The organism is Allocatenococcus thiocycli (assembly GCF_921292965.1).
In the GTDB taxonomy this organism is placed as follows: domain Bacteria; phylum Pseudomonadota; class Gammaproteobacteria; order Enterobacterales; family Vibrionaceae; genus Vibrio; species Vibrio natriegens.
Map to the genome: position 1 here is coordinate 115,343 of NZ_CAKLCK010000005.1, position 42,790 is coordinate 158,132.

Consider the following 42,790-nt stretch of genomic DNA (forward strand, 5'->3'; position numbering starts at 1 on the left):
AAGCACTATCGAAGAGCACGCTGCAGAAAATGCCGCGACTTACGATGTCGTCACGTGTATGGAAATGCTTGAACACGTACCGGACCCTCTTTCTGTTATCCGTTCTTGCGCGGCACTGGTGAAACCTGGTGGTCACGTGTTCTTTTCAACCTTGAACCGCAACGTAAAATCTTACTTGTTTGCCATCGTTGGCGCAGAGAAGTTACTCAAGATTGTTCCGGAAGGCACTCACAACCATGAGAAGTTCATCAAACCAGCAGAAATGCTGAAGATGATTGACCAAACCGATCTGACTGATTTAGGTATCACAGGTTTGCATTACAACCCACTTAACGACAGTTATAAACTTGGTCGTAATGTGGATGTAAACTACATCGTTCATACTAAAAAATACTGAACGCCGTAACGTTAAAAAAACCTTGTTCTAGTTGACCATTCAGTTAAGAAAATCGTCAGAAGCGGTAGCACAAAGTTACCGCTTTTGTGTATAAGATTTGTGCTGTAGATAGCATTTTAACCAACCTATTTTTCGCAAATAAAAATGTCCAAAGATCAAGGAAAATATTTTTCCGAGCGGTTATTTCTAAACCGATCTCAAAACTGTGATTTTACCTATTCAAGTCTGCCCTTTTCTCATCGGTTAGTGTTCACTTACTGTTTTTTTTCATTTGGGTAGTTATCCACAAGTCATCCCAAACATGTACCTTGATCAATCTGAGCAATAGCACTATCTTGTAACCCGCAAACAAATTAACCCCTATATATTGTGTTTAAGCTACAATATATAGATAGACTTTGATCACAAAGCCACCGCAAGACTCAAAAGCTTTGCATATAAATAGACAAAAACACGGCTTTTATCAGTTTTCTTAGGGAAATAAAGCAGAATGAACCAACAACTTACCGTCACCAAGCGTGATGGCCGTAAAGAAATTATCGATCTGGATAAAATCCACCGCGTTATTACTTGGGCTGCAGAAGGTCTGCACAACGTTTCTGTCTCTCAAGTAGAGTTACGAGCTCACATCCAGTTTTATGATGGTATTACAACGTCAGACATACACGAGACTATCATTAAATCTGCGGCCGACCTTATCTCAGAAGAGACACCGGATTACCAGTACTTGGCAGCTCGTCTAGCTGTATTCCATCTACGTAAAAAAGCGTATGGCCAATATGAGCCACCTAAGCTTTACGATCACGTAGCTAGACTCGTTGATATGGGTAAGTACGACGGACATCTGCTAGAAGATTACACAAAAGCAGAGCTAGACGTACTGGATTCGTACATTGACCACAAGCGCGACCTGAACTTCTCTTACGCTGCAGTAAAACAGCTGGAAGGTAAGTACTTTGTACAGAACCGTGTATCGGGCCAAATCTACGAAAGTGCCCAGTTCTTGTACATTCTTGTGGCTGCATGTCTGTTTGCTAAGTATCCGAAAGAAACACGTCTTGATTACATCAAACGTTTCTACGACGCGACGTCAACATTCAAGATTTCTCTGCCTACACCGATTATGTCAGGTGTGCGCACGCCTACCCGCCAGTTCAGCTCTTGTGTCCTGATTGAGTGTGGTGACAGCCTGGATTCTATCAACGCAACAGCAAGCTCTATTGTTCGTTACGTTTCTCAACGTGCTGGTATCGGTATCAACGCAGGTCGTATCCGTGCTCTAGGTTCAGAGATCCGTGGTGGTGAAGCATTCCACACTGGTTGTATTCCTTTCTACAAGTATTTCCAAACCGCTGTGAAATGTTGTTCACAGGGCGGTGTACGTGGCGGTGCTGCAACTGTTTTCTACCCAATGTGGCATGGTGAAGCGCGCTCACTATTGGTGCTTAAGAACAACCGTGGTGTTGAAGAAAACCGTGTTCGTCACATGGACTACGGCGTACAGCTAAACAAGCTGATGTACCAGCGTCTGGTTGAAGGTGGCAACATCACGCTATTCTCACCATCAGACGTACCAGGTCTATACGACGCATTCTTCGAAAACCAAGAAGAGTTCGAGCGTCTGTACGTTAAGTACGAGAACGATCCTTCAGTTAAGAAGGAAACCGTAAAAGCGATTGAGATGTTCACTTTGCTAATGCAAGAGCGTGCGTCTACAGGTCGTATCTACATCCAGAACGTGGACCACTGTAACACTCACAGTCCATTTGATTCTGAAGTAGCGCCTGTTCGTCAGTCTAACCTGTGTTTGGAAATCGCACTTCCAACCAAACCACTGACTAACGTAGAAGATGATTCAGGTGAGATCGCACTATGTACGCTGTCTGCGTTCAACTTAGGTGCTATCAAGTCTCTGGATGATTTTGAAGAGCTATCTGATCTGGTTGTTCGTGCTCTTGATGCACTGTTGGACTACCAAGATTACCCACTACCAGCAGCATACAAGTCGACTATGAACCGTCGTACTCTGGGCGTAGGTGTGATCAACTTTGCTTACTACCTAGCGAAGAACGGTGTGAAATACTCTGACGGCAGTGCAAACGGCCTTACTCACCGTACATTTGAAGCGATGCAGTACTACTTATTGAAAGCTTCAGTAGCGCTGGCAAAAGAGCAAGGTAAGTGTCCTTCGTTCAACGAAACAAACTACGCGAAAGGCTTGCTGCCAATCGATACTTACAAGAAAGATATCGACCTGATTTGTAACGAAGAGCTTCACTACGATTGGGATAGCCTACGTGCAGAAATCATGGAACACGGTCTACGTAACTCAACGCTGACTGCGCTGATGCCTTCTGAGACCTCTTCTCAGATTTCGAACGCAACAAACGGCATTGAGCCACCTCGTGGTTTTGTGTCAGTAAAAGCATCGAAAGACGGTATCCTGAAGCAAGTTGTGCCAGAATTTACTGAGCTAAAAGACAATTACGAGCTGCTTTGGAACATCGGTTCTAACGATGGTTACTTGCACCTTGTCGGTATCATGCAGAAATTCGTTGACCAGGCGATCTCTGCGAATACCAACTACGACCCATCACGCTACGAGACGGGTAAGGTTCCAATGAAGAAACTTCTTCAAGACCTACTGACTGCGTACAAGTTTGGTGTGAAGACGCTTTACTACCATAACACTCGTGATGGCGCTAAGGATGAACAAAAAGACGCAGTTCAACCTGAAGAAGAAGATTGTGCAGGTGGCGGTTGTAAGATTTAATCTACACGACCCTAGCAATCCGCAGTAACTGAATAGTAACAGAATATCGAAAACCTCCCCTACGCGGGAGGTTTAAAAGGAATTGAGGCATTATGGCTTACAGTACTTTTAACCAGAAAAAAAATGACCAACTAAAAGAACCAATGTTCTTGGGTCAATCAGTAAACGTTGCTCGCTATGACCAACAAAAATTCGAAATTTTCGAAAAGCTGATCGAAAAGCAACTTTCTTTCTTCTGGCGTCCAGAAGAAGTTGACGTATCTAGCGACCGTATCGACTACAACAAGTTGCCAGATCACGAGAAGCACATCTTCATTTCTAACCTGAAGTACCAAACGCTTCTCGATTCAATCCAAGGCCGTAGCCCGAACGTTGCGCTACTTCCTCTTGTTTCTCTGCCTGAACTAGAAACATGGATTGAGACTTGGTCTTTCTCTGAAACGATTCACTCTCGTTCGTACACGCACATCATTCGTAACATCGTGAACGACCCTGCTGTGGTATTTGATGACATCGTTGAGAATGAACACATTCTAAAGCGTGCGAAAGACATCGCGCACTACTACGACGATTTGATTCAAGCGACGAATGACTACCATCGCTACGGTGAAGGTGAGCATGTCCTTAACGGTGAAACAGTTAAGGTAAGTCTGTACGACCTTAAGAAGAAACTGTACATCTGTCTGATGTCTGTGAACGCTCTAGAAGCGATTCGTTTCTACGTAAGTTTCGCATGTTCTTTCGCTTTCGCAGAGCGTGAACTGATGGAAGGTAACGCGAAAATCATCAAGCTAATCGCACGTGATGAAGCGCTTCACCTAAACGGTACTCAGCACATGATCAACCTGCTACGTAACGGTCAGGATGATTTCACGTTCATGCAAATCGCAGAAGAAGCAAAACAAGAATGTTTTGATCTCTTCAAAGAAGCGGCAGAGCAAGAGAAAGAGTGGGCAGAATACCTGTTTAAAGATGGTTCAATGATCGGCCTGAACAAAGACATTCTGAGCCAGTACGTTGAGTACATCACCAATATTCGTATGCAAGCGGTAGGTCTACCAGCAGCGTACCCTGAAGCGACAAGCAACCCTATTCCATGGATTAATGCTTGGTTGTCTTCTGATAACGTTCAAGTTGCGCCTCAAGAAGCAGAGATTTCATCTTACCTTGTTGGTCAGATTGACAACGAAGTAAGCGCGGACGACTTTGAAGGATTTGAGCTGTAATGCCGACAATCAAAATCAACAAACTTATCAGCATTGAATCTAACCCTTCCAATACTATTTTGGAGACAATGGAACAGTCTGGCTTATTACCAGAATATAACTGCCGTGACGGCCACTGTGGTGCATGTCGCTGTACGTTAGAGTCTGGTGAAGTTGAGTATGTTGGTTTTGCTATGGCTTACACTCAAGGCGAAGAAATTTTGCCTTGTATCTGTAAAGCGAAATCCAATGTTTCACTCAGTGGCGTTAACTACACGATGAAAGAAAAGCAGCGTGCCTGACGTCAACTGAGTAGCATCGAACGTAACAAGACAAAGTAAACACCTTTGTTTGTATTCAGAACCCCACCTCATACAGGTGGGGTTCGTTTTTTGTGAGACTACAAATTGATCAGCGGAGATACAATGATTGCATGGTCTCTCTAACAACCGTCTCTGCCGCTTTAGGTGAATAGCCGAGATGCATCAATGAGTTGTGCAAATCAAACACAAACTTATGTTTGAGGGTACGTGCCACATTGCTGCGAATGATCTTAGGCCGAGTATTCGTTTTAAGCGCTTCCGCTTCAGCTTGATCAACAAGTGCGTAAATCTCATTTTCATCCAGTATCTTCGGAGCAACGAGAGACGGGTTGATCTCGCGGGCAATATCAATGATTTGTTTAGTGGAAATGGTGGAAGTGTTGGCTAAAACATAGCGATGCCCACGAACGCCTGTTTTTGCTGCGCTAATCATTCCTTTAACGACATCATCAACATCAATAGGGCTTAAGTATAACTCGTATAAGAATGGCATTTTACCATTCACGATTGCAGAGAAAGCGTCGAGCGATTCAGTATTCGGTTTGTATTCCCCGCCTAGAATAGTGGAAGGTAGTACCGTCACCATATCCAAATCTAACTCTTCCGAAACTTTCCATGCCTCTTGTTCTGCAAGGGTTTTCGCGCGGCAGTATGGGTTGACCTGGTCAGAAACATTGTATCCTTCAACAATAATCTCGCCGTTTTCGTTGCGATGTGTTTGTTCTAAAGAAGCGATGGAGCTTACATAAACGACTCGTTTTACCCCTGCTTCTTTTGCGGCTTCCAGTATGTTTCTCGTTCCTATCAAGTTTGGGTTTACGATTTCAGCCTCCTCATCTTCTGCCCAATGTTTAAAGACTGCTGCAACCTGATAGAGGGTATCAATGCCATTAAGCGCTTCTCGCAGTGACGCTTTATCTAATAAATCGCAGTAAACAACATCACAATCGATTCCCTGCAATGAATCAGACTTCTTCAAGTTACGGATTCCTGCACGCACGTAGTCTCCTTGTCGAGAGAGAGCCCTAACAAGGTTATTACCAACGTGACCACTTGCGCCTGTGACTAAACATCTATTCATAATCTTCTCCTTAAAGTTTTCATCGACTATTGGTTCAAAACTGAGCGATTTCGAGGTTGCTGTTTGCTGATTGCTCTAGCCACCAACGATTCTTAAGTGATGGCGCATCAAGTACGACTTGTTCACCGAAAGCAGGAGTGACGAGTTGAACGCCACGATTCGCAGTTATTGCGGATATACGTTCAAGAGGCTCGTACCATGGGTGCATGGATAAATCGAATGTACCGTTATGGATTGGGATCATAAATTTCCCTTGCAGGTCGATATGTGCTTGCACGCTTTCTTCCGGCATCATGTGAATATCGCTCCAAAGCGAGTTGTAAGCCCCCGCTTCCATTAGAGTGAAATCAAATGGGCCATAACGCTCGCCGATAGATTTGAAACCAGAGAAGTACCCGCTGTCTCCGCTAAAGAAAATACGATGTTTGCTGCCTAGAATAACCCAGCTCGACCAGAGGGTTTGATTACGATCCAACAAGCCACGACCTGAAAAGTGCTGAGAAGGCGTTGAAACGAGTTCAATGTTGTTCAGCGACACCGATTGCCACCAATCTAGCTGGATGATCTTTTCTCTCGAGATGCCCCAATTTTGCAATCGGTCACCCACTTTAAGTGGCGTAACAAACACACCAACTTTTTCATCGATCGCTTTTATCGTCGCTTTATCTAGGTGGTCATAGTGATCGTGACTGATAATCACAATGTCGATGTACGGCAACGAATTTGCTGTGATTGGAGCCGGATGAAAGCGCTTCGGTCCAGCCCACTGTATTGGAGAAGCACGTTCACTGAATACAGGATCCGTAAGAATCCAATTGCTATCGATGTGCATTAACACGCTTGAATGGCCGAGACGATATAAGAAGTCGCTCTTCGGCTGACGAAGATCGTTAGGATTGATTTCATAATTGAGAAGCGGTGTTTTTGGGACGGCATCAACACGTTTTGCTGTTAAGAATGCATGAACGATCTTCACCGTGTCGCCCAGAGTCGATGAATATCGCATTTCGCTGTTGTAAAACTTTTGTTTATTAGAAGCTAAGCTCGCTAGCATACCGACCACCAATATTCCTAAGAAGATAAAAGTAACTGACTTCATTATTTACCACCAAAAGTAAACTATACGGTGTAGTTTACTTAACTAGATTGAAAAGTAAACTATGCAGTGTAAAATTGGATCAAATAATTACGAGCAATGATCTTTATGATGGAAAAAAAGCTGACTCGAAGTGAGTTAAAACGGGAAGCGATAGTTGAGGCAGCCATTGAAGCTTTTCGTGAAGAAGGCGTGAAAGCGACGAGCATGGATAAATTAGCCGCGTTAGCCAATGTGTCAAAGCGCACGATCTACAATCACTTTGAAAGTAAGGAAGCGCTGGTTCTGCATTTGCTTTCTGAACTATGGCAAAGAGCGATAATACAAAGCAACGTCACATACAGTGGCAAGCAGCCATTGAGTACTCAACTTGCGTCACTACTGACCGAAGAGTTGGAATTTCTATCTTCGCCACAATATCAAGACTTGGCTCGAGTAGCATTTGACTATCTGTTCAGTAACCCGGATATGTTGCAGGAAGAATTGAAGAAGCTGGCAGAAAAAGAAACCGCAGTTTATCGCTGGATCCTTGCTGCGAGTGATGACGGCAAACTGATCGATCTTGATGCCGAGTTTGCTAAAGAACAGCTGCATAGTTTGATCAAAGGAAGCGCGCTGTGGCCTCAGCTGATGCGTATCAAAGCACCACTAACGGAAAAAGAGAAGCAACGTCTGGTCGAAGAAACGACACGACTTTTCCTTGCTCGTTATGAAAAATCCCAACGTGAAGAATAGGCATATTTAAAAAGCCAACAGAGTTGGCTTTTTTATCCAAAAATCGTGTAAAAACTGGCACTAAATTACACTGGATGGAATGTGCATCTCTTTCACTTTTTCTAAAAATGCATAGTGGGCAAACATCGGCTTACCTTCCAGATAACGGCGCAGTAGATCGAGAGCGGCCGTACTGATGACTTTTACTTGATCATCGCGCTGATATTTTCTGGACAGCTTGTAGACAGCTCCCCATTCCCCTTTAGGCGTCGATAGCGCGACAGAAAACAGACCATCATCGAGTTCGCCTGTAACTAACGACAAATCAGTTCGGCATTTTTCACGAGTCGCTCCCGATAGTGCAAACGTTGCAGCTAATGGGTCACCTTCGTCTTTGATAGCTTGATTACTGCCTGATAAAACCCAGCTGTGGCCAAGTTGCTTTTCGGCATTTTCATCACCGTTGAGCCAATAGGTCAAATACCCTGCACTGCTCTTTTCAGAAACTGATAGCGTTAACGCTTTCTCTACTAACAACTGGCCTACATGCTCGATCATAGGCTGGTCGATGCTGACTGTATTGGCCTCCAGATGTTGATTAATTATCTGCAATAACTTTAAACGCTGATCAAACTGATCGTTAGGGCCAAACAGTTTCACTTCAATGAAAGGTAAGTAAGAGCGATAACCAAGCTCATACCCCTCAGGTAACTTTATCGGATCCAACTTATCTGAGATGCCCGACTCTGAGAGTCCAAATGTATAAATGCGGCTACATGAAGAGCCTTGAACATCAGGGAAAGTGCGCTTCAAATCAGGCAAAATCTGCGTTTCTGCCATCAGTTTAAATTCGCTGGGTACGCCTGGCGTAAAATAGAAAACCGCATCGTTAATCAACATTTTAAAACCACAGGCAGTACCGATTGGGTTATCGAGTATTTGAGCGGTTTCAGGGAGCATGGCTTGTTTTAAATTACTATCTGGCATAGGTTTGCCACGTCGAGCATACATGCTCTCTAGCTGCTCAAGCCATTCCTTAAACAGCACCAACTTACAATCAGCCGCTTTTGCTGCTGCCGCGGCACTCAAGTCGTCAGTCGTTGGCCCTAAACCACCATTAACGATAACAACGTCATTATTAAAACTCAGCATTAAAAACTCTTCAATCAAGCTCGATTGCTTATCACCGACTGTTGAGCGTTTAGTTAAGCCAAATCCTTGCTGATAAAACAGACTAGACATCCAGGCCGCATTTGTATCAACAATATCCCCGTGAAGAACTTCTTCACCGGTACTAAGCATTGCAATTTTCACAACTGACTCCTCACCATGAGCACATTTCTAATTTTGTATGCTGTACTCATATCATGTTCTATTTATTGAATTAGTTTTACCTGCACTGGTGTTAACTATACACAAATCCGCTCGAATTGCATGGTTCAAACTGGGTAACCGGAACAAAAGAAGCCACCACGACAGCGCTTGAGGGTGATGAAAAAGGACACGTGCCGACGCTCTAATCACGTTGATAATGTGAGCCGATCACCTCAAGGTGCAAGCTAGTGTAATGAAATCATTTTGATATAAATTAACATCAAGTATTTAAATGGTTTTTTATTTAAGGGATAATTTGAGTTAGATCATCAAATCAATTACTCGGAGACCTTTGTGTCAAAATCATCCATATTCAAGAAGACTCTAGCAGGACTCGGCTTTGTAACAACAACCGTTGCAAATGCAAGCCAATACGATATGGCCAGACATTCGGAGTTTTCGTACGCCCCTGATTGCCTGTCCGGCTACTGTGCAACGACCAATCTATACACCTTTGAAGCTCAAAACCGCAGCCTGGCTTTTGAACAGGATAATGATGATTCTTTAAATCTTGACGCTGGTCTTCAACCCAAACATCTTATCGTTCCTCAAGATAAAGACTGGGATTACCTCATGGGCCAAACGTACACCATTCTTGGATTGAGTGTTGCGACTGTCGGTTTGATGACCTTCCTTCCAGAAAGTATCACTAAGTGGGATGAAGAAGACCGTGATATGAGTAAGCTGGGTCAGAAATGGAAAGATAATGTCTCTGATGGTCCGGTTTGGGACCGAGATGAGCATGTTCTCAACTATATTATGCACCCTTATTTTGGTGGTGTTTACTATACCGCGGCCCGCCACTCTGGTTATAACGAATTTGAATCGTTCTTGTATTCCGCTACGATGTCAGCGTTCTTCTGGGAGTATGGTGTGGAAGCTTTTGCTGAAGTGCCTTCTTGGCAAGACCTTTTCATTACGCCGTTTTTTGGTGCTGTCGTTGGTGAGATGATGGTAACCGCTGAGCAAGATATCCTGGCAAATGGTGGTGAAGTATTGGGTTCGGAAACGGTGGGTGATATATCACTTTTCTTCCTAAACCCAGTTGGTCATGTCCACTACTGGGTCACCGACGCATGGGGTGGCAGTGCCGAACTTCAATTTAGTTCATCCCCTTGGTTTGGTAATCAGGATGTAGCCAAGTTTGCGATGAACGCAGGTGCCAGTTACGACAGCCAGTTCTATGGCATGGAATTAAAAGTCACGTTCTAATCTGACGTAAACCGATAAAGCAGCCGACTGGCTGCTTTTTTGTGGTTCAAACACAGTTTTAAATATTCGCTTCAAGAATTAGCCCAAAAAATTGACCTTCATCAAACATATCCCCCACCTAACACCTACACTGAATAAAAGGATTTATTCCAATAACTTAAGCGCTACGTAATCCCGTGCCGCGTCCAAACCTTTTTCCAGGAGGGGACCATATGAACACTGTGTTTATCGTTAATTTTGCTGGTCAGGCTTCACCTGCGACCATCAAGGAACTTGCTGCCATCACCCATGAAAATGGAGGTAAATGGTTAATCAGTAAAGTTAACTTTATTGAAGACCAAGTGGCGGGGGTGATTAAAATTGAATTACCAAAAGAAAAAGCCGATATCGTTAAAGACGCATTTTCCGCATGTCAGACATTAGTGGTTAAATTCGTCGATTCCGAACCTTACTCGCATAGTGCTGACACGATCTTCCAGCTCAGACTCGACGCCAACGACAGAGCTGGCATCGTAAATGAGATAACCCATATTCTTGATGATCAAGGCATCTCGATTTTAGATATGGACTGTCAACGTGTCTTTATTGCTGGAGGTGGCGGCGTCAGCTCAAGCCTGTTCAGTGCAAAAATCGCGATTAAACTGCCAAGCGAAATGGAAATTGAGGATGTAGCGAATGAACTAGAAGCGCTGAGTGAGGATACTCGGGTTATCATAGAAGACTAGGGTCTATTGACCTGCCCCGCCTCCTATAAAAAAGAGCAGCCTCAGCTGCTCTTTTGCATTGATATAGTACAGAAAGCCAGAACGCTTATTTCACTGACCATTGAGATAGTGAACGTTTAAAATCTGAATAATCAAACTCGTTCAGCTTTTGAATCTCGCCGTTTGAACGCTCACAGTAAACAGAAGGCATACGCAAACCGTTAAACCAGTTTAGTTTCACCATGGTGTAGCCTGCACTATCTAAAATGTGTAGACGTTGGCCAATTTCTAGCGGCTGTTCAAAATTCGCCACACAGAATTGGTCACCCGCTAGGCATGAGCATGAACCGATCACGTATTCGTGCTCGCCATTCTCAGACGCTTCTAGAATTGATGCTGGCTCGTTGTAAATCAGCGTATCTAAACGGTGTGCTTCAGTTGCAGAGTCAACAATCGCAGTTTTCTTAACGTTCTCTACGATATCAACCACAGTCACAACCAGATCCGTGGTCTTAGTAATGATCGCTTCACCAGGCTCTAAGTACATTTGTACGCCGTGTTTCTCAGAGAAGGCTTTCAGAGCAAGACCAAGCTTTTCAATATCGTAACCAGGCCACGTGAAGAATACACCACCGCCCATGCTTACCCAATCAAGCTTGTTTAGGTACTCACCAAACTGTTCTGAAATCGCATCCAGTAATCCAATAAACGCATCTACGTCTTTGTTTTCACAGTTCATGTGGAACATCACACCTTCAATACCGTCAAATACTTCTGAATTGATGTGATCCGCTTGTACACCAAGGCGAGAGAATTGACGTGCAGGGTTCGCTAAGTCTTGACCTGCATAGCTCACGCCTGGATTCAAGCGCAGACCAATTGACGCTTTGCCTTCAACGATATGACGGTAAGCAGCAAGCTGAGATTGCGAGTTAAAGATCATCTTGTCACAGATGTCAGCAACCTCACGTACGTCGTCTTCACTGTAACCCACACTGTAAGCGTGCGTTTCACCGCCAAACGTTTCATGACCAAGCTTTACTTCAAACGGGCCAGAACTTGTTGTTCCGTCTAAGTAAGGCTTGATGATGTCGAAAACACCCCAAGTTGAGAAACACTTCAGTGCAAGAACCAGCTTCACACCTGAGATTTCTTTCAGCTGTTTCGCTTTCTCTAGGTTTTCTACCAGCTTGTCTTCATTGATCATGAAGTACGGGGTTTTTAGTTCGTTGTGTTGCATTGTAATACCTTGAGTCCCCTCGCCTAAACGAAGGCACTATAAAATCGAACAAAGCCGACGCATTCGCATCGGCTTAGATTTAAGTTAATTCCAGGTTTGCTACGAGCTTAAATAGTTACTTTTTAAGTTCGTGGATAACTGGAAGTCCCTGACCTGCTTCAAGCTCTTGAACATGCCAATCCAGACCGATAGAAGGCATGGTTTCCAGGAACGGATCTGGGTTTAGCTGTTCCATATTGAACACACCTTTATCCGCCCACTCGCCACGGAAGAATTGCAGTGCCGCAGTGATCGCTGGTACACCTGTTGTGTAAGAGATCGCTTGGTGCTCTACGTCTTCGTATGCCACTTCGTGGTCAGCATTGTTGTAGATGAAGACACTGCGCTCTTTACCGTCTTTCTTACCTTGAACCCAAGTACCGATACACGTTAGGCCGGTGTAGCCTGGTGCAAGAGAAGTTGGATCTGGTAGTAGCGCTTTCAATACGTGCAGAGGTTGTACTACTGTACCATCGTGCAGCGTTAGTGGGTCTGGGCTCAATAGGCCGATATCACGCATTACATTGAAGTAGTTTAGGTAACGGTCTCCGAAACCCATCCAGAATTCAATGCGTTTTGCAGGGATGAATTCCTTCATTGAACGAACTTCATCGTGCGCCATTGAGTACACTTTGTGTGAACCACAGTTAGGGAATTCAAACTCAAGCATACGAGAGTGACAAGGTACTTGTTTCCACTCGCCATTTTCCCAGTAGAAAGAGTCGCCTTGGATCTCAAGCATGTTGGTTTCTGGGTCGAAGTTTGTCGCAAACTTCTTACCGTGGTCACCAGCGTTTACGTCCATTACGTCGATAGTATCGATTTCATCGAACAGATGCTTAACTGCATACGCTGCAAATACCGATACTACGCCTGGATCGAAACCAGCACCTAGGATACCTGTGATGCCCGCTTCTTCGAACTTCTCACGGTAACCCCACTGCCAATCATAAGCCTGAGGTACTTGCTGACCTTCAGAACACAGGTCAACTGCCACTGATGTATCCAGGTATGACACTTTCGCTTGGTAACATGCTTCCATGATTGGCATGTTTACCCATGGAGGACCAGCGTTGATCACAAGATCAGGCTTAACTTCTTTAATAAGAGCAACAAGAGAATCTACGTCGTCAGCATTAACTGCTCTAGCTTCTAATTTCTTAGTTGAATCTTTCAGGTTGTTTTTCTTCTGAATAGATTCGATGATTTTCTCACACTTACCTACGGTACGTGATGCGATTGTGATATCACCCAGAACGTCGTTGTTTTGTGCTGCTTTGTGTGCAACTACCCAGCCAACGCCGCCTGCACCAATCTGTAGAATTGCCATAGTTTTCCGTTACCTTTGTTAAACTAGCTCAACTGCTAGCATATGGATTTTTGAGAGCAAAGATTCAAAGTCCGCCGTCGTTAGACACGGGTTCAAAATCGTAAATTTAAGTGCGGTTTTACCGTCAACAATGGTTTCACCCAGTACTGCGGTTCCGCGAGTCAGCGCCTCTAAACGCAACGCTTTATTTAGTTCATCAAGATCTGCGGATTCATGTGTCGCACGGAACAGAACCGTAGATAGTGATGGTTCCGCCAACAACTCAAAGTTGTCGTTATCGCGGATCATATCTGCTACTTCTAGCGTTTGATCAAGCAAATGGTCGTACATGTCGCCTAGAGCTTTTGGCCCCACGCTTTGCATTGTCATAAACACTTTTAAAGCATCAAAACGCTTAGTTGTTGCGATAGACTTATCTACCAAGTTTGGTAGTTCGTCATGTTCGCGGTTCAAGTAATCTGCATGATGAAGCAGGAACTTGAAGTTTGACTTGTCATTAACAAGAAGCGCACCACAACTGATTGTTTGGTAGAACAATTTGTGGAAGTCAACGCTGATAGACTGCGCACGCTCAACACCTTTCAGGCGAGCTTTTTGGCTGCTAAGAATCAAAGCACCACCGTATGCGCCGTCGACATGCATCCACAGTTCATGTTTTTCAGCCATGTCTGCAATGAAGTCTAGATCATCAATCGCGCCGTGATCGGTTGTACCAGCTGTACCAACGATCGCAAATGGGATTAAACCTTCCGCTTTTGCCTGAGTCAGCACCTCATCCAACTTGTTCACATCCATCGTGCCGTCTGGATTAGCATCAACAGTCATGACTGCTTTTTCGCCAAGCCCCATCCAAGACGCTGATTTTTGAACCGTGAAGTGTGATTTCTTCGAACACACAATTCTCAGTTTGTCGGCGTACTCAGGAAGACCTAGCTTCTGAATAGAGTGACCGCTTAGTTTGTCTGCGATCCAGTCTCGCGCCAGCATCAAACCCATTTGGTTACTTTGAGTGCCGCCGCTAGTGAAAATACCGTCAGCTTGCTCGCCTAGCTCGTATTTGTCGCAAAGCCAGTTCACCACTTTTTGCTCAACGTAAGTCGCAGAAGACGCTTGATCCCAAGAGTCCATAGACTGGTTCAGAGCTGCAATCATCGCTTCAGCCGCAATCGCAGGCATGAGTGGTGGCGTGTGTAAATGCGCAATACAATCAGGGTGCTGTGTAAAGATCGCATTCTTGGCAACAAGCTCTGCAGCGTCGTCAATCACTGATTTAAGAGGCGCATTTTTGTTGTCTAGGTCGACAGCATTGATCGCTTCTTCTAACGCTTTAGGGTCCATACCTGAATATGGCGCGCTTACTTGTTCGAATACAGACTTCATAGCTGCAGTCGTGTGGTTCATCACTGATGCAAACTCAGTACTACCTAATTCACCAGTGTGAACGAAGTGCTTTTTCCACTCTTCTTGTGGTGAAGCTTCAACATGGCTACCGCCAGCAGCAATGATGGCTTCTTCAAGTACACGCAGAGCAAAGTCGATTTGCTCAAATGAAATAATCAGTGGTGGAAGGAAACGAATTACAGAGCCTTCACGGCCCCCTTTCTCTACCATCAAGCCACGCTCTAGCGCCGCACGTTGAATCGCAAGCGTCAACTGACCATCAGCCACAGGCTCACCGAACTTGTTCAATTCGCCATTAGGGTTCTTAATTTCAACGCCCAGCATCAAACCTTTGCCGCGAACTTCTGCGATACAGTTAACGCGCTTCTGAATGCCTTCCAGACCAAAACGAAGGTATTGGCCTGCAATGTTTGCATGCTCGACAAGGTTGTCACGTTGAATAATCTCTAGCGCTTTCGCACCACTAACCATTGCAAGCTGGTTACCGCGGAACGTACCCGTGTGCTCGCCCGGATTCCAGGTATCGTGCTGCTTGTTGATAACAAGAAGCGACATCGGCATACCACCACCGATCGCTTTCGACAAACACAACACGTCTGGAACGATGCCGGCTTCTTCGAAAGCAAAGTTGTAGCCAGATTTACCAACACCACATTGAATTTCGTCGAAGATCAACAGAATGCCGTGTTCATCACAGATACGGCGAAGCTCACGCAGCCAGAATGCTGGTGCAGGGATAACACCACCCTCACCTTGTACTGGTTCAACGATGATTGCCGCCGGCTTCATAATGCCTGCTTCGTCATCATTTAGAAGACGCTCGATGTAACGAATACTCGCTTTCGCACCTTCATCGCCACCAAGTCCAAACGGGCAACGTAAGTTGTATGGGAAAGGCATAAAATGTACGTCTGACATCAGACCTGTACGACGAGCCTTAGTACCTAAGTTACCCATCATGCCCATCGTACCGTTAGTCATACCATGGTAAGCACCACGGAATGCGAACATAGTGTTACGGCCAGTTGTCTGTTTCGCCAGTTTGATCGCCGCTTCAACTGCATCGGCACCAGATGGTCCACAGAACTGAATCACACAGTTATCACCCAGCTCTTGAGGAAGAAATGACTTCACAGACTGAATGAAATGCGTTTTCGCCGAGGTAGCAATATCAAGCGTCTGATAAGGCAGGCCAGAATCTAGCTGATCTTTCAATGCTTGATTGATTTCTGGGTGGTTATAACCCAGTGCCAAAGTACCCGCACCCGCAAGGCAATCCAAAAAGATTTGACCTCGAGTATCTTCTACTAAACAGCCATAAGCCTGTTTAATAGCAATCGGCAAGCGACGAGGATAAGAGCGAACCGCTGATTCGTGCTCAGCCTGATCAAGTAACACTTGGTCTGGAGTTAAGTCATACGTTCCCTCAACAACTGGAACCTGTGATGAAAAAATGTTTGCGATATTGTTATCGACTTCAAAGGCAGTGGTCATACTAGGTAATCCCTTGAATTATATTAGTTCTTCATCCTGTTTTAATTATCATTAGAAAAAAGTTACAGGAGAAATAAGTAAACCTCCGCATTTGTCATGGCTGAGATGACAAACACAGATAATCCTGTCACGACATTCGTGACTTCTATATGCGCTGGGACGTAATCAAGGTTCCGTAATGCACCCGTTTTGTAAAACAGGACATTTCGGCAGTATGAAGCTGATTAGTGTGTGTTTATTCAAAGGTTGCAATGTTGGGTTTCCCATTAATATGCTGCACTTACAGCATTAGTATCCCGTCTATCAACAAAAGGCTTTGCCGATACCTACCCTACGTAGTGTCACAATCAGCTTGAATGTTCACTACGCGTATCCCCCAGAGAACCAAAGGCGTAAATTACGCTCCGAGATTGCGCGCGAATTTATCACAAAATAAAATCTCATGGCAATGATTTTTCATCATTGATTTATTGATCTCGGACGCAATTGTATTTTGCCAATGGCGGCAGAACTTGTAACCTTAGCCTATATAAGGTAATCGCGACGCACAACAGATGCACATAACAAGCTGAAAATACGAATAAATTAGACCGCGAATGACACTGAACGATGTGATCAGAAAGTACGGCTGGGAAGCGAAATATGTGAGAGTTCCTAGAAACTGCTATTTTTCTAGGGAGAAATACGAAAAAACCCAGCATAACAATGCTGGGTTTTCGTATTTTGGAGCGACACACGAGGTTCGAACTCGTGACCTCAACCTTGGCAAGGTTGCGCTCTACCAACTGAGCTAGTGTCGCATGAGATGGTGCCCCGGGCCGGACTTGAACCGGCACAGCGCGAACGCCGAGGGATTTTAAATCCCTTGTGTCTACCAATTCCACCACCAGGGCACACAAATATACTTTGTGATGCCTTTACAGAAAAGTAAAACACCATCTGATACCGCTTAACGCCATATCTTTAAATTTTTGGAGCGACACACGAGGTTCGAACTCGTGACCTCAACCTTGGCAAGGTTGCGCTCTACCAACTGAGCTAGTGTCGCATTTATTCTCGAAAGCCATTTGCTATCGAAAGAATAATGGAGGCGCCTCCCGGAGTCGAACCGAGGTCCACGGATTTGCAATCCGCTGCATAGCCACTCTGCCAAGGCGCCTCATTGCAAGAAAAGATAACCTTTTCTAACCACCCTTTTGAGCTTTGCTCTCTTGGGTACGGGATGCATTCTACGGATTCGAGCGATCGAGTCAACACTATTTTTATTTTTTTAAATCGTTTGACTAGAATTTGTGCGAAAGACGGTAGATTGCTTAGTTTTAATACAAAAACTTGCTCAAATACACTTGTTTATCGTGAAACTTTGGCTACTCCCCTACCAGAGATACCAGAGAATCAGCTCACATCAACCGTTCATAATCAGGTTATTCGTTGTATCGGATAAGCAACACTAAGAAAAACAGGATCTAAATCACATTTATTTTTTGTACGCCAATAGCTATTAATTTCTAACATGCACAAAAAAGCAGGCATTGGGTGCCTGCTTAGTATAAATACTTTTTTATTAATGATGCTTCTCATCGAGCAAATCGTCTTTTGCTGCTGCGAGATATTGGATCATAGACCAATACGTCAGGACGGTAGCGATGTAAAGCGCCGCAAAGCCAACCCAAACCATCCATTCATCATAACGCCAAATCAACACCCACAACGCAAACATCTGTGCGAGAGTTTTAACTTTACCGACCCAAGAAACCGCGACACTTGCACGTTTACCAATTTCAGCCATCCACTCTCGTAGGGCAGAAATGATGATCTCACGAGCAATCATGGTAACAGCGGGAATTGTCACCCATATGGTGTGGTAGTGTTCTGTAATCAAAATCAACGCCGTCGCAACCAGCACTTTATCAGCTACCGGATCGATAAACGCGCCAAAACGAGATGTTTGGCCAAGCTTACGAGCCAACATACCATCTAGCCAATCGGTAAAGCCTGCTACCCAAAACACCATTGCCGAAGCAAAAGGCGCCCATGAATAAGGCAGATAAAAAACAACCACAAAAACTGGAATTAAGAACAGTCTAAGAAGAGACAGAATGTTCGGGATATTCAATCGCATTTTATTATTCTCTTACACATTGCGTGCTAATGTTGCGGGATTTTCCTTATTGTTTCAATGCTTGGAAAATAATTTCTGCTAAAGAGTGACTAATCCCCGGTACTTTGGCGATTTCTTCGACACTTGCACGTTTAAGTTCCTGTAATCCGCCCATGTATTTCAGCAAAGCCTGGCGTCGCTTCGGTCCAACACCTTCAATCCCTTCTAGCGCACTCGTGCGTCGTGTTTTGCCACGTTTAGCCCGATGTCCTGCAATCGCATGATTATGGCTTTCGTCTCGAATATGCTGAATAAGGTGAAGCGCCGGGGCGTCACTTGGCAGATTAAACTCATGGCCATCTACCGTGATTAACGTTTCCAGCCCGGGCTTACGCGTTACCCCTTTCGCAATACCGATCAAAATTGGTCGTTTTGGCCAATCTCCCCAGTGTTGTGAAATGATTTCATGAGCACGATTGAGCTGACCTTTACCACCATCGATGAAAATGATGTCTGGGATCTTCTCCACATCCAGTTGCTTTGAATATCGGCGATCCAATACCTGCCCCATCGCGGCATAATCATCACCACCAGTAATACCCGTAATGTTGTAACGGCGATATTCTTGTTTAACCGGACCTTCATTGTTGAAAACCACACACGACGCAATTGTGCTCTCTCCCATCGTATGAGAGATATCAAAACATTCCATGCGCGTTATCGACTCCATATCTAGCACTTCACGTAGGGCGTGAAAGCGCTGATTGATGGTCATCTTATGATTAATTTTAGTGGTAATTGCCGTTAGTGCATTGGTATTCGACAGTTTGAGGTAGCGCCCTCTGACACCAGTGGGTGATGTATGAAAGCGAACCTTACGTCCTGCAACTTCGGAGAGTGCTTTTTGAATCGGCTCAATATCCTCTGCCAGCTCCTGATTGAGAATAATCCGGGCGGGAATGGTACGCGCTTCGTTGTGACTCAAATAATACTGAGTTAAGAAGCTATCAAACACTTCTTGCTGACTGGTATTTTGCGGTATTTTAGGGAAGTGGCTTCGACTACCCAAAACCTTCCCCTGACGAATCATCAGAATATGGATACACGCTATTCCGCTTTCCTGAGCAAAGCCAAGTACATCCATATCGTCCATACTGTCTTCGGAAACGTACTGTTGTTCCTGAACACGGCGGATTGCCTGAATCTGATCACGAAACTTTGCCGCATCTTCAAAGCGTAGCTGCTGGCTAGCATGCTCCATTTTCTCAATTAGCATCTTAAGTACTTGCTGGTCTTTGCCTTGCAAGAATAGGCGAACAAAACCCACCAGCTCCGCATATTCGTCGTCTGAAATGATTGAGCTGACACACGGCCCTGCGCAACGCCCAATTTGATACATCAGACATGGACGAGTACGGTTTGAATAGACAGTATCTTCGCACTGGCGAACGGGAAATATCTTTTGCAGTAGATGTAACGTTTCGCGCACTGCACCGGAGTCCGGATACGGGCCGAAGTACTCGCCTTTGCGCTTTTTAGCACCTCGATGCATCGATAAGCGCGGATGTTTATGTCCGCTGATAAAGATGAAAGGGTAGGATTTATCATCACGCAACAGTACGTTGTATTTCGGTAAATACTGCTTAATGTAATTGTGTTCAAGGATCAGCGCTTCGGTCTCGGTATGAGTGACCGTAACGTCGATTTTGGCAATATTGCGAACGAGTGCGCGTGTCTTTTCACTGTCGACTTTTTTACGAAAGTAACTCGAAAGGCGCTTTTGGAGGTCTTTGGCTTTTCCGACGTAAATAACAACAGCCTCGGCGTTGTACATTCTGTACACGCCGGGCTGATGAGTTACTGTCTTGAGAAAGGAAGCCGAATCAAAAGGAGGATTCACACTAAAGCGTCTCAGTGTCCAGCATTCCGTGACGAATCGCTAAGTGTGTTAACTCAACGTCGCCATTAATGTCCAATTTGCTAAACAGTCTATAGCGGTAACTGTTAACTGTTTTTGGACTCAAGTTAAGTTGTTCAGAAATATCCGTGACTTTCTGACCCTTGGTAATCATCAACATGATTTGCAATTCACGTTCAGATAAATCTTTAAACGGGTTTTCAGAGGCAGGTGAGAATTGACTCAATGCCATCTGCTGCGCAATCTCTGGTGAGATGTAACGCTGCCCACTATTTACCACACGAATCGCGTTAACCATCTCGTCTGGGCCTGCACCTTTGGTTAAATAACCAGAAGCACCCGCCTGCATTACTTTGGTTGGAAACGGATTTTCTGTATGAACGGTAAGTACGATGATTTTTACATCAGGATTCACGCGAAGAATCTTTTTAGTCGCTTCTAAGCCACCGATTCCTGGCATGTTCATGTCCATTAAAACGACGTCAGCATGATTACTGCGACACCATTTTACTGCCTCTTCACCGCTGTCAGCTTCTCCTGCTACGTTCATTCCACGGACGTCTTCAATAATACGTCGTATCCCTGTGCGAACCAGCTCGTGATCATCTACAAGGAAAACATTTATCAAACTTGTATCTCCACACTTTCTATTGGTTCTGCACCCACATGATGTTCTATGTGGATATCAGTATGACGCCTAATACTAACGTATTTGACGAAAAATTGCTTTCTATGAATATGTGCTCAAACGCAAACTTTAGCAAGAACTTATTCATAAACCACTCTGTTATTTCAGAGCGTACTGCGCAGAACCGAAATATAATTGAAGATAATTAACAACATTAATCGTAATAAATCAAGCAACTAGATTTTATATTGCCCAACGCAACTCAATATCAGGGCCAAATGGTCAATCTATAAACGAGATACCATGCTCTCAGGTCAGAGCCGAAGTGCCATCATGCAGGAATGTCATCGTTTGAATTCACCGCTACTCTTAGTACCAGAACATTTTTAGCATACTGACTCGATACCTGAACTGATTCGGCGACAAAACCAGCAACGGCCATCACTACGCGTTTCCTTCTTATCTCTTAGTGCTAGAATATCCGGCTTAAATTATCGATAAGGTTTTTCTCACTTGAACATCCAGCAAGGCTTCCTACTCACTCGTCAGGCGCGAGATATCCAAGGTCAGACTCAGATAGAGCTATGGGTATCAACCGAAGCTGGACCAACTCAGTTGCTGATTCATGGCGAAAAACCAGTGTTCTTTATTACTCAATCAGACCTAGAGCAAGCCAGAGAGCTCGCCCAATCAAACAAAATTCACGTCGAATTTCGTTTGTTAGAGATTAAAACGTTCGAGCTTACCCCTCTTGTCGCTTGTTATACACGACTTACCCGAGACGCCATATCGTTACAAGGTCACTTTTCACATCACGACATTATCACGTACGAAGGCGACATTCGGCTTGCTGATCGCTATTTGATGGAGCGCTTCATCAGAGGTGGTATCGAATTTACAGGTAACCAGCAAACTTACAACGGATACCAACGCATTCAACATGCAAAATGCCGTTCTGGCGACTATGAGCCGAAGCTGCAAGTTGTCTCTTTAGATATCGAGTGTTCGGAAAAAGGCATTCTCTACTCTATTGGTCTGGACAGTCCAATGGACTCGCGCGTCATTATGATAGGCGATCCTGAACCTGCAGATACCCCTATCGAGTGGGTACAAAACGAGAAAGCCTTACTGGACGCTTTAGTCACTTGGTTTAAGCAGTTTGACCCTGATGTGGTGGTCGGTTGGAACGTGATTGACTTCGATTTCCGCTTACTACACAAAAGAGCGGAATGGCACAACATGAAGCTCAAGTTAGGCAGAGCGGATCAAGCGAGTTTCTTCCGCAGTTCCTCACAAAGCCAACAGGGGTTCATTTCTATTCCCGGCCGCGTGGTGATGGACGGTATCGACACGCTAAAAACCGCGACATACCACTTTCGCTCCTGGTCTCTGGAATCCGTCTCTCAGGAATTACTCGGTGAAGGTAAAGAGATTCACAACGTGCATGATCGTATGGATGAGATTAATCGCATGTATCGCTCAGATAAGCCCTCTTTAGCGAAGTATAATCTTCAGGATTGTGTGCTGGTAAATAAGATCTTCGATAACACTCACCTGCTCGCTTTCGCGATTGAACGATCACGATTAACAGGCGTAGAGCTGGATCGAGTCGGTGGCTCGGTCGCTGCATTTACTAATCTCTATCTGCCGCAAATTCACCGCGCGGGTTATGTAGCGCCAAATTTACACCCAGAAAACTGGATAGCCAGCCCTGGCGGGTACGTAATGGATTCAATTCCGAACCTTTACGACTCCGTTTTAGTGCTGGATTTTAAAAGCCTGTACCCGTCCATCATTCGTTCCTTCTTGATAGATCCTATGGGGCTTGTTGAAGGGCTACAACTTGAGATCGGCAAACAAGACAATCAAGCGGTACCCGGATTTCGTGGTGGCCAATTCCATCGCACAAAACACTTTTTGCCCGAGATGATTGAAAAGCTCTGGGCAGCACGTGACGTTGCCAAAAAGAACAACGAAAAAGCCTTTTCTCAGGCAATTAAGATCATCATGAACTCGTTTTATGGCGTATTAGGCTCCTCCGGTTGCCGATTTTTTGATACCCGACTGGCATCCAGTATCACCATGCGTGGACACGAGATCATGAAGCAGACCAAAGTGCTGATTGAAGAACAAGGTTATCAGGTCATTTATGGGGATACGGACTCCACCTTTGTGTCGTTAAACCGCACCTACAGTCAGACAGAGGCCGATAAAGTCGGCAATCAATTAGTCGACCACATTAACAACTGGTGGCGGGAGTATCTTCGTTCTGAATACAATCTCACTTCAATGTTAGAAATCGAATACGAGACCCACTATCGTAAATTTTTGATGCCTACCATCCGCGGGGCGGAAACTGGCTCGAAGAAGCGATACGCAGGATTAATTGGTGAAGGTGCAAACGAGCGGATTATTTTCAAAGGACTAGAAAGCGCACGCACAGACTGGACACCGCTGGCGCAAAGATTCCAAAACACACTTTATGGCATGATCTTCCATGGTGATGATCCAAGTGACTATGTGCGCGAAGTGGTTGAGAAAACCAATAACGGCGAATTCGATGACCAATTGATTTATCAGAAGCGACTGCGCCGTAAACTGCACGAATACCAAAAGAACATTCCGCCCCAAGTGCGTGCCGCTCGAATGGCAGACGAAATCAATGCCAAGCTTGGTCGACCATTACAGTACCAAAACCGAGGTCGAATTGAGTATGTGATTACCGTTAATGGGCCAGAGCCACATGAATACCGCAGTAGCTTAATTGACTACCAACACTATATCGATAAGCAGTTGAAGCCCGTCGCTGATGCCATTTTACCTTTTATCGGAACCGACTTTGAAACCTTGTCGGCGCCACAGATGGGCTTGTTTTAACAACCGGCTTTAGCTAACCGATGCGAAACTCTGTTTTTTGATACTGCTTGACTAGCCAGCTGCCAAAGCTATCTAAAAGCCCTATCACCGAGCGTTTTGGAATAGCCCGTCCCGCAAGCAATATACCCAGACGTTCGATCTCCAATTGCATTTCTGGATGGTAGGTCAAAAATACCTGACCACATTCCACAGGGTCGTCAAACCAGCGTTTATCGCGGTACATAATCAGAGAATACGACGCCCGCAACAACTTTTTGGCTATTACCGTCTGAGCTTGAGTTTGCTCTTCGACACTTTTTGCCTGTGCTATTTTCGCACGATAGACAGAGAGCCACTCTTCCACATCCATGTTCCAATGTTTAGCAATCTCCCAGCTTGGAACATAATCACCAAAGCAGTCCGCTAAATCATCACCATAAATACAGACACAGCAATGTTTTAGCATAAAGCCCCAGGTGAAAATACTGTCGAGATTCGCCACATCACTAACCAGTGCGGTTCGGACTGAAACGCCGTTTACTTGCGGGTAGCCTTGCTGTGCACGCCACTTGATCGTGTTCAATAACGTGGCTCGGTTAGACTCAAATGCCACTTTAGTTACAACCACTAAATCGAGGTTCGACTTACCAGCCACCGCCGTTTTACGCGCAACACTGCCATAGACATACACACTATGTAAGTTTTGCCCTAGCCCACTTTTAAGGCACGTAAGAACTTCTCTGATCAGAGGTTCGAATTCGGTTTGAAAAGGTTGTTTTGAGTCGATAACAGGAAGAGACATTGAAAGTAACGCGATCTAAAGCTTAAGATTCAAGAACATTATGATCTACCAGCACTGAATTTGGATCAAGCTTAATAACGCGTTTATTCATGAGAGATGAAGCCAATTTCAGCGATGAATTTTGATGCCAGCAAGACAACTTAACGCTATAATCATCAAGTTTTGCGTAATAAGTATCAATAGGAAAATACAATGCCAAAGGCAAGTGAAATCAAGAAAGGCTTCGCAATCGAGTCTAATGGTAAAACTCTTCTAGTTAAAGACATCGAAGTGACGACTCCAGGCGGTCGTGGCGGCGCGAAAATCTACAAGATGCGTTGTACAGATCTAACAACAGGTGCACGTGTAGACGAGCGTTACAAGTCTGATGATGTTGTTGAAACGGTAGAAATGAACAAGCGTGCCGTTGTGTACTCATACGCAGATGGCGATGAACACATCTTCATGGATAACGAAGACTACTCACAATACACATTTAAAGAAAGTGACGTAGCTGATGAGATGCTATTCATTAACGAAGACACACAAGGTATTCACGTTATCTTGGTAGACGGTTCAGCGGTTGGCCTTGAACTGCCATCTTCTGTTGAGCTAGTGATTGAAGAAACTGACCCTTCAATCAAAGGTGCGTCAGCTTCTGCACGTACTAAACCTGCCCGCTTTGCTTCTGGTCTTACTGTTCAAGTTCCAGAGTACATCGCAACGGGTGACCGAGTGGTGATTAACACTGCAGAACGCAAATACATGAGCCGAGCATAAGCATGTCTGATTTGATTTCTTACGACGACGTTATCGACGCTGCGTACGACATTTTTCTTGAAATGGCTCCAGATAATCTTGAGCCAGCTGATGTCATTCTGTTTACTGCACAGTTTGAAGATCGTGGTGCCGCAGAACTTGTCGAAACCGGTGAAGACTGGGTTGAACATGTAGGCTTCGAGATCGACAAAGAAGTGTATGCAGAAGTGCGTATCGGCCTAGTAAACGAGGAAAATGACGTACTTGATGACGTATTTGCTCGTATGCTAATCAGCCGAGACCCAGACCACAAGTTCTGTCATATGCTTTGGAAGCGCGACTAACGCTTCCCCTATCATGAATAAAAACACCAGCTTTATGCTGGTGTTTTTTTATCTAACTTCTCTACCAGAGAAGCTTCCATCTCTCGATTTTCAGATAAGAAAAAGGCTTGCCAATGGGCAAGCCTTTCTGATTTTTTAATAACGCTTAACGATGTTTGTTACGTACGCCTTGCTCACCCGCACTTTTCTTTGTCTTACGACGAGCAGGATTATTGCTGCGGCCTTTCGGCGTATTTACACGTTCTTCGTGGCGCTTAACTGCACGACGAATTTTTTGGCTACGTGCACGTTCACGCTTACGTGAGGTGTTATCTTTGTTCAGATCAAGCATGGTTTCTTTCTCTGGACGAAGTTCTACTAGCTCACGCAGGTAGTTTACTTCTTTCAGATCAAGTTCCATCCAACCGCCGCGTGGCAGTTTCTTGTCCAAGAAGATATCACCGTAACGAACACGTTTCAGGCGGCTTACCGTACAATCTTGAGATTCCCATAGACGACGGACTTCTCGGTTACGACCTTCGTTGATTACTACATAGAAGGTGTGGTTCATGCCTTCACCACCAGCGTAAACAACGTCTTCAAAGCGAGCCATACCGTCTTCCAGCTCTACGCCTTTTACTAGATTACGAACTTTTTGTTCAGTTACTTCACCGAACACACGTACTAGATATTCACGCTCAACCTGGCGACTTGGGTGCATTAGGCGGTTTGCCAATTCACCATCCGTAGTGAAAAGCAACAGACCTGATGTGTTCGCGTCCAGACGACCTACCGAAATCCAACGCGAGCCACGAATCTTTGGCAGGCGATCAAAAACAGTACGGCGACCTTCCGGATCATGACGAGTACACAGTTCACCTTCAGGCTTGTAGTACGCTAGTACACGACAGATCACTTCTTCTTGTATCTTCGCAGATACAATGTGACCATCGATACGAACCACGCTGTTCTCATCTTCAAGTCTTTCACCAAGCTTAGCAACATTACCGTTCACGCTTACGCGACCAGATTTAATTAACGATTCAATCTCACGACGAGAACCGTGACCAGCACGTGCTAATACTTTTTGTAACTTTTCGCTCATTTATCTACCTATGTGTCGTCTTCACAGACGTCTAGACCAGGATTGGTCTGTATTATGCAATTACCCATCTTCACGGGATTTTTTCAGTCGGCCATTATACGTAACTTTCTGGTTTAATGTAAGAGAAATCCTCTCTATTCTCCGCCTTCTGCTTGTAACCTGATTGAACTCCGATATACCACTTTTTTCCTACTGGCCATCAATATTCTGGCGAAGAACCGTACTAATTTAGAACTCTCTCGCCCACTGCGTTCCAGCTTCAGCTGATAAAATTATCACGGTTGTTACCACAACAACTTACTGACTTGCCCGCTAAGATAATCAGATAAAAAGGACAATGAAATGTCAAACACAGCGCTTACTCTCAATTGGATATTTGGCACCAGCGACGATGACAATATGACAGGAACAAAAGGCACAGACACAACCGATATCTTCTTCGGTTTTGGCGGTAAAGACAACTTCGTCGGCTTCGACGGGAACGATTATGTTTTCGGTGGCTGGGGAGAAGACACCTTGTTCGGCGGGCGGGGAAACGACTTCATCTCTGGTGGCTTCGGTAATGATTATTTGTCTGGAGGTTTAGGAAATGACTCGCTGTATGGCGGATTCGGAGACGACATCATTTTCGATTATTCAGGTAATAATTTCATTAGTGGCGGTTGGGGCAATGACACCATTGTTATCGGTGATGGTGAGTCCGTATTAAGTGGTGGCTTTGGCGCAGATTCATTCGTGTTCACCAACAGAATGGCGATTGGTGTTCCTGATCAACCCGTTTCTTCTAATGACATCGAAGTGAAAGCAGAAGTACTGGATTTCAGTATTTTCTCGGATAAGTTAGTTTTCGATTTTGGACGAGATACCAACGGGGATGGGATTCGCGATACGTTTCTTGACTCAGCAGAAGATCTTGACCTTTCATACAATGAGTGTGGCTGGGCGGTATTCTCCAGTGATGAGTACAATGTTGAAGTGACATTGAACGGAGTCACATCAAGTTACATCGATTATGCGGAACATAAAGGCATCGATCTTTTCGAGTTCGCTTAAAGAATTTACTTCGTTTTCGAAACAATACGCCAGATACAAAAAAGGAGGCATCTCAGCCTCCTTTATCACATCAAGCTAGCACCACACTTATTCGAATGGCGCAGGGTCACCCGAACCAAGACGAACCACGACAGGGTCACCTTCACTAAAGTCGATAACCGTTGACGGTTGTTCACCCAAATAACCGCCGTTAAGTATTACGTCAACCGCATGTTCTAACTTGTCACGAATATCTTCTGGATCAGATTCAGCTACGTCACTGTTAGGCAAAATCAACGACGTAGACATCAATGGCTCGCCCAATGCTTCCAAAAGATCAAGCGCGATTTGATTATCAGGAACACGGATACCGATGGTTTTACGCTTTGCATTCATTAAACGACGAGGCACTTCTTTTGTACCTTTGAAAATGAATGTGTAAGGCCCCGGTGTATTGTTTTTCAATAATCGAAATGCGCCGTTGTCTACGCGTGCGTACAGCGAAATCTCGGATAAATCTCTACATAACAACGTGAAGTTGTGCTTATCGTCCAAGCGACGAATTTGACAGATACGTTCTAACGCCTGTTTGTTTTCCAGTTGACAGCCAAGTGCGTAACCCGAATCGGTTGGGTAAACCACGACACCGCCGTTACGAATGATTGCTACTGCTTGATTAATCAAGCGAGCCTGTGGGTTTTCTGGATGAACGTAAAAAAACTGGCTCATTGTAATTCCTCATTATCGAGCCTCTCGGCTCTATATCCTTATGGAGCGTGGACTTCGTTGCGATCCAACGAAGGGTCAATGCCCCAATCTTTCCAAACTGGTTCTACGCCTGACGGCAACCAGAGGTTTCGACCCAACTCCATCCAAGGAGACGGATAGTGAAAGTCGCTGCCTTGGGACGCTAATAGTTTGTATTGTATAGCATAATCCGCCAGATTGCGTCTTTCTTGTTGTGCTTGTTGTGGCTGAGCGACTTCCATCGCGTCACCATTTGCTTCCGAGAATGCCGCAAGAAGACGCTTAATCCACTTTGCTGTCAACTGATATCTACCCGGATGAGCTAACACTGCGTGGCCACCAGCAGCGTGAATGGCATCTATCGCATCTTTCATCGAACACCAATTCGGTGGCACATAACCAGGGTTGTTACGCGTTAGGAACTTTTTGAACACCATTTGCATGTTTTTAGCGAAGCCATTGTCCACCAACCATTTCGCGAAATGGGCACGTGTAATTGGCGCGTCACCAGCAATCTGCTGTACCTCTTCCAGAACGCCTTCACGGGTTGCTTTTTGCAGACGCGATGCGATCAACTCTGAACGAGTGATTCGATGCTGCTTTTGTTGTTCAATAAGCGTCTTCAATGCTGGATTATCGGGGTCAATATTCAAACCCACGATATGGATATCTTTATTTTGCCAAACAGTTGAGATTTCGATGCCGTTAATAATTTTGATCGGCAACTGATTCTCTTCTACATACTGTTTCGCTGGTACTAAACCGTCAACGGTATCATGGTCTGTAATCGCCAAAACTTCGATATCAAAACTCAGTGCCCTATCCACTAAATCTTTCGGTTCAAGTCGGCCATCAGAGGCTGTGGTATGGCTATGTAAATCAATTCTCATATTTTTTATCGTTTTAATGCTGTTTTGGGGTTGACTTTTTATCTCCGCACTAGTTAACTAGTACACAAATACAGAACACATTATTCAAGGCTCACTATGTTACAAGAATTGAAGCAAAACCAAAAAGCGAAAGTTGCAGTTTGTCTAAATAAGACAAGCTCGGCAGACGTTGCTTGGTGGCGCACTTGGACAAGTTCTTGGTGGGCAAACGTGTACTTCTAGTTTAGAAATTCAAACGTTAAAAAGCCCGCTGCCAAAGCGGGCTTTTTATTTTTTCGCCCTTTTTACGTTTAACTGCTTAAACATTGACCGGATCTCGTAAACTCTTAATTGGGACTGCGCCTAGTTTATGCCACTATGTTCAGCAGGAAGATTAAAATAGCTATAAGGAGGTCTTGTGAACAAGGCCATTGAAATCAAGAATCTTGGACAACTGGAAGTGCTAACGGCTTCTGTTCCTTACACTCAAGACCCAACCCGCTTGTTTCACACCCTGTGTGAAAATAAGACGGATAGCTTACTTCTGGAATCTGCGGAAATTGATTCGAAACAGGACCTGAAGTCACTTTTGATCGTTGACTCTGCGGTTCGCATCGTTTGTTTTGACCATACCGTCACCATGCAGGCATTAACGGACAATGGTAAAAACTTGCTTACTCACCTCAATAAGAACGTACGTAGTAACGTTACTTCTCAATTTGATGGTGAGACTTTCACACTTGAATTTTCCCAGCCATGCGACACTCTGGATGAAGACTCTCGCTTACGTGAAGCTTCTTCATTCGATGCACTGCGCTTAGTTCAACACAGTTTTGATCTAGAAGATAAAGATAAGCACGCGATTTTCCTCGGTGGTTTATTCGCTTACGACTTAGTGGCAAGTTTCGAACCTTTGGGTCATGCAGATGCGACCAATCAATGCCCAGATTACGTTTTTTACGTTGCCGAGACACTACTCGTCGTTGACCATCAAACTGAGTCTTGCCATTTGCAAGCAACGCTATTTGTCGATAACTCGCAACAAACGACCTTAGAAGCTCGCATTGCAGAGATCGGCGCACAGTGTAGCGCGCCTAAGCATTTACCTAGTGCGGCTAAACTTACTGATGTGACAGCTCAACCAAGCATCTCAGATGAAGACTTCTGCCAGATTGTCAGTGATTTAAAAGAGTACGTAGTGAAAGGGGATATTTTCCAGGTTGTTCCTTCACGCCGTTTCACGCTTCCTTGCCCTTCCCCACTAGCGGCATACAAAGAGCTGAAGAAGAGTAACCCGAGCCCATACATGTTCTACATGCAAGATGAGTTATTCACTCTATTTGGCGCTTCTCCAGAAAGTGCTTTGAAGTACGAAACCGACACCAATCAGGTTGAGATATACCCAATCGCAGGCACTCGCCGCCGTGGTAAGCGCCCGAATGGAGAAATCGATTTCGATCTCGACAGCCGTATCGAACTTGAACTGCGTACCGACATGAAAGAAAACGCAGAGCACATGATGCTAGTTGATCTGGCACGTAACGACGTCGCACGTATCTCTGAGGCAGGTACTCGCTATGTAGCTGACTTACTCAAGGTAGACCGTTACAGCCATGTGATGCATTTAGTTTCACGCGTCGTCGGTCAATTACGCGAAGATTTAGACGCCCTGCATGCTTATCAGGCAAGCATGAATATGGGCACACTGACAGGCGCGCCAAAAATTCGTGCTATGCAGTTAATTCGTGACGTGGAAGGTGTTCGTCGCGGAAGCTATGGCGGTGCAGTTGGTTACCTAACCGGAGAAGGCACGCTAGATACTTGTATCGTGATTCGCTCTGCCTATGTTGAAAACGGCATTGCCCAAGTACAAGCAGGCGCAGGGGTAGTTTTCGATTCAGATCCACAAGCGGAAGCGGACGAAACCCGCGGTAAGGCACAAGCCGTTATTTCTGCTATTCAAGCAGCCCATAAGGAGTAGCAGAGTATGGCTAACATAGTATTTATCGATAACTTTGACTCTTTTACCTATAACTTGGTTGATCAATTTCGTTCGCTTGGTCATTCCGTCACCATTTACCGTAATAACATTGCTGCCGAGACCATAGAACACGCGGTCAATGAGCTAGAAAACCCAGTTGTTCTACTCTCTCCAGGTCCGGGCGCTCCTTCTGAAGCGGGCTCAATGCCAGACTTAATTCAACGCATGAAAGGCAAAGTGCCAATGATAGGCATCTGTCTTGGCCATCAAGCCATCGTTGAAGCCTATGGCGGCACGGTTGCGGGCGCAGGTGAGATCATTCACGGCAAAGTGTCGATGATGGAACATGACAATCACGCCACTTACGCCAATTTGCCATCACCACTGGCCATTGCCCGTTATCACTCATTGGTCGCAACCTCTGTTCCAGAAACGTTGACCATTACCGCTGAAGTGGATGGATTAACCATGTCAGTAGTACACGAGCAAGATAAAGTTTGCGGATTCCAGTTCCACCCGGAATCAATCATGACCACGTATGGAGCAACCCTATTAGCCAATGCTATCGAATGGGCGCTTGAGAAAAACAACGCATAAAGAAATAGGGAGAGGAATTATGGAAGCGATTATCAACAAACTTTATGACCAACAGGCTTTGACTCAAGAAGAAAGTCAGCAACTGTTCGACACCATTATTCGTGGTGAACTCGACCCAATTTTGATGGCATCAGCGCTAACCGCACTCAAGATTAAAGGCGAAACTCCAGACGAGATTTCCGGCGCAGCAAAAGCCCTGCTCGCCAACGCAAAACCGTTCCCGAGTCCTGAGTATGACTTTGCCGATATTGTCGGTACTGGTGGCGATGGTCACGATACCATCAACATTTCCACCACGGCAGCATTTGTCGCTGCGGCTTGCGGCTTGAAAGTCGCCAAACACGGCAACCGCAGTGTATCCAGTAAGTCTGGCTCATCTGATCTACTGGACTCTTTTGGCATCAACCTTGCCATGAGCCCAGAAGACACGCGTAAAGCCATGGACGAAATTGGCGTTGCGTTTCTGTTTGCCCCCCAATACCACGGTGGCGTGCGCCATGCGATGCCAGTGCGCCAAACGATGAAAACACGCACTATCTTCAATATTCTTGGTCCACTGATTAACCCTGCTCACCCTAACATTGAATTAATGGGCGTTTACAGCGAAGAACTAGTTCGTCCTATTGCAGAAACCATGCTACAAATGGGTATGAAGCGCGCCGCAGTCGTGCATGGTAGTGGGCTCGATGAAGTGGCCATTCATGGACCAACCACGGTGGCAGAGATCAAAGACGGTCAAATTGTTGAATACACTCTGACTCCGGAAGACTTCGGTTTAGAAACTCACCCGCTAGAAGCGATTAAAGGTGGCGCTCCAGAAGAGAATAAAGCAATCATCACCAATATTCTCACAGGAAAAGGAACCGACGCTCAGCTCGGTGCTGTCGCGGCGAACGTTGCATTGCTCATGCGTCTGTTCGGTCACGAAGATTTAAAAGCCAATGCGCAGCAAGCCATTGAGGCAATGAATTCAGGCAAGGCTTATCAGTTAGTTCAGCAACTTGCCGCACACGCTTAAGGAAATAATCAAGATGACGGATTTCAACACTCAAAAAGCTGATAACCTTTCTGAGCACGTGTCAAAAAAAGAAGCGGAAATGGCGGAAGTTCTCGCTAAGATCGTTCGCGACAAATATCAGTGGGTCGCAGAGCGTAAAGCTTCTCAGCATTTGAGTACATTTCAATCCGATTTAGAACTTTCAGATCGTAGCTTCTACGATGCGCTCAGCGGCGATAAGACGGTCTTTATTACTGAGTGTAAAAAAGCCTCACCTTCGAAAGGGCTCATCAGAGACGACTTTGACCTGGATTACATCGCATCAGTTTACAACAATCATGCAGATGCTATTTCTGTCTTAACCGACGAGAAGTACTTTCAGGGCAACTTCGACTTTATTCCACAAGTCCGCAGTCAGGTCACTCAGCCCGTACTTTGTAAAGATTTCATGGTAGACGCTTACCAAGTTTACCTAGCGCGTCACTACGGGGCTGACGCCATCTTATTGATGCTGTCTGTACTTAACGATGAAGAATACAAAGCATTAGCTGAAGTCGCTCACAGCCTGAACATGGGTATTCTGACAGAAGTCAGCAACGAAGAAGAGCTGCATCGTGCGGTTGATTTGGGTGCGCGTGTTATCGGTATCAACAACCGTAACCTGCGCGACTTAAGTACTGACCTTAACCGAACCAAAGAGTTAGCACCATTGATTCGAAAGCTCGCGCCAAAGGCAACCGTAATTTCAGAGTCAGGCATTTACACACACCAACAGGTTCGAGATTTAGTGGCTTACGCAGACGGGTTCCTGATTGGCAGTTCGCTTATGTCCGAAGACAATCTGGAGCTCGCAGTTCGTAAAGTCACATTGGGTGAAAATAAGGTTTGTGGTTTGACCCACCCTGACGATGCAGCAAAAGCTTATAAAGCGGGAGCGGTATTTGGCGGACTGATTTTTGTTGAACAGTCTAAACGAGCGGTGGATTTAGAAACGGCTCGACTCACCATGAGTGGTGCGCCACTTCAATACGTAGGTGTGTTCCAAAATCATGAGATTGATTTTGTAGCCGCAATTGTGACATCGCTTGGTTTAAAAGCGGTTCAGCTGCACGGCGCTGAAGATCAAACCTACGTCAACCAGTTAAAAGCTGAACTTCCTGCTGGCGTTGAAATTTGGAAAGCGTATGGCGTCAAAGAGAGCGCGCCAACTTTGCTTGCTGAAAACGTTGATCGCCATTTATTGGATGCGCAGGTCGGGAATCAATCTGGTGGTACCGGACAAGTTTTCGACTGGTCTCTTATCGGCGACCCAAGTCAAATCATGTTAGCAGGTGGACTGTCGCCTGAGAATGCTCAACAAGCGGCGTCATTAGGTTGCTTGGGATTAGATTTAAACTCTGGCGTAGAAAGTGCGCCAGGTAAAAAAGATGCACAGAAGTTGCAGGCCGCGTTTAACGCAATTCGCAACTACTAAAATTATTCGTAGCAAAAAAATTACGAGAAGGACTATCACGATGGCAAAACTGAATGCCTACTTTGGCGAATATGGCGGTCAGTACGTTCCGCAAATCCTCGTTCCTGCATTGGAGCAACTTGAGCAAGCGTTTATTGACGCACAGGAAGATCCAGAGTTCCGTAGCGAATTCATGACACTTCTTCAGGAATATGCAGGTCGTCCTACGGCGCTGACGCTTACTCGCAACTTAACTAAAGGTACAAAAACCAAACTGTACCTAAAGCGTGAAGACTTACTTCACGGCGGCGCACACAAAACTAACCAGGTGCTAGGTCAGGCTCTACTGGCTAAGCGCATGGGCAAAACAGAAATCATCGCTGAAACCGGTGCGGGTCAACACGGTGTCGCAACAGCACTAGCATGTGCGCTACTTGGTCTGAAATGTCGCGTTTATATGGGTGCGAAAGACGTTGAGCGTCAAAGCCCGAACGTGTTCCGCATGAAACTCATGGGCGCTGAAGTCATTCCGGTACATTCTGGTTCGGCAACACTTAAAGATGCGTGTAATGAAGCACTGCGTGACTGGTCAGCAACGTACGAAGACGCGCACTACCTACTAGGTACGGCAGCGGGCCCTCACCCGTTCCCAACTATCGTTCGCGAGTTCCAGCGTATGATTGGTGAAGAAACCAAGAACCAGATTCTGGCCCGTGAAGGACGTCTTCCAGATGCAGTTATCGCTTGTGTTGGCGGTGGTTCTAACGCCATTGGTATGTTTGCTGATTTCATCGAAGAAGAAAGTGTTCGCCTTATTGGCGTCGAACCTGCAGGTAAAGGTATCGATACCGACCAACACGGAGCGCCGCTGAAACACGGTAAGACAGGCATTTATTTCGGTATGAAAGCGCCAATCATGCAAGATGAAAACGGACAGATCGAAGAGTCCTACTCCGTTTCTGCTGGTCTTGATTTTCCATCTGTTGGGCCTCAGCACGCTTACTTGAATTCCATTGGCCGCGCGGAATACGCCAATGTAACCGATGATGAAGCCTTGGATGCTTTCCAGGAAATTGCGCGTAGTGAAGGTATCATTGCGGCACTCGAATCGTCTCACGCACTTGCACACGCGTTGCGTATGGCTCGCGAAAATCCAGAAAAAGAGCAGCTTTTAGTCGTCAACTTATCCGGTCGTGGTGACAAAGACATCTTCACCGTAAACGCCATCCTAGAAGAAAAAGGAGTGATCTAATGAGTCGTTATGAGAAGATGTTTGCTCGCCTGAATGAAAAGAACCAAGGCGCGTTTGTACCGTTCGTAACGGTAGGTGATCCCAATGCAGAACAATCATACAAAATTATGGAAACCCTTGTTGAATCGGGTGCTGACGCACTTGAGCTGGGCATTCCGTTTTCTGACCCACTAGCAGATGGCCCGACAATTCAGGGAGCAAATAAACGTGCACTGGAGTCTGGCGCAACACCAAGTATCTGCTTTGAGCAAATCGGCAAGATTCGCGCCCAATACCCAGATCTACCAATCGGGCTATTGATGTATGCGAACTTGGTTTACTCTCGCGGTATTGAAAACTTTTACGAACACTGTGCCAAAGCCGGTATCGACTCTGTTCTGATTGCCGACGTACCAACCAATGAAAGCGCAGAGTTCGTCGCAGCCGCTGAGAAGTTCGGCATTCATCCGATCTTTATTGCGCCACCAACGGCCAGCGATGAAACCCTGGAGCAAGTGGCAGAGCTAAGTGGCGGTTATACCTACCTACTTTCTCGAGCCGGTGTAACAGGGACAGAAACGAAGGCAAATATGCCTGTTGGACAGTTGTTAGAAAGACTAAACCAATTCGATGCTCCACCAGCGTTACTTGGCTTCGGTATCTCTGAGCCAGAACAAGTGAAACAAGCAATAGAGGCTGGTGCCGCTGGCGCCATCTCTGGTTCAGCCGTGGTTAAAATCATTGAGACGCACGCAGAGCAGCCACAGATTATGCTGGACAAGCTTGGTGAGTTTGTTTCGGCAATGAAGTCTGCCACTCAAAAATAAGCCCTCTTCTTGATGTAAATAAACGCCCGCTGATAACTATAAGCGGGCGTTTTTATGTTTGGCGGATAAACGACTCGATTCTCTATTTAAGCCACTTACTTTTCATATCAACCGTTTCTCAAACCAACCACTTCCTAAACGAATGATGCACACTCAAATAGAGACCCATCACAAATTCAGATTATTACCCTCTCCCGAGACAAGCGCCCTGAGTGCATCGAATTATAAAATGTTAAAATAGCTCAGTTAACAGTGCTGCATTAAGGTACCGACATGGAAGAGTTAAAAAAGTTGTTGCTTCAATGCCCCGTACTATCTGGATTACCTGAAGAGGGCATCAATGACGCGGTACAAATCGCAAGAACCCGGCATTTTGACGAAAAAGCGCTTATCTGTAACAAAGGAGACAAGCATTCATCTCTGATGGTGATTGCGAAAGGAGCAGTAAGAGTCAACTCGATAAGTACAAAAGGCAAAGAAGTCACGTTAATGATTTTCGATGCGGGCGGCTGGTTCGGAGACAATGTTTTCTCACCCGGCATGCCGCGCATATTCGGAGCAACGGCTCATTCAGACGTGACACTCCTGGAGCTACAGGGTGATAAGTTCCGTCAGTTGCTGGCTAAGTACCCGCAAAGTTATCCAGTCATTCTGGATCTGATGAGTCGAAGGCTGTGGTCGGCAATATCCGTTATAGAAGACGATGCAATACGAGGTATTGAAGAGCGTATTGGTCGCCGGTTACTTTTACTCGCGACTTATCAAACCAATCGGGCAATCAGTGCAGAGCCATGTATGGTTCGTGTAACTAGAGAACACATCGCGAATATGATGGGGCTAACAAGACAAAGCGTACACAAAGTCTTAAAAAAAATGGAAAGCGAGGGAATACTCTCTCTGAGCTACGGGAGCATCACAATTCCCAATCCTCTGGAGATGGAAGAATATCTCAAACAACTTGAATAACCCATACCGCTGCATCATCCCCTGTATCAGAAAATAAAAAAGCCAGCTAATCATTAGCTGGCTTTGCATTTCATCATTTGTCTAAGCGACTTTAAGTTCGGATTTCAATTCACGTTTCAAAATCTTACCCGTTGCACTCATCGGAAGCTGGTCTCGAATCTCGACAAAGCGAGGGTATTTAAATGCCGCTAAGTGTTCACGTCCCCAAGCCTGAAGGTCAGCCGCTTCAAGATCCTGATCAGGCTTAAGCACTACGTAAGCTTTGATTTCCTCTCCGTACTCTTGATGGGGAATACCAATCACTGCGACCATCGCAACAGCAGGGTGCGTCATGAACACTTCTTCAATTTCACGTGGGTAAACGTTAAAGCCACCACGAATAATCAGATCTTTGATTCGATCCACTATGTACAAGTTACCTTCTTCATCAAAACGGCCAACGTCACCCGTGTGGAACCAACCGTTTTTCAGTACTGACTCTGTTACTTCTGGGCGCCCCAAGTAGCCTTTCATCACATTGTGACCGCGTACGATGATTTCACCCTCTTCACCCACAGGGACTTGATTACCCTCTAGGTCAACAAGCTTAACCTCAACACCTTGGATAGGTTGACCAACCGAACCAGGAATTCGCTCTTGATCTAAATGGTTAAAGCAGGCGATAGGACTCGTTTCAGATAAACCGTAGCCTTCCAGAATTGGCACGTTGAACTTCTCTTCAAACGCACGGAACACTTCCGTTGGTAACGATGAACCACCACTTGCCGCCACGCGCAGCGACGAAATATCATAATCAGCATCCGCATGAAGCATACCGATGTACATCGTTGGTACACCCGCAAAAATGGTCACTTTATGTTTTTCGATCAATTCAAGAACATGAGAAGGCTCGAATCGAGGAACAAGAACCAAAGTAGCACCGCTCAAGACACTGGCGTTCAAGTGCACGGTTTGGCCAAATGTGTGGAATAGAGGTAAGGTCACTAAGTGTACATCATCACCTTGAGCAGCCATGATGTTCTGCCCAACAATCGCGTTCATCACGATGTTTTGTTGAGTTAGTTCCGCACCTTTCGGCATTCCCGTCGTACCAGAGGTATACAATACAACACAGGTGTCATCCGCATTACGAGGCACGTAATCAGCCAGCGGTTCAACATCACGAATGAAAGCGTTAAGAGTTGGTACACCACCCCACTCTAAATCAGCCTGCGACTGGGTCATGACAATCATGTTTTCGCAGGTTTCAACTTCCTTAAAGGCTTTCACACCTTCTCTGGCCATTGGTAACTCTGGTGTACCTTCAAAACAGAAGAAAAACTTAGCGTTTGAATCTTCCAGGTGATATTTAATTTCTCTCGCTTTCAACAACACGTTGAGTGGTACGGCAACGGCGCCCGCTTTCTGAACGGCGAAATAAATAAACGCAAAGAAAGGCAGATTAGGACACGACAACGCGACTCGGTCACCCGGTTTGACACCACTATTGATCAAAGACGTCGCAATTTTGCCAGCGATCGCATCAAATTGAGAATAAGAAATTTCCAAGTCACCGCATATCAACGCTGTCTTATCAGGCTTACTGGCAGCATTTCGCTGCAGCGCAGCAGCAAGATTCATCATAATGACTCCACCTCTAGATTATTGGCATTCACGTTGTTCTTAAGGATTCAACAACAAAAAGTTAACGATAGAGTGGCTTTTTACGGTTATTGCATCTTCAACCCACCACTTGTTAACATTATATTTACAAGACTTAACATCCCAAGAATGTAAAATATTTAACATTTATAACCGTGAAATCACTAAAGTGTGAGCTTGCGTCCTAATTATTGTCATAAATATCAGGCAATAAATACGCCCACCCCCAACCCAAAAACAGCAAACAAGTTGTTAACAAATATTTCATCCTCAATCGCTAACCTCATTAACCAAATTAATGTAACAACCAGTAATGCATTTGATAAACAAATAGCAAACGTTTGCTTTTGAGCAAAAAGTTAGCATTCGTCAATAAAATATCGATTATTTCATCAATAACCCTGTTTAGCATATTGCCAATTGTGAATGATAAGTGTAAAAAGCGAGGGCGAAATTATTCTCCGTTTATTTATATGTGAACAGTGTGTAATTTTAGGATTTTACATTTTATTAGCACAGAGGTTATGGAAGTGTTAAAAGAAAAGAGTTTGCTAAACAACATTGGCGTGCAAGTCGTCATTGCAATGATCGTGGGTACAGCCGCTGGTGCTCTAATGGGTCACGACGCTACGGTCTTCGCGCCACTTGGTGCTATCTTTATCAACCTAATCAAAATGCTAGTAATCCCATTGGTTGCTGTCGCTTTGATTTCTGGTGCTGCTGGTCTTGGAAATAGCCAGTCTGCAGGTAAAGTTGGCTTAGTAACACTAGGTTACTTTGGTCTAACATCTGCTCTTGCAGTAGCACTTGCTCTATTTATGGGTGAAGTATTCCAACCGGGCATCGGCATCGACGTTTCTGGCGTTGAAGGCATGTTCTCAGCTGAATACGCTTCTAAAGGTGAGCTGCCAACTTTCTGGGCTACCATCACTGGTATGATCCCAACCAACGTTTTCCAGTCACTGAATGATGCGAACATCCTACAGATCCTAGTTTTCTGTATGTTCTTTGGTATTGCGATTTCTCAACAAACTAAAGAACGCCGTGATCCTATCATCAACGGTGTTAACTGCATTGTTGACGCGATGGTTTGGATGATCAACAAGGTGATGATCATTGCTCCTATCGGTGTATTCGGCCTGATGGCTGAAGCTGTGGGTACGTTTGGTTTCGGCGCACTGATGGTTGTATTCAAACTGTTCGTTGTGTACACGGCCGCTATCCTAATTTTTGGCTTCGTTGTCTACCCTGCGATGGTTCATATCTTCACTAAGACCTCTGCGAAGAAATTCATCTCTTCAATGAAGAAACCACAAGCAGTTGCATTATCAACAGCATCTTCAATGGCGACACTGCCAGTAACGATGGATACTTGTGAAAAAGACCTGGGCGTTAGAAACTCTACCGCTTCGTTCGTTCTGCCTCTTGGCGCAACGATCAACATGTCTGGTAACGCGATTTACTACGGCTTGGTAGCAATCTTCTTTGCTCAGCTATTTAACATCGACCTAGGCATGGGCGCTTACATCGCGATCATCGTAACTTCTACTCTTGGTGCAGTTGGTCAGGCTGGTGTACCGGGTCCATCATTCTTGGTTGTTGCGGTTCTACTAGCGGCTGGTATTCCAATTGAAGGTCTGCCACTACTATTCGCTCTTGACCGTATCTTCGATATGATTCGTACTGCTCTGAACATCACGGGCGATGCTGCATGTGCTGTTATTGTTGATGCACTGGTAGAAGAAGAAGTACAAGCAAATAAAGAAGTTGAGCTGAGTAAGCAAGAAGCTTAATTTTCCGTAATTCAACTTTTAAGAAGCCGCTCAAATTGAGCGGCTTTTTTTATCCAACTTTTGCATTAGGTAACCATACAAAAAGAAACTGGTAGCATAAATTATTTATCATGATATAACGCACCTATAAAACAAAAAATATCAGTGCTAGGTTGTCTCATGAGTCTAAAGTTGTCTTTAGACCTGATCTCCAATACAGATTGGTCTATTCAAAAAAATCAAATAGTTGTACATGAAATTATTCATCGTACGGCGTTCTGCCACCCGCTACTAAGCTTATGTTTTCCTAGCCGTGGCTTCACAGGCTGTGCCCGTATTTTCATCAAAGCGTGGCATGAGAAATCTCAAACTTTCTTCTTAGAATTCAGTGGCAAGTATTGCGAACCACAAAACAGATGTCTTCCACAGGTGAACCAGAATGTTTGATTTTGGTTTGGCAGGTCTGCTCTATCCAAAAGCCATTACATTATATGTCACCATAGCCGCTGTTCTCTTGTGGCAGCTGTACTATTGCTATCGCCTGAAAAGTCGCAGCGAGCGCGTTTTGGGCACTCATCATGCACCCTACATCGCGTACTCTGTCTGCATCATTATCTGGATTGGCAGCAATGCCTATTTTCATACTGACCTATTGGTGAACTTTGGCTCAGAAGGCGGCGTTTTGATGGCGAAACTGGCTAATCTCGCGTCCTTCTTCTCTTTTGCCTTTGCGTATTACTTTTCCTGTCAGCTACTCGCCGAACAAAAAAACAGGGATACAAAAAGATGGCAGCAACTGATATTTGTACTGCTGTCAGGGTATTCACTTTTTATAAATTTACGTCCGGATCTAACGGTAGAGAATGTCTCTATACAGGGACCCAGTGAGTTTGTGATTGAATTTGGCTCTCAAACCGCCTACTTCTTTAACTCCATCCTGATACTGATTACGCTTACGCTCATCAACCTTGCTCGTATGCGAGTCAACAGTAGCAAACTGACACTGGCTAAAAGCAACTACATGATCGCAGGAATCCTGGTATTCATGCTGTCAACTACGGCCATCCATCTCGGCATGACCTATTTTCTTGGCGACTTTTCACTGACATGGTTGCCACCGGCACTCTCCATCAGTGAAATGCTATTTTTTGGCTACGCCTTACTCACCTCTCGCTTCTATAGTGCGAAATATCTCGCCTACATCGCCGTCACCACGTTGTTGGTGTGCGGTATTTTTGTATTGCCGTTAGGGGCGGTATTGATGCCAATAACCGAAGGCAACCAATGGCTTATTTCCATTCCGATCTGTGCACTGATTGGTGTTACCTGGCATTGGCTCTATCGTCGAGTGAGCCGTTTGGTCTCCTATTTTGTCTATTTTAAAAAGCAAACTCCGGTGCAACAAATTTTGGCTCTGGAAGAGGATTTTAAGCGCTCCATTGATAATGCGATGGAAAAGCTTGGGGTGCTGCTCGATATCCCCAAAGACAAACTGCAATTGGTCAACAGCCACTGCTCTGAGACGTTCTATGAAGACTATCTGCATTCTGATAAATCGGTTCTGCTTCTTGATGAACTGTCTGAAGAGATAAAGTACACCTCAGCCAACAGCAGTACATTGAGAAAGCTCTACAATAAAATGCGTTCCAGTGATACGGCACTGGTCATGCCGATTTATGGCCATAGCCGCTCGGTCTCTCACCTGTTGATTTCTTCCCATAAGCGAAATCAGAAGCTGTTTTCTAACGAAGAGATTTCCGCCTTACAAACGCTGCTGACTCGTGTGCAAAGCACGATTGAGGCAGATAGAAAAGTTCGTCAAA

At 45.1% G+C, this 42,790-nt stretch carries 34 protein-coding genes, 4 tRNA genes, 1 pseudogene and 1 other annotated feature (1 of these 40 only partly in view); of the genes and pseudogenes, 21 read left to right on the top strand and 18 right to left on the bottom strand.

The features are described from left to right. The 4 genes from ubiG to L9Q40_RS03445 all read left to right on the top strand — a co-directional run. Nucleotides 1-397 carry the 3' portion of a bifunctional 2-polyprenyl-6-hydroxyphenol methylase/3-demethylubiquinol 3-O-methyltransferase UbiG gene (ubiG, locus tag L9Q40_RS03430; protein WP_498792027.1) on the top strand. Its footprint begins 311 nt before the window's first position, so 397 of the gene's 708 nt are visible here — the last part of the coding sequence; its start codon lies beyond the left edge, outside the window; its stop codon occupies nt 395-397. Between the two features lie 490 nt (nt 398-887). Then, complete coding sequence (gene nrdA, locus L9Q40_RS03435) at nt 888-3,170, top strand: class 1a ribonucleoside-diphosphate reductase subunit alpha (protein ID WP_065297023.1); 2,283 nt, start codon at nt 888-890, stop codon at nt 3,168-3,170. 92 nt (nt 3,171-3,262) lie between these two features. Then, complete coding sequence (nrdB, locus tag L9Q40_RS03440) at nt 3,263-4,396, top strand: class Ia ribonucleoside-diphosphate reductase subunit beta (protein WP_014232383.1); 1,134 nt, start codon at nt 3,263-3,265, stop codon at nt 4,394-4,396. Then, entirely contained in the window at nt 4,396-4,677 is a 282-nt protein-coding gene (locus L9Q40_RS03445; protein WP_014232384.1) for a 2Fe-2S iron-sulfur cluster-binding protein, read from the top strand. The genes nrdB and L9Q40_RS03445 overlap by 1 nt, the downstream gene beginning before the upstream one ends. Nucleotides 4,678-4,786: 109 nt before the next feature. Here the strand turns inward: L9Q40_RS03445 and L9Q40_RS03450 are convergent, their stop codons facing one another. Next, nucleotides 4,787-5,779 carry an NAD-dependent epimerase/dehydratase family protein gene (locus L9Q40_RS03450; protein WP_498792030.1) on the bottom strand — a complete coding sequence of 331 codons (993 nt, stop codon included), beginning with the start codon at nt 5,777-5,779 and terminating at the stop codon, nt 4,787-4,789. 34 nt (nt 5,780-5,813) lie between these two features. Beyond that, nucleotides 5,814-6,878 (bottom strand): MBL fold metallo-hydrolase, encoded by a 1,065-nt coding sequence (locus tag L9Q40_RS03455; protein WP_498792032.1) that lies wholly within the window; start codon nt 6,876-6,878, stop codon nt 5,814-5,816. Between the two features lie 105 nt (nt 6,879-6,983). Here L9Q40_RS03455 and L9Q40_RS03460 point away from each other — a divergent pair, with 105 nt between their 5' ends. After that, nucleotides 6,984-7,610 (top strand): TetR/AcrR family transcriptional regulator, encoded by a 627-nt coding sequence (locus L9Q40_RS03460; protein WP_491843409.1) that lies wholly within the window; start codon nt 6,984-6,986, stop codon nt 7,608-7,610. Between the two features lie 60 nt (nt 7,611-7,670). On the opposite strand, the gene L9Q40_RS03465 is transcribed toward L9Q40_RS03460, so the two are convergent. Beyond that, nucleotides 7,671-8,903 (bottom strand): CinA family nicotinamide mononucleotide deamidase-related protein, encoded by a 1,233-nt coding sequence (locus L9Q40_RS03465; protein ID WP_118118850.1) that lies wholly within the window; start codon nt 8,901-8,903, stop codon nt 7,671-7,673. 369 nt (nt 8,904-9,272) lie between these two features. Between L9Q40_RS03465 and L9Q40_RS03470 the strand changes: the two genes are divergently transcribed. Together L9Q40_RS03470 and L9Q40_RS03475 are read left to right on the top strand one after the other, a co-directional pair. Next, nucleotides 9,273-10,175, top strand: a complete 903-nt coding sequence (locus tag L9Q40_RS03470; RefSeq protein WP_024372913.1) for a DUF3943 domain-containing protein — start codon at nt 9,273-9,275, stop codon at nt 10,173-10,175. A gap of 212 nt (nt 10,176-10,387) precedes the next feature. Then, nucleotides 10,388-10,900 (top strand): glycine cleavage system transcriptional repressor, encoded by a 513-nt coding sequence (locus tag L9Q40_RS03475; protein WP_020335558.1) that lies wholly within the window; start codon nt 10,388-10,390, stop codon nt 10,898-10,900. An 85-nt stretch (nt 10,901-10,985) separates the two neighbouring features. Here the strand turns inward: L9Q40_RS03475 and nspC are convergent, their stop codons facing one another. The 10 genes from nspC to uvrY all read right to left on the bottom strand — a co-directional run bounded on the left by nspC (nt 10,986) and on the right by uvrY (nt 21,030). Further along, on the bottom strand, nt 10,986-12,119 hold the full coding sequence (gene nspC, locus L9Q40_RS03480; RefSeq protein WP_498792036.1) for a carboxynorspermidine decarboxylase: 1,134 nt from the start codon (nt 12,117-12,119) through the stop codon (nt 10,986-10,988). A 115-nt stretch (nt 12,120-12,234) separates the two neighbouring features. Then, a complete protein-coding gene (locus tag L9Q40_RS03485) occupies nt 12,235-13,488 on the bottom strand; it encodes a carboxynorspermidine synthase (RefSeq protein ID WP_014232392.1) in 1,254 nt (417 codons plus the stop codon). Between the two features lie 18 nt (nt 13,489-13,506). After that, a complete protein-coding gene (locus L9Q40_RS03490) occupies nt 13,507-16,383 on the bottom strand; it encodes a pyridoxal phosphate-dependent class III aminotransferase (protein ID WP_065302587.1) in 2,877 nt (958 codons plus the stop codon). Between the two features lie 724 nt (nt 16,384-17,107). Continuing rightward, nucleotides 17,108-17,183 (bottom strand) — tRNA-Gly (locus tag L9Q40_RS03495). Between the two features lie 6 nt (nt 17,184-17,189). After that, nucleotides 17,190-17,276 (bottom strand) — tRNA-Leu (locus L9Q40_RS03500). A gap of 79 nt (nt 17,277-17,355) precedes the next feature. Further along, nucleotides 17,356-17,431 (bottom strand) — tRNA-Gly (locus L9Q40_RS03505). Nucleotides 17,432-17,468: 37 nt separating this feature from the next. After that, a tRNA-Cys gene (locus L9Q40_RS03510) sits at nt 17,469-17,542 on the bottom strand. Nucleotides 17,543-17,947: 405 nt separating this feature from the next. Further along, complete coding sequence (pgsA, locus tag L9Q40_RS03515; protein WP_014232394.1) at nt 17,948-18,505, bottom strand: CDP-diacylglycerol--glycerol-3-phosphate 3-phosphatidyltransferase; 558 nt, start codon at nt 18,503-18,505, stop codon at nt 17,948-17,950. 46 nt (nt 18,506-18,551) lie between these two features. Continuing rightward, nucleotides 18,552-20,384, bottom strand: a complete 1,833-nt coding sequence (gene uvrC, locus L9Q40_RS03520) for an excinuclease ABC subunit UvrC (protein ID WP_498792041.1) — start codon at nt 20,382-20,384, stop codon at nt 18,552-18,554. Between the two features lies 1 nt (nt 20,385). Beyond that, nucleotides 20,386-21,030: a UvrY/SirA/GacA family response regulator transcription factor gene (gene uvrY, locus L9Q40_RS03525; protein WP_014232396.1), complete on the bottom strand. Its 645-nt coding sequence runs from the start codon at nt 21,028-21,030 to the stop codon at nt 20,386-20,388. A 513-nt stretch (nt 21,031-21,543) separates the two neighbouring features. On the opposite strand from uvrY, the gene L9Q40_RS03530 reads away from it, so the two are divergent. After that, nucleotides 21,544-23,907: a DNA polymerase II gene (locus L9Q40_RS03530; RefSeq protein WP_498792044.1), complete on the top strand. Its 2,364-nt coding sequence runs from the start codon at nt 21,544-21,546 to the stop codon at nt 23,905-23,907. A 13-nt stretch (nt 23,908-23,920) separates the two neighbouring features. Here the strand turns inward: L9Q40_RS03530 and L9Q40_RS03535 are convergent, their stop codons facing one another. After that, complete coding sequence (locus L9Q40_RS03535) at nt 23,921-24,688, bottom strand: nucleotidyltransferase domain-containing protein (RefSeq protein WP_498792046.1); 768 nt, start codon at nt 24,686-24,688, stop codon at nt 23,921-23,923. Between the two features lie 192 nt (nt 24,689-24,880). Here L9Q40_RS03535 and efpL point away from each other — a divergent pair, with 192 nt between their 5' ends. Further along, complete coding sequence (gene efpL / locus L9Q40_RS03540; protein ID WP_014232399.1) at nt 24,881-25,447, top strand: elongation factor P-like protein EfpL; 567 nt, start codon at nt 24,881-24,883, stop codon at nt 25,445-25,447. 2 nt (nt 25,448-25,449) lie between these two features. Further along, nucleotides 25,450-25,770 carry an HI1450 family dsDNA-mimic protein gene (locus L9Q40_RS03545; protein WP_014232400.1) on the top strand — a complete coding sequence of 107 codons (321 nt, stop codon included), beginning with the start codon at nt 25,450-25,452 and terminating at the stop codon, nt 25,768-25,770. 145 nt (nt 25,771-25,915) lie between these two features. On the opposite strand, the gene rluB is transcribed toward L9Q40_RS03545, so the two are convergent. After that, complete coding sequence (rluB, locus tag L9Q40_RS03550; protein WP_014232401.1) at nt 25,916-26,854, bottom strand: 23S rRNA pseudouridine(2605) synthase RluB; 939 nt, start codon at nt 26,852-26,854, stop codon at nt 25,916-25,918. Nucleotides 26,855-27,196: 342 nt separating this feature from the next. Here rluB and L9Q40_RS03555 point away from each other — a divergent pair, with 342 nt between their 5' ends. Beyond that, nucleotides 27,197-27,907 carry a calcium-binding protein gene (locus L9Q40_RS03555; protein WP_498792049.1) on the top strand — a complete coding sequence of 237 codons (711 nt, stop codon included), beginning with the start codon at nt 27,197-27,199 and terminating at the stop codon, nt 27,905-27,907. Between the two features lie 87 nt (nt 27,908-27,994). Here the strand turns inward: L9Q40_RS03555 and L9Q40_RS03560 are convergent, their stop codons facing one another. Beyond that, on the bottom strand, nt 27,995-28,615 hold the full coding sequence (locus L9Q40_RS03560; protein ID WP_014232403.1) for an L-threonylcarbamoyladenylate synthase: 621 nt from the start codon (nt 28,613-28,615) through the stop codon (nt 27,995-27,997). 38 nt (nt 28,616-28,653) lie between these two features. Next, complete coding sequence (gene rnm / locus L9Q40_RS03565) at nt 28,654-29,523, bottom strand: RNase RNM (RefSeq protein ID WP_329351364.1); 870 nt, start codon at nt 29,521-29,523, stop codon at nt 28,654-28,656. A gap of 96 nt (nt 29,524-29,619) precedes the next feature. On the opposite strand from rnm, the gene trpL2 reads away from it, so the two are divergent. From trpL2 to L9Q40_RS03605, 8 genes are all read left to right on the top strand, one after another. Then, complete coding sequence (gene trpL2 / locus L9Q40_RS03570; protein ID WP_014232405.1) at nt 29,620-29,745, top strand: tryptophan operon leader peptide; 126 nt, start codon at nt 29,620-29,622, stop codon at nt 29,743-29,745. Continuing rightward, nucleotides 29,692-29,795, top strand: a sequence feature (Trp leader region). It overlaps the preceding gene by 54 nt. Nucleotides 29,796-29,920: 125 nt before the next feature. After that, complete coding sequence (locus L9Q40_RS03575; protein ID WP_498792052.1) at nt 29,921-31,483, top strand: anthranilate synthase component 1; 1,563 nt, start codon at nt 29,921-29,923, stop codon at nt 31,481-31,483. Nucleotides 31,484-31,489: 6 nt separating this feature from the next. After that, nucleotides 31,490-32,080, top strand: a complete 591-nt coding sequence (locus L9Q40_RS03580) for an aminodeoxychorismate/anthranilate synthase component II (protein ID WP_014232407.1) — start codon at nt 31,490-31,492, stop codon at nt 32,078-32,080. Between the two features lie 19 nt (nt 32,081-32,099). Then, nucleotides 32,100-33,098 carry an anthranilate phosphoribosyltransferase gene (gene trpD, locus L9Q40_RS03585; RefSeq protein ID WP_498792055.1) on the top strand — a complete coding sequence of 333 codons (999 nt, stop codon included), beginning with the start codon at nt 32,100-32,102 and terminating at the stop codon, nt 33,096-33,098. A 13-nt stretch (nt 33,099-33,111) separates the two neighbouring features. Next, a complete protein-coding gene (gene trpCF, locus L9Q40_RS03590; protein WP_498792057.1) occupies nt 33,112-34,551 on the top strand; it encodes a bifunctional indole-3-glycerol-phosphate synthase TrpC/phosphoribosylanthranilate isomerase TrpF in 1,440 nt (479 codons plus the stop codon). Nucleotides 34,552-34,591: 40 nt separating this feature from the next. Beyond that, the gene (gene trpB, locus L9Q40_RS03595) at nt 34,592-35,782 is read left to right on the top strand and encodes a tryptophan synthase subunit beta (protein WP_020335573.1); all 1,191 of its coding nucleotides are present in this window, start codon (nt 34,592-34,594) and stop codon (nt 35,780-35,782) included. After that, entirely contained in the window at nt 35,782-36,588 is an 807-nt protein-coding gene (gene trpA / locus L9Q40_RS03600) for a tryptophan synthase subunit alpha (RefSeq protein ID WP_422831511.1), read from the top strand. The genes trpB and trpA overlap by 1 nt, the downstream gene beginning before the upstream one ends. A gap of 273 nt (nt 36,589-36,861) precedes the next feature. Further along, nucleotides 36,862-37,554: a Crp/Fnr family transcriptional regulator gene (locus L9Q40_RS03605; protein WP_014232412.1), complete on the top strand. Its 693-nt coding sequence runs from the start codon at nt 36,862-36,864 to the stop codon at nt 37,552-37,554. Between the two features lie 81 nt (nt 37,555-37,635). Here L9Q40_RS03605 and L9Q40_RS03610 read toward each other — a convergent pair whose 3' ends face one another. Then, complete coding sequence (locus L9Q40_RS03610; RefSeq protein ID WP_498792060.1) at nt 37,636-39,177, bottom strand: long-chain-fatty-acid--CoA ligase; 1,542 nt, start codon at nt 39,175-39,177, stop codon at nt 37,636-37,638. Between the two features lie 542 nt (nt 39,178-39,719). Between L9Q40_RS03610 and L9Q40_RS03615 the strand changes: the two genes are divergently transcribed. Both L9Q40_RS03615 and L9Q40_RS03620 read left to right on the top strand, forming a co-directional pair. Continuing rightward, entirely contained in the window at nt 39,720-40,988 is a 1,269-nt protein-coding gene (locus L9Q40_RS03615; RefSeq protein ID WP_014232414.1) for a dicarboxylate/amino acid:cation symporter, read from the top strand. A 418-nt stretch (nt 40,989-41,406) separates the two neighbouring features. Beyond that, nucleotides 41,407-42,790: pseudogene (locus L9Q40_RS03620) on the top strand (hybrid sensor histidine kinase/response regulator); the annotation flags it as partial.

Coding starts and splice junctions, on each gene's coding strand:
- nrdA (WP_065297023.1), top strand. CDS start 888: ATGAACCAACAACTTACCGTCACCAAGCGTGATGGCCGTAAAGAAATT.
- nrdB (WP_014232383.1), top strand. CDS start 3,263: ATGGCTTACAGTACTTTTAACCAGAAAAAAAATGACCAACTAAAAGAA.
- L9Q40_RS03445 (WP_014232384.1), top strand. CDS start 4,396: ATGCCGACAATCAAAATCAACAAACTTATCAGCATTGAATCTAACCCT.
- L9Q40_RS03450 (WP_498792030.1), bottom strand. CDS start 5,779: ATGAATAGATGTTTAGTCACAGGCGCAAGTGGTCACGTTGGTAATAAC.
- L9Q40_RS03455 (WP_498792032.1), bottom strand. CDS start 6,878: ATGAAGTCAGTTACTTTTATCTTCTTAGGAATATTGGTGGTCGGTATG.
- L9Q40_RS03460 (WP_491843409.1), top strand. CDS start 6,984: ATGATGGAAAAAAAGCTGACTCGAAGTGAGTTAAAACGGGAAGCGATA.
- L9Q40_RS03475 (WP_020335558.1), top strand. CDS start 10,388: ATGAACACTGTGTTTATCGTTAATTTTGCTGGTCAGGCTTCACCTGCG.
- nspC (WP_498792036.1), bottom strand. CDS start 12,119: ATGCAACACAACGAACTAAAAACCCCGTACTTCATGATCAATGAAGAC.
- L9Q40_RS03485 (WP_014232392.1), bottom strand. CDS start 13,488: ATGGCAATTCTACAGATTGGTGCAGGCGGCGTTGGCTGGGTAGTTGCA.
- L9Q40_RS03490 (WP_065302587.1), bottom strand. CDS start 16,383: ATGACCACTGCCTTTGAAGTCGATAACAATATCGCAAACATTTTTTCA.
- pgsA (WP_014232394.1), bottom strand. CDS start 18,505: ATGCGATTGAATATCCCGAACATTCTGTCTCTTCTTAGACTGTTCTTA.
- L9Q40_RS03535 (WP_498792046.1), bottom strand. CDS start 24,688: ATGTCTCTTCCTGTTATCGACTCAAAACAACCTTTTCAAACCGAATTC.
- efpL (WP_014232399.1), top strand. CDS start 24,881: ATGCCAAAGGCAAGTGAAATCAAGAAAGGCTTCGCAATCGAGTCTAAT.
- L9Q40_RS03545 (WP_014232400.1), top strand. CDS start 25,450: ATGTCTGATTTGATTTCTTACGACGACGTTATCGACGCTGCGTACGAC.
- rluB (WP_014232401.1), bottom strand. CDS start 26,854: ATGAGCGAAAAGTTACAAAAAGTATTAGCACGTGCTGGTCACGGTTCT.
- L9Q40_RS03555 (WP_498792049.1), top strand. CDS start 27,197: ATGTCAAACACAGCGCTTACTCTCAATTGGATATTTGGCACCAGCGAC.
- L9Q40_RS03560 (WP_014232403.1), bottom strand. CDS start 28,615: ATGAGCCAGTTTTTTTACGTTCATCCAGAAAACCCACAGGCTCGCTTG.
- rnm (WP_329351364.1), bottom strand. CDS start 29,523: ATGAGAATTGATTTACATAGCCATACCACAGCCTCTGATGGCCGACTT.
- trpL2 (WP_014232405.1), top strand. CDS start 29,620: ATGTTACAAGAATTGAAGCAAAACCAAAAAGCGAAAGTTGCAGTTTGT.
- L9Q40_RS03580 (WP_014232407.1), top strand. CDS start 31,490: ATGGCTAACATAGTATTTATCGATAACTTTGACTCTTTTACCTATAAC.
- trpD (WP_498792055.1), top strand. CDS start 32,100: ATGGAAGCGATTATCAACAAACTTTATGACCAACAGGCTTTGACTCAA.
- trpCF (WP_498792057.1), top strand. CDS start 33,112: ATGACGGATTTCAACACTCAAAAAGCTGATAACCTTTCTGAGCACGTG.
- trpB (WP_020335573.1), top strand. CDS start 34,592: ATGGCAAAACTGAATGCCTACTTTGGCGAATATGGCGGTCAGTACGTT.
- trpA (WP_422831511.1), top strand. CDS start 35,782: ATGAGTCGTTATGAGAAGATGTTTGCTCGCCTGAATGAAAAGAACCAA.
- L9Q40_RS03605 (WP_014232412.1), top strand. CDS start 36,862: ATGGAAGAGTTAAAAAAGTTGTTGCTTCAATGCCCCGTACTATCTGGA.
- L9Q40_RS03610 (WP_498792060.1), bottom strand. CDS start 39,177: ATGATGAATCTTGCTGCTGCGCTGCAGCGAAATGCTGCCAGTAAGCCT.
- L9Q40_RS03615 (WP_014232414.1), top strand. CDS start 39,720: ATGGAAGTGTTAAAAGAAAAGAGTTTGCTAAACAACATTGGCGTGCAA.